Genomic DNA, 54,934 nt, shown 5'->3' with positions numbered 1-54,934 from the left:
GATACCGAGAGACCATAAGTGCAACAGCAGCTTTGTCTCGGCACTATTGTCAAAATAACCAGCTTCACCCCATAAAACAAAGTTCGACACGAACGCCGCACCGCCGGCAATGTGTTTGCCGAGTTGCGTGTATTCGTCGGCCAGGAGACTGAACCAACCGAACGACCAAGTTGCAGCCAGCATAAGTAAAAGTGCGGGAAAGATGCGGTTAATGCGCCGGCTATAAAATTCAATGAAGCTGAAATTTTTTTCCTCAAGGCTTCCGAAAATAATGCTGGAAATCAGGAATCCGGAAATAACAAAAAAAACGTCAACGCCAACAAATCCACCCTTTATCAGGGATGGAAAAGCGTGGAAAGCGACCACGGATAAAACCGCAATTGCACGCAGCCCGTCGATGTCAGGACGATATTTCGGATGGCTGAGATGCTTGTTCGCTGCGGGTAGCGATGCTTTAGATAGTGAGGTCATTGGTGCTGCTGATCCGTTTGATAAGTCCGCCATGCGTGGGCGCTGCACATCGTACCAGCCCCACAAACTATTCCCGCCATTGAGCGGGTATTTTTTTGCCCGGAGAAAGTCATGTCTGTTACCGCGCAGCAGTTGCTGCAGATCCTCCCGAACTCCGGCACCAACGCCGGCGTTTTTGCGCCTGCTCTGAACACAGCCATGGGGCGCTACCAGATTATCGGCGGCCGACGTGTGTCGGCCTTCATCGCCCAGATCGGTCATGAGTCGGGACAATTGCGTTATGTACTCGAGCTGGGCAGCGAGCAATACCTGGGCAAATACGACACCGGAACCCTGGCCGTTCGCCTGGGTAACTCGCCCCAGGCCGACGGTGACGGTCAGAAGTATCGCGGCCGTGGATTGATCCAGATTACCGGCCACGACAACTACCTTCGTTGCAGCCTCGGCCTGTTTGGCGATGAACGCCTGCTGGCCTTGCCTGAGCTGCTGGAGCAACCGCAATGGGCAGCGGAGTCTGCTGCATGGTTCTGGCAACAGAGTGGCTTGAACGAACTGGCCGACCGCGATCAGTTCAACACCATCACCCGCCGTATCAATGGCGGTTTGAACGGCCTGGAGGAGCGCCTGCAACTCTGCGCACGGAGGAGGGCGGTGTTATGCCCACTCTCGATCTGATGCCTTTCTCGTTGCGCAGCCTTCGCGTCGTTGTGGTGCTGGCGGGCGTCGATGGCCGGTAATCGGGGAAAGAACCTTCTTGTTTTCAGCTATCGAGCATCCGCCGCACATCATCAAGGCTGATCTTTTTAATGATATGTGCCGGAACCCTGGAGTTGGCGGACAAGTTGTAGACCTGAAAGTTATCGTCAACGACGTGCTTGGACATCAGTTTCAAGGAAGGCAGGATACGAGTGTCGTAGTGCTGGTCCAGGCCGCAAGGCGAGCGCTTGCTTTCGGACGTTTCATAGAATCGGCCAGCCGCCTGATTCAAATCGGCGCCTATCAGGAAAACCTTGTTGAAACCCAGGTGGTAGGCGGTCTGCAGGGCCGGGTACATGACCGTTCGAGCATCGAAGCAGCCAAGGGTCAGGTCTTTGCTGAAACCAATGTCTTTGCTTCGCTTGCTCAAGAGAGATTTGGGCCTGACAAGCGATTTCTGCGGGTTGAAAAACGTTGAAAAAATCGACGCCCTGGGTGCTTTTTTCAAGCCGAAGGCTTGCCCGCTGGGCTTGGATTGGACCACGTCAAACTGGTCTTCCCACAAGGCAACGTTTTCGCTGATTTGCATCGCGGTCGCGAAGAGATCCGGCTGCTGCAGCGGGAAGTCGGTATCCGAGCAGAGATAGAAGAAGGGTTTTGTATCGGCTTGGCTGAACATGGATATAGCGCCGTTCATGGTAATCATTGGCACGTTTGGAAACTCATGCAACGGGAAGCCTTTTGCCGAGTTGCCTGAGGCAATGATAAAAACCGGGCCGCTTTTTATGTTCCTGCGTTCGCTGAAACTGGCATGTTTAAAAGATGCGGCGGTTTCTGTGATGAGCGATTTATCCAAATTTTCTGTCCTGCCCATTTATGTTCGCATTCCATTATTTAAATGATTGACGATGCCCCTCAATTGCATCAAGGAGACGCCATGCCCATCACGCAAGCCCAACTGCTGCGCATCCTTCCGAACGCCGGCGCCAATGCCGGCGTTTTTGCACCTGTCCTGAACACCGCCATGAGGCGTTACCAGATCATTGGCCACAAGCGTGTCGCCGCGTTTATAGCCCAGGTCGGTCATGAATCCGGCCAGCTGCATTACCTGCGGGAGCTGGGCAATGATGCTTATTTATCAAAGTATGACACCGGTCGGCTGGCTTCGCGCCTGGGTAATACCCCCGAAGCGGATGGTGACGGTCAAGGATTCCGGGGGCGTGGGCTGATCCAGATTACCGGTCGGGCGAACTACCGGGCTTGCGGTGAGGCCCTGGGCCTGGATCTGGTCGCAGAACCTGCGCTGTTGGAGCAGCCACAGTGGGCCGCGCATTCGGCGGCATGGTTCTGGACCTCGCGCTGGCTTAATCCCCTCGCGGATTCCGGTGATTTCGACACGATCACGCAGCGGATCAACGGCGGCCAGAACGGCGCGGCGGACCGCCGGGCGTTGTATGAACGGGCCCTGCGGGTGCTGGAATGAGCCCGGCGCTGCTGAGGTTTTTACCCGTCACCGCCCTGGCACTTGTGCTGCTGATGACCAGCGTGACATGGAAGATCCAAGACTGGCGCTATGGCAAGGCGTTGGCCGAGCAGGCCCGGTCGCAGACCGAAACCTTGAGGCAGATGACCGTCGCGGCGGCAGCTTCGCAGCGAAAGGAAACAGAAAAACGCCTGGTCCTCGAACAGCAACTGGCCACCAGCGAACAAACCCATTACCGAGCCTTGAGCGATGCCCAACGTGACCAGGATCGCCTGCGCGATCGCCTTGCTACTGCCAATGTCCGGCTGTCAGTCCTCCTCGACGCCGACGATGTTGCCGCCGGTTGTGCAGTGCCTGCCGCCACCGCCGCCGGCGGCATGGATCATGGCGCCCCACGCGCCCGACTTGACCCGACGCATGCTCAACGAATTATCGCCATCACCGACGAGGGCGACCGTGGACTGATCGCCTTGCAGGCCTGCCAGGCCTATGTAAGAGCGCTGGCCCGGTAATCTGCCGGACCTTGCAAGCTGTGGCTGCTGGTGTACGGTAGGCGCCAACCGCGTCGAATCAGGAGAGCAGCATGGATGACATTACCGGACTGGCCGCTGAGTTGGGCAGGCGCTTGCAGGTGCTCAATGCCCATGTCACCACCGCCGAATCCTGTACCGGTGGCGGGATTGCCGAGGCGATCACGCGGATCCCGGGGAGTTCGGCCTGGTTCGAAGCCGGTTACGTCACCTATTCCAATCGCCAGAAAACCCAGCAGTTGGGTGTGCCCCCCGAATTGTTCGACAAGGTCGGCGCGGTCAGCCGCGAGGTGGTGGAGGCGATGGCGCGGGGCGCCCAGCAGAAAAGCCTGGCGCGTTTCGCCGTGGCGGTCAGCGGCGTGGCCGGGCCGGACGGGGGCTCGCCGAGCAAGCCGGTGGGCACCGTATGGCTCGCCTGGGGCGTTGGCGAGGCGGTGTTCAGCGAGCGGCGCTTCTTTCCAGGCAATCGCGACGAGGTCCGCCGACAAACGGTGAAGGCCGCGCTAGACGGGCTGTTACAACATGCCGCCACAGAAATCTCAAATCAGGGGTAGGCGATCCTGAATCGCTGTGGAATAATACTGGCTACTTATACAGGTGTTGGCCGTCAGGCCTTATTGATTACGTGAGGACTTTAATGGACGACAACAAGAAGAAAGCCTTGGCTGCGGCCTTGGGTCAGATCGAACGTCAATTCGGCAAGGGTGCCGTAATGCGTATGGGCGATCAGGACCGCCAGGCTATTCCTTCCATCTCCACCGGCTCCCTGGGCCTGGACATCGCGCTTGGCATCGGCGGCTTGCCAAAAGGTCGTATTGTTGAAATCTACGGTCCTGAATCCTCCGGTAAAACCACGCTGACCCTGTCCGTGATCGCCCAGGCTCAAAAAGCCGGTGCGACCTGCGCCTTCGTCGACGCCGAACACGCTCTGGACCCGGAATACGCCGGCAAGCTGGGCGTCAACGTCGATGACCTGCTGGTTTCCCAGCCGGACACTGGCGAACAGGCCCTGGAAATCACCGACATGCTGGTGCGCTCCAACGCGGTTGACGTGATCATCGTCGACTCCGTAGCGGCACTGGTACCCAAAGCGGAAATCGAAGGTGAAATGGGTGACATGCACGTGGGCCTCCAGGCTCGCCTGATGTCCCAGGCCCTGCGCAAAATCACCGGTAACATCAAGAATGCCAACTGCCTGGTGATTTTCATCAACCAGATCCGCATGAAAATTGGCGTGATGTTCGGCAGTCCTGAAACCACCACCGGTGGTAACGCGCTGAAGTTCTACGCCTCGGTTCGCCTGGACATCCGTCGTACCGGCGCGGTGAAAGAAGGTGATGAGGTTGTCGGCAGTGAGACCCGCGTCAAGGTCGTGAAAAACAAGGTGGCATCGCCGTTCCGTCAGGCCGAATTCCAGATCCTGTACGGCAAGGGCATCTACCTCAACGGCGAGATGATCGACCTGGGTGTGCTGCACGGTTTCGTCGAGAAATCCGGCGCCTGGTATGCCTACAACGGTACCAAGATCGGTCAGGGCAAGGCCAACTCGGCCAAGTTCCTGGCAGACAACCCGGAAGTCGCGGCAGCTCTTGAAAAGCAACTGCGCGACAAACTGTTGAGCCCGGTTGCAGACGTCAAGGCCGTGGCCAACCGCGAGACTGCAGACGATCTGGCTGACGCTGATATCTGATCGATCCGATGACCGCCGTACTCGATACCCTCGTCGCGGTGCGGCGAACCGCAATGGACCTGCTCGCCAGACGCGAGCACGGTCGAGTCGAGCTGACGCGTAAACTGCGTCAGCGTGGCGCTCCTGACGAATTGATCGACACGGCCCTCGACCGTTTGACGGAAGAGGGGCTGTTGTCGGAGTCGCGCTACCTTGAAAGCTTTGTTTCTTATCGCGCCCGCTCTGGTTATGGCCCGATGCGAATTCGCGAAGAACTTGGCCAGCGTGGCTTGCAACGACCGGATATCGAACTTGCCTTGCGTGAAAGCGGTATCGATTGGCAGGAACAGTTAATCGATACCTGGCGTCGCAAGTTCTCAGGGCATCTGCCCATTGATGCGAAGGAGCGGGCCAGGCAAGGGCGTTTCCTGGCGTATCGAGGATACTCCATGGAAATGATCAATCGGTTGTTCAGCGGTCGTAGCATGGATGACTAGATAAAACGGCCCGCTATTCGATAGCGGGCCGTTTTTTTTGGGCTCAAGTCACCTCGATTGGTTCCCAGGTCAGCGGGTGGGGCTGGGCGGCAGGCTGGGCCCAGTTTTCCGGCAGGTTGATATAGTCCACCAGTTCTCTAAGTCGACCGTGATCGCGGGCGTTGAAGGTGAATGCCAGGCGCGTCAGGTGGCTGAAAGGCGCCTCCTCCGGCTCCTCGCCGCTGTAGGCATGCTGATGGAAGCAGTCGTTCAGGCATAGATCGGCAAATTGGACCTGCATCTGCTGCATCGCCTGTTCGGTGAGCGCATGATTCATGCGGATCACGAACTGATGCTTGAGCCAGCGGCTGGAGTGGAAGTTGCGATAGAACTGATTGATTTCTTCCACCGCATCCTTGGCGGTGTACACCAGGCGCATCAACTTCATGTCGGTGGGTAGGATGTAGCGGTTTTCTCCCAATTGTTCATGGATGAAATCCAGGGCGCTCTGCCAGAATTTACCTCCCGGCACATCCAGCAGCACTATCGGTACCAATGGGCTCTTGCCCGTCTGCACCAGCGTCAAGACTTCCAATGCTTCATCAAGGGTGCCGAAACCACCTGGGCAGAGCACTAACGCGTCTGCTTCCTTGACGAAGAACAGCTTGCGGGTGAAAAAGAAATGGAACGGGAGGAGGTTCTGCGTGCCTTCGACGGTCGGGTTCGCATGTTGTTCGAAGGGTAGGGTGATGTTGAAACCCAGGCTGTGCTCGCGGCCTGCGCCTTCATGGGCGGCGGCCATGATGCCTCCGCCTGCGCCGGTGATGACCATCATGTCCGACCGGGCCAGCGCCGCCCCCAGTTCTCGCGCCAAGCCATACAGCGGATGCTCGATGGGCGTTCGGGCCGAGCCAAAGACCGTGACTTTGCGACGGCCCTTGAACTGTTCGAGCGTGCGGAAGGCATGTTCCAGTTCGCGCAGGGCCTGCAGCGTGATTTTGGCGTTCCAGCGGTTGTGATCTTCCTGGGCCATGCGCAGCACGGTCAGGATCATGTCACGGTAAATGGGGAGATTGGGACTGTTGGGTGATACCAGGTTGAGTTGCTCTTCGACCTTGCGGGTGAGGTCGTGGCCATGGTTCTCAAAATGCCGACTGAGCAGGTCATTCGGTTTGTAAGGCATTCAGCTTCTCCTTCTGAACAGAACCTGGCCCGAACGAGAGATTCGTCAGGGCCACGGCACTTCCTGTGCCGTCGTCAGCCCGGCGTATGCCCGGGCATTCAACCTGGCTCGACGCAAATTGCAGCAAGGCGATCAAGCCAGCCAACGGATTCTGCTGTTTCCCTTGGATGAAAAAAATCAAGCGTCAGGGTATTGGCAAGGGCAGCCTCGTTCTGCCCGATAACAGGCGATATTTTGAATCTAGCCTCTTGTTGATCATGGCGCTCGCAGATGACGGTTTGCAACCGTCACCTGGCCTTGTTGGAACCCGTCATCGCGAGCAGGCTCGCTCCCACAATTTATCTTCAGTGAACATCAGGTATGCGTTCGCCAAAATTCCTGTGGGAGCGAGCCTGCTCGCGAAGCCGTCCGGCGTTTCCAGCTCTGATAGTGGGTAATGCGCCGCTCGTCAGTTCACCGACTGGCTACGTCCCGCTCTGATTTACTCAATAACAAGCGTGCTGACGTTATTCGACGTCCAGGGTTGGGCGTCCACGCTGGGGAGTTAAGCATTTCGGGGCAGGGAGGCGGGACAAATGACCAGGGTAACTCTGGAGCTCGACAAGCAGTTGTACCTGATGCTGTTGCAAGCGGCTCAGGCCAATCAGGTGAGCCTTGAAGAGGAGTGCTGCCGTCGGCTGGAGGGCAGGGAATGGCGCTCGCGCTATTTGCAGGCGCTGGTGGCGGAGCTGCGCGCCGACGATGAGCAGCGGCGCGCCAGCTCGGGTTGATTATTTCTTGGTCTTGGCCGGTTTCGGGCAGTCCGATTCCTGGAAGCGTTCGGTGGCGACCGGACGATTGGTCTTAACTTCGGTGAATTCGTAACGCATGGTTGCGCCCTTGGCCATCAGCTTGCGAAAGCCTGGGTTGGTGCACACCGTGGAGCCCAGCTGGAAGTAGACCGCCTTGGGGTCGGCGCGCATTTTCTGGGCGTGGCTGCTTTGCACGCTGAGATGGTTGATCAGCTCGGTGCCTTCGACGGTATAACCCTGGTCGAGAATGTCTTCGTTGATGGCGCGCGGAGTGCCGACGCTGCTTTGCGTGGCCACGTTCTGCAGCATCTTGTTCAGTTCGAGTTCTTTCAGCGACGCGGCCTGAGCGCTGATGGACGTCGCCAGCAGAACGGCAACGGTAGGGACGATAAGGCGCAGCATGAAACTCTCCTGGTTCAGTGACAGGGTTTTCGACCGGTCACGTGACTGTGCGTTCAGTGGCGGCGATTATAGGGGAGCCCGGGTAGACGGTACAGGCTTGCGCGCTCTGGTAGACTGCCGGGCTCTGTTGTCCGCCGAGTGTTGTTCGTGTCGAGTTCTCTTGTCCGTGGGCGTCGCCCGCTATGATCCATGCCCCCAACGCCGTAGCACGCCTGCGCGCCCAGCGCGTCGATGAGGGCATCAAGCCGCTCCAGGCCCGTGGCTGGCGCGCGCCTCGTTGTAGCGCGTGTCGGGTGATTGAAAGCCATTGCCTGTGTGCCTGGCGCCCGAGCGTCGAGACCCGTTCCGGGGTCTGCCTGATCATGACCAACAAAGAAGTCTTCAAGCCGAGCAATACCGGTTGGCTGATCGCCGATGTGGTGCGCGACAACCATGCCTTCATCTGGTCGCGTACCGAGGTCGACGGGCAATTGCTGGCTTTGCTGAATGACCCGCAATGGCAGCCTTATCTGGTGTTTCCAGGCGAGTATGTCGAACCGTCCCGTGTCACCCACACGGTGGCGCTCGATCAGGGCAAGCGTCCGTTGTTCATTCTGCTGGACGCGACCTGGACGGAAGCGCGCAAGATGTTTCGAAAAAGCCCGTATTTCGACCGATTGCCCATTCTGAGCCTGTTGCCCGACAAGTTGTCTCGTTATCGCTTGCGTCGCTCGACCCGCAGCGAACACCTGTGTACCGCCGAAGTGGCGGCGCTGTGCCTGGAACTGGCGGGGGACAGCGACGCGGCGTCGGCCCTTGACGCCTATTTCGATGTGTTCAGCCAGCATTACCTCGGCGCCAAGCGCCAGCAGGAGGTGAACGAGTCCACGCCGGCCCATGCCGAGCTGCAGCCCTTCGTTCGCGCGGCTCCTGCGCTGTTGGCCCAGTAGTGGCCCATACTGGATAAGGCCGTGACCGTGCTGCTTGACCACCCCGGCTTCGCTGGGCATGCTTGGCGCCGACCAGGGTGCGGCTGGAGTTTGAAACGCTGTGATTGGCGTTGAACGTGCCCCCTGTAGATACCGCTGCATGGCGGTGTCTTGAGTTGTTCGGCGAGGCGCGAATGCATCGGGCCTGCCACTAAAAACAGGATCATTGGAAAAATGGCCACATACGAAATCCTGATTGCCGATGACCACCCGCTCTTTCGCAGCGCGTTGCATCAGGCAGTGACCCTGGGCCTTGGCCCGGCTGTCCGATTGACGGAGGTGGCCAGCATCGCGGAACTGGAAACCCGATTGGCTGAAAAGGCCGACTGGGACCTGGTGCTGCTGGATCTGAACATGCCCGGTGCGTATGGGTTTTCTGGCCTGGTGCTGTTGCGTGGGCAATACCCGCAGATTCCGGTGGTGATGGTCTCGGCCCAGGAAGAGGCCTCGGTGATGGTCAAGGCCCGCGAGTTCGGCGCCAGCGGGTTCATTCCCAAATCCAGCTCCATGGAAATGATTCAAAGAGCGGTGAAGGCCGTCCTCGATGGCGATGTATCCTGGCCGCCCCAGGCGTTCGAAGCGGTGAGTGTTTCCGCGGAAGCCAAGGCCGCCAGCGAAGGGCTGGCCAGCCTCACGCCGCAGCAATTCCGGGTGCTGACCATGGTCTGCGAAGGCCTGCTGAACAAGCAGATTGCCTATGAGCTGAATGTGTCCGAGGCGACTATCAAGGCCCACGTTACGGCGATCTTTCGTAAACTCAACGTGCGCACCCGAACGCAGGCGGCCTTGTTGCTGCAACAACTCGAGTCAATTTCGCCGCAGTCGTAGTGTCTGAATTCACGCTTTTTTGACTGCGGTTCCATTAGCTTCTCCATTCCTTTCGATCAGTGCCTACCTTATGTCACCTTTTAAAGGCCAAACCGGCCTGAAACGCATCCTCAATGCCTCCGGCTATTCCCTGGACGGCCTGCGTGCGGCGTTCGTTGGCGAAGCCGCTTTCCGTCAATTGGTGCTGCTCAATGTCATCCTGATTCCGCTGTCGTTCTTCCTTAACGTCAGCCGCGTCGAGCAGGCCTTGCTGATTGCGGTGTGCCTGCTGGCCCTGATCGTGGAGTTGCTGAACTCGGCGGTAGAAGCGGCCATCGACCGCATTTCCCTGGAGCTGCACCCACTGTCGAAAAACGCCAAGGACATGGGCAGCGCCGCCCAGTTGGTCGCCCTGACGATGATTGCCCTGGTGTGGGGCCTGATACTGCTCTGAGTTTCAGGCGATGGCGGGCAGGACGATCTCGTCGCTACGCTGCACCCCGGCGGTGAACGCCCGGCACAGATCAAGAAACTCACGCATGGCCGACGTCTGGTATTTCTGTTTGTGCCAGATGAAATAAAATTGCCGCGCCAGATCCATGTCCGGGGTTTCCACGGCCACCAGGCTGCCGCGGCGAAAAGCGTCACGCAGGGCCAGGCGCGAGATACAGCCTATCCCCAGGCCGGACTCCACGGCGCGCTTGATCGCTTCGGTGTGTTCCAGCTCCAGGCGGATATTCAACGCGCTACGGTGGTGACGCATGGCCTGGTCGAAGGTCAGGCGAGTGCCGGAACCCTGTTCACGCAGGATCCAGGCTTCGCGGGTCAACTCCTCCATAGTCGCCTGGCCGCGTTTGGCCAACGGATGCTGGGGCGCGCAGAACACCACCAATTCATCCTCGACCCAGCTCTGCACCTCGATGTCCGGGTGGCTGCAGTCGCCTTCGATCAGACCCAGATCAATTTCATAGTGAGCAACCTGGTGCACGATGTTGGCAGTGTTTTGCACATGCAGCTTCACCTGGCTTTCCGGATGGCGCTGCATGAAGCCGCCGATCAACAGGGTCGCCAGGTAATTGCCAATGGTCAGGGTGGCGCCGACCGCCAGTGAACCGAAGCCGGACTTGCCGTTGAGCAGGTCTTCGATCTCCTTGGCCTGGTCCAGCAACGCCACCGCTTGGGGTAGCAGTTGCTTGCCGAGGGCGTTGAGGCTCAGGCGTTTGCCGGCGCGGTCGAAGAGTTGGCAGCTGGACTGGCGCTCCAATTCGGTGATGGAGGTGCTGGCGGCCGACTGCGACAGGTTGAGCAGGCCCGCGGCACGGGACACGCTTTCCTGCTGGGCGACGGCGACGAAGACTTGAAGTTGACGTAGAGTAAATCGCATATCGATATAACCGATAACCCTTATCTTAATAATCCATTTAACAGATATTGTCGCCGCGATTAGAATGCGATGCAATTGCGCAGATTATCGGCGCAGGCATCATTTCCAGGAGTCCCCCGTACATGAGCAACATGAACCACGAGCGTGTCCTCAGTGTTCATCACTGGAACGACACTCTGTTCAGCTTCAAGTGCACCCGCGATCCGGGCCTGCGCTTTGAGAACGGTCAGTTCGTGATGATCGGCCTGCAGCAGCCCAACGGCCGCCCGCTTATGCGCGCTTACTCAATTGCCAGCCCGAATTGGGAAGAGCATCTCGAATTTTTCAGCATCAAGGTTCCCGACGGTCCGCTGACTTCCCAGCTGCAGCACCTGAAGGAAGGCGACGAGATCATCATCAGCAAGAAGCCTACCGGCACGCTGGTGCTCGACGACCTCAAGCCTGGCAAGCATCTGTATCTGCTCAGCACCGGCACCGGGCTGGCGCCATTCATGAGCGTGATCCAGGATCCGGAAACCTACGAGCGTTTCGAGAAAGTGATCCTGTGCCACGGCGTGCGTTACGTCAATGAAGTCGCCTACCGCGAATTCATTACCGAGCACCTGCCACAGAACGAATTTTTCGGCGAAGCGCTCCGCGAAAAGCTGATCTACTACCCGACCGTGACCCGCGAGCCCTTCGAGAACGAAGGCCGCCTGACCGACCTGATGCGCAGCGGCAAGCTGTTCCGCGACATCGGCCTGCCACCGATCAACCCGCAGGACGACCGCGCCATGTTGTGCGGCAGCCCAAGCATGCTCGACGAGACCAGCGAAGTGCTCAACAGCTTCGGCCTGACCGTTTCGCCGCGTATGCGTGAGCCGGGTGATTACCTGATCGAGCGGGCGTTTGTAGAGAAATAAACCGCGGTTCATGCGGTGGCTGACCGATCGCCTTCGTCGGATCGCCGCCCGGAGCAAGCTCGCTCCCCCAGTTGATTTGTGTTGTTCCAGAGATCTGACACAACACAAAACCCTGTGGGAGCGAGCCTGCTCGCGAAGAAGGCGCCTCGGTCCAGCAGTAGCCCACAAAAAAGCCCGCGCCGCCTGATCCAGGCCGCGCGGGCTTTTTCGTTTCCAGCGATTATTCCCGCGCCGGGATCACTTCCAGTACCCGAATCAATCCCGGCTGCGGATAATGCCAGCGCACATCCAGGTCCCAGAACTGCGCGCCGTATTCCCGTTCGGCTGCGGGGACCTGATACGCCGGACGTGGATCCTGGGCCAGGCATTGTTCGATCAACTCCACCAACGGCTCTTCGAGGCGCAGGGCATGCTCGCGGGCTTGAAGCAGGGCTGAGTCCGCCCATTGCACCGGAATCAACTCAGGCGCTGCGCTGGCGATGCTGTTCGTCGCCGAGCCGATGATGTCGGCGTAGGGCACGTAGGGCTTGATGTCCAGCACTGGCGTCGCGTCCAGCAGATCGATGCCCGAAATCCACAGCCGACCCGCTTCGACCCGTTCCAGCTTCACCACTGACTGACCGATGCCGTTGGGGCGATGGGTGGCGCGGGTGGCGAATACGCCCATGGACTTGTTGCCGCCCAGTCGGGGCGGACGCACCTTCAATCGTGGTTTTTCCTCCAGGGCCTGGTGGAACAGGAACAGCAGCCAGACATGACTGACCTGCTCCAGGCCCTGCACCGCTTCGCCCTGGTCGAACGGCGCCACCAGCTCCAGCACGCCACGCGCGGCCGGGGCCAGGTGTGGCTGGCGCGGAATGGCGAACTTTTCCTTGAAGCAGGAGCGGACGAAGCCGATGGGGGAAACGTTGTAGGTCATGGGTTGGAATCGGAGCGAGGTTGAAAAGACATCATAACGCGAGGGGCCAAGTTGGCACTGTTTTCTGTGGCGAGGAAGCTTGCTCCCGCTGGGCTGCGAAGCAGCCCCCCTGGTTTGTCTGACACACTGCAAGGGGACGCTGCGCGTCCAGCGGGAGCAAGCTCCCTCGCCACAAAGGCCCAGGAGCTCTGGAAAGTCAGCCGCGTACGCGCAGCGTCAGGCCCTTGAGGAAATTGCGCAGCAACTGGTCGCCGCACGGGCGATAGTTGGTGTGGCCGAATTTGCGGAACAGCGCGCTCAACTCCGGCTTTGACACCGGGAATTCGGCGGCCTTGAGAATGGCGTGCATGTCGTCTTCCTTCAGCTCGAACGCCACGCGCAGTTTCTTCAGGATGATGTTGTTGGTCACCGGCACTTCGATCGGCTGCGGCGGACGGCTTTCGTCCTTGCCGCGCTTGAAGATCACCAGGCCATCGAGAAAATGCGCCATGACCAGGTCCGGGCAGAACACGAAGCCTTCTTCCTCGTCTTTCTTGAGGTAGCCAGTCAGGTCTTCCAGGGAAACGTCCAGGCCGCCCAGCTTGATAATCTCGATGACTTTTTTGTCGCTGATGTCGAGCATGTAGCGCACGCTGCGCAGTACGTCGTTGTGAATCATGAATGCAGTCCTGATCAATCGGCAGTGGGCGCCCCAGATCGGTGTGGCGCCAGTAGAGTCGTATCTAGAATTTTTCTTTGGCGGATAGATAGCGCCATTGGCCCAACGGCACCTTGCCAATGGACACGCCGCCGATGCGGATGCGGCGGATAGCGACGACCTTCAGGCCGACCGCCTGGCAAAACAATGCAATGACGCCCGGTTGCGGGTTCTTCATGGCGAAGCGCAGGCGGTTTTCGTTCTGCCAGCTGGCCTTGACCGCAGGCAATTCCTTGCCTTTGTAGGTCAGGCCGTGGTTCAGGCGATTAAGGCCGTGGGCGACCATTTCACCCTCGACTTCGACCACGTATTCCTGCTCGATCCTGGCCGCGTCGGCGGTGAGCTTGCGCAGGATCTTCCAGTCCTGGGTGAACACCAGCAGGCCGCTGGCATTGGCCTGCAAGTCGGCGCTGGCGGTCAGGCGCAGGAAATGGCCCTTGAGCGGGCGCTTGCCGAAGCGATGTTCGTCGCTCAGGGTCTCCGGTCCGAGGGTTGCCATGGCGGTGTCGACGTCCATGCCCGCCGGGACGTTGAGCAGGATCGTTACCGGCTCCGGCGCAGTGGCCTTGGCTTGCGGGTCGAGTTCGACCTTCTGGCCGGTGACCTTGAACTGCGGCTCGTCGATCACTTCGCCGTCCACGGTGACCCAGCCGCCCTCAATGAACAGCTCAGCCTCCCGACGGGAGCAGCCGACGAGTTCGATGAGGCGTTTGGAGAGACGAATCGGGTCAGTCATGACGGGGCCGTAACAAAAAGAGGGTGGGCATTGTACCTGTCTGGCGCCGGTTAATCGCGGGTCCATTTGCCTCAGGCAGCTTTTAGCCGCGTCCGGCCTTCAGGTCGGGTTGCTTGTAGCGCATGTGCAGCAACGGGTAGGGCTGGTTCATGCCATCCCGTGCGGAACGCCCGACCACTTCAAAGCCTTGCTTGAGATAAAAGCCCAGGGCTTGCGGGTTCTGTTCGTTGACGTCCAGCTCGTTGGCGTTCAGGTGCTCCATGGCATAGCGCAGCAGTTGTTTGCCCAGGCCTTGGCCCCGGTGTTGCGGGTCGATGAACAGCATTTCGATCTTGCCGGCCGCCACACCGGCAAACCCGGTGATGCGTTGACGGTGGTCGCGAGTACAGATCAGCATCACCGCGTCCAGGTAACGGGTGAGTACCAGGTTCTTCAGCAGCTCGATGTAGCTGTCCGGCAGGAAGTCATGGGTAGCGCGTACCGACGCTTCCCAGACCCGGGTCAATTCCTCGTAATCGCTCGGTTTCGGTGTGTGGATGACCGAATGCTGACGCATGTCCGCCTGTTCCTTATGGTGGAAATGTTATGTCTGCATACGATAGCCGTAAAAAAGCCCCGCATCTTGTTACAGAGCAGGGCTTCATGATTTTTTAAGTCCAGGGCAGCCGGAAAAATATGCACATTCCCGTGGCGAGGGAGCTTGCTCCCGCTGGGCCGCGAAGCGGCCCCAAAAACTGTCGCATGCGGAGCGTCAGTCACACCGCACCCGCCGGTTTACGACTGCTTCGCAGCCGAGCGGGAGCAAGCTCCCTCGCCACGGGTACAGCATTTTCCCTGAGTGAACCGCATTACCCCTTGAGTCCAGGCCCTGCTCAACCGATCTGCTCAGCCCACAAATCATACTCATCGGCGTCGGTGACTTTGCACCAGACCTTGTCGCCCGGCTTGAGGTTGCTGCCGTTGTCGATGAAGACGTTGCCGTCGATTTCCGGGGCGTCGAAGAAGCAGCGGCCGACGGCGCCTTGCTCGTCGACTTCGTCCACGAGCACTTCGATTTCACGGCCGATGCGCATTTGCAGGCGGGCCGAGCTGATCGCCTGCTGGTGCGCCATGAAGCGTTCCCAACGGTCCTGCTTGACGTCGTCCGGGACCACGTCCAGGTCCAGGTCGTTGGCCGGTGCGCCTTCGACCGGCGAGTACTGGAAGCAACCGACGCGGTCGAGCTGGGCTTCGGTCAGCCAATTCAGCAGGTATTGGAAGTCTTCCTCGGTTTCGCCGGGGAAGCCGACGATGAAGGTCGAGCGGATGATCAGGTCCGGGCAGATTTCGCGCCAGTTCTTGATACGTGCCAGGGTCTTGTCTTCAAAGGCCGGGCGCTTCATCGCCTTGAGCACTTTCGGGCTGGCGTGCTGGAACGGGATGTCGAGGTACGGCAGGATCTTGCCGGCGGCCATCAGCGGGATCAGCTCGTCGACATGCGGATACGGGTAGACGTAATGCAGGCGGACCCAGACGCCGAGGCTGCTGAGCGCTTCGCACAGCTCGGTCATGCGGGTTTTCACCGGCGCGCCGTTCCAGAAACCGGTGCGGTATTTCACGTCGACACCATAGGCACTGGTGTCCTGGGAAATCACCAGCAGCTCCTTGACGCCAGACTTGACCAGGCGCTGGGCCTCGTCGAGTACATCACCGACCGGACGGCTGACCAGTTTGCCGCGCATCGACGGGATGATGCAGAAGCTGCAACTGTGGTTGCAGCCTTCGGAAATCTTCAGGTAGGCGTAGTGACGCGGGGTCAGCTTGATGCCTTGCGGCGGCACCAGGTCGATCAGCGGGTTGTGGTCCTGGCGCGGCGGCACGACTTCGTGCACGGCGTTGACCACTTGCTCGTACTGCTGCGGACCGGTCACCGACAACACGCTCGGGTGCACGTTGCGGATGTTGCCTTCTTCCACGCCCATGCAGCCGGTCACGATGACCTTGCCGTTTTCCTTGATGGCTTCGCCGATGACTTCGAGGGATTCGGCCTTGGCGGAGTCGATGAAGCCGCAGGTGTTGACCACTACCACGTCGGCGTCCTGGTAGGTGGACACCACGTCATAACCTTCCATGCGCAGTTGGGTCAGGATGCGCTCGGAGTCGACCAGAGCCTTCGGGCAACCCAGGGATACGAAGCCAACCTTCGGGTTGGCTGGCGCGGGAGTGGTGGACATGTCTAACCTCGGTATAAGGGGGATCGTCTCGTGCGAGACAGGGCGCCTGACGCGCCTCTGATCAAAAAGTGCGCAATTCTATCCATGGCGGGCGCACTTGACCAGCTTTATGCAGGGAAAAACGACGAGTGCTGCGCTATGCTTCGCGCCTTTGCCTTCTGGCGATTGCTACAGTCAACAAAACGTCTGTAACAAAGCGTAAAACAGCGCATGCTGCGGCACAAAGCGTAAGGCTTCTTTTAAAAGAAGACAGGTCTGGGAATCAGGAGTGTTGGATGGGTCATGCAAGTAGTCAGGCGGCGACTGCCGAGCATGCGGCAACCAAGCCGCTGAGCATGCTGGTCGCGGCGGTCGGAGTGGTATATGGCGACATCGGCACAAGCCCCCTGTATACCCTGAAGGAAGTGTTTTCCGGCGGCTATGGCGTGCCGGTCAACCATGACGGGGTGCTGGGGATTCTGTCGCTGATTTTCTGGTCGCTGATCTGGGTCGTGTCGATCAAATACATGATGTTCGTCCTGCGCGCCGACAACCAGGGCGAGGGCGGGATCATGGCCCTGACCGCCCTGGCGCGGCGGGCGGCGGCCGGCAGGGCGCGGTTGCGCACGTTGCTGGTGGTCTGCGGGCTGATAGGTGCGGCGCTGTTCTATGGCGATAGTATGATCACCCCGGCGATCTCGGTACTGTCGGCGGTTGAAGGCCTCGGCCTGGCATTTGAAGGCATCGATCACTGGGTGGTGCCGCTTTCGGTGGTGGTGCTGGTCGCGTTGTTCCTGATCCAGCGTCACGGCACCGCGCGGATCGGCATCCTGTTCGGCCCGATCATGGTGACTTGGTTCCTCGTGCTCGGCGCTCTGGGCGTGTATGGCATCAGCCAGCATCCGGAAGTATTAAACGCAGTGAACCCGGCCTGGGCCGTGCGTTTTTTTGTCGTCCACCCGGGCATGGGCGTGGCGATCCTTGGCGCGGTGGTGCTGGCGCTGACCGGGGCTGAAGCGCTGTATGCCGACATGGGGCATTTCGGTCGCAAGCCGATCGCTCGCGCCTGGTTTATCCTCGTGCTGCCGGGCCTTATGCTCAACTATTTCGGCCAGGGCGCCTTGCTGCTCGGCGACCCTGAAGCGGCGCGCAACCCGTTCTATCTGCTGGCGCCGAGCTGGGCATTACTGCCATTGGTGGGCCTGTCGACCCTGGCGACGGTGATCGCTTCGCAAGCGGTGATTTCCGGCGCGTTCTCGCTGACGCGCCAGGCAATCCAGCTCGGCTACATCCCGCGCATGTACATCCAGCACACCTCCAGTGCCGAACAGGGCCAGATCTACATCGGTGCGGTGAATTGGTCGTTGATGGTCGGCGTGGTGCTGCTGGTGCTGGGCTTCGAGTCGTCCGGAGCGCTGGCTTCAGCCTACGGCGTGGCGGTGACCGGTACGATGTTGATGACCACGATCCTGGTCTCCGCCGTGATCCTGTTGTTGTGGAAATGGCCGCCGTTGCTAGCGGTGCCGGTGCTGTTCGGTTTCCTGCTGGTAGATGGGCTGTACTTCGCCGCCAACGTGCCGAAGATCATCCAGGGCGGCGCGTTCCCGGTCATTGCCGGTATCGCCTTGTTCGTACTGATGACCACCTGGAAGCGCGGCAAACAACTGCTGGTGGAGCGCCTGGACGAAGGTGCGTTGCCGTTGCCGGTTTTCATCAGCAGCATCCGCGTGCAGCCGCCGCATCGTGTGCATGGCACCGCGGTGTTCCTGACCGCGCGCTCGGATGCCGTGCCCCACGCGCTGTTGCATAACCTGTTGCACAATCAGGTGCTGCACGAGCAGGTGGTGTTGTTGACCGTGGTCTACGAGGACATTCCCCGCGTACCGTCACAGCGGCGCTTCGAGGTCGATGCCTACGGCGAGGGCTTCTTCCGGGTCATCCTGCATTTCGGCTTCACCGACGAACCGGACGTGCCCCAGGCGCTCAAGCTCTGCCATCTGGATGAACTGGATTTCAGCCCGATGCGCACGACGTACTTCCTCAGCCGCGAGACCGTCATCGCCTCCAAGCTCGAAGGCATGGCCCGCTGGCGCGAGTCGCTGTTCGCCTTCATGCTGAAGAACGCCAACGGCAACCTGCGCTTCTTCAATCTGCCGTTGAACCGAGTGATCGAGCTGGGTACGCAGGTGGAGATGTAGGCCCAAGGCCCGATAGCAAGGCGAGCTCCCTGCTCCTTGCCCCTTGTGGGAGCGAGCTTGCTCGCGATGGCTCAGGGACATTCAACATCAAGGTAAGCTGACCGGACGCTATCGCGAGCAAGCTCGCTCCCACAGGGAGATACCAGGCGGCCGACTAAAAAGCCCCTGCACCGTGAGGTGGCAGGGGCTTTTTGTCAGCTGTGTATCAGCTCACTGCGCGGCAGGTGTGGTCTGCCGCTTGTTGATCTCATCGATCAACCGCTTGGCCAGGGCCGGGTAGTTTTCATCGAAGTGATGGCCGCCGGGCAGCTTTATGGCTTCGCCTACGGCGGTCTTGTCGGTGCAGCCACTTTCGTTGGCTTCTTCCGCGCCATAGATGCACACCACTTTTTCCGCCGGCAGCTTGGCCATTTCCGGGCCGGTGGCGGCTTCGGTGCCGGCGTTGCCGAGCCAGCCCTCGACTTCGATTTCGAAGCTGCCGGTGCGGGCAAAGGCGAGCAGGATAATCGCATCGACCCGTTGCTGTTCTGTCGCCGGCAGGCGGTTGTAGATTGCCGGCAGGACATCGGCGCCGAAGGAATAGCCGGTCAGGATGAAGCGTTTGGTGCCCCAGATCTGGCGATAGTGTTGCATCAGCTCGGTCAGGTCGGTCGCGCTCTGTTCGGGGCTCTTGTGCTGCCAGTAATAGCGCAGGGTGTCGATGCCGACCACCGGGTAACCGACCTTGGCCATTTCATCGGCCACGTCGCGGTCCAGGTCACGCCAGCCACCGTCGCCAGAGAGAAACAGCGTCACGGTGTCCCGGGCCTGGCTGGCGGGGACTTCCACCACCGGGATGCTCAGGCCGCCCTTGCCCTTGTCGGCGCCCACCAGGATCTTGCGCAGCTCGTTGTTGAGTACCTGCGCCAGGTTGATGTCGTAGTCGCTGATGCTGGTTTCGGCATTCTTCTGGTCGCGCACGAAAGCGGCGCTGGTATCGTCGGGGTTATCGTTCCAGGCCACCAGCCAGCGACCATGGGCGGCGCTTTTGGGCAGCAGGTGGGTGCAGCCGGGTTTTTCCAGGGCCAGGTCGACCGAGACGGCCTGGGCCTTGTCGTCCTTCTGTTCAGCCAGCCAGCGCCAGGCCAGCACCGCGCCGGGACCGATGCCGCTGACCAGCGTGGCCGGGCCGTGCAGCTGCCGCAGGCCGGCTTGCAAGGCGCGCCCCTGGAGCATGCAGTCCTTGGGCAGGATCACCTGGACGATCTGCGCCGAGCCGCTGCGGCTGAGGGTCGTCAATTGGGTGTCGCTGAGCTTCTGGTCCTCGTTGACCGCCACCAGCACCTGGGCGCGTGCCTTGGTGCCGGGGATGACTCGGGTCATCGGCACGCCATCGGCCGGCTCCAGTTGTTCCAGGGTCGGTTGCGGGGCCGGGCGGTTCCAGTACCAGTAGCCGCCACCGAGAATCACCGCCAGCACCAGCAGGGCGGCCACTACGTATCGCCAGGAGCGTTGCATCATCAGCGTTTCACCAATCCAGTCAGGCCGCCCGCAATCAGGGCGGCGGTATCGGCCAGCGCCACCAGCGGATCGAGTCCGGCGGGCACGGCCATGTAACGAGGTTCCCAGTCAGGCTGGAATTTGTCTTTGAAGCGGCGCAGGCCCTGGAAATTGTAGAGCTGCTCGCCACGGCGAAACACCATCGAACCCAGGCGCTGGGTCAATGGAGCGCCGCGACGCGGTTGCAGGCCCGAGAGCGGGACCATGCCGAGGCTGAAGCGGGCGTAGTCATGGTTTTTGTAATGCTGGATGAGGCCGACCATCATGAACTCCATGGTCAGCTTCGGGGCTTCGGGATGAGCACGCATCAGGTCAAGGCTGGCCAGCTCATGGCTATGGGTTTCCAGCAGGTTGGCGAACGCCACCGGACGCCCCTCGAAACGAATCACCGCGATGCGGAAGTGCTTGAGGTAATCATGGCTGAATCGCCCCAGGGAGAAACCTTTCTCGCGTACATTCTTGCCGGTCAGCCAGGCATCGGAAATAACCTTGAGTTCGTCCATTGGCGCCTGGCCCGGTTCATGGATCTCCAGTGACAGGCCGTCACGGGTGCCGCGGTTCCAGGTGTAGCGCAGGTCCTTCATCTCCTTGCCCTTGGCTTCGAGATCAAAACGCTTGAGATCGACCCGCGCTTCTTCGCCCAGCTTGATCGCGGTCAGGCCGATGTCCATGTAATAGGGTAGGTTCTCGGCACGCACCTGATAGAACACTGGCCTGGCGTGGTAGATGTCGCAAAGGTCACGAAACTGCCAGATCATTTCCGCCCGTTGCTGGGTCGGCCCGATCGGGTCGTACAACGCGACCAGGCTGCGGCCACGGCGGGCATACATCAGGAAGGCTTCATCGTTGGGATGAAACAGCAGCGCCTTGTCGCCGGTCAGGGCCAGGCCGCCGTCGGGTTGCGAAGACGCCATGAGAATCGTCCTGGCGCGCTCCAGTTCTTCAGCCATAGGCAGATGAATCACCGGCCGAGCGGTGCGCAGCAGCCAGGTCAGGGACACCACCACCAGCAGCACCGCGGCACCCAGCAGCGAGCGCAGGCCACGCGGCGCGTCGGCGTCCAGGGTGAACTGCCACCACAGTTGATGGCTATAGGGCACATCCTGATAGGCAAACAGCAGCAGCCAGATCGACGCACCCAGCACGCACAGGCTGGCAATCAGGAACAACGGCGAGAAGGGCAGCTCGGTCAGGCGACTTGGACGGTAAAAGGAACGCCGGAAGACCGCCAGCAGGGCTGCGGTCAGCGTCAGCAGGGTGGCCTCTTCCCAGTCGAAACCCTTGAGCAGCGAGAGCAGGGCGCCCACCAGCAACAGGACAGTGGTCAGCATCCAGGCTGCGGACAAGCGGCGGCGCAGGCCCTGGGCGAGCAACAGGCACAACACGCCCACCAGGCTGGCGCCAAAGTGCGAGGCGTCCACCAGGCGATGCGGGATCAGGAAACCGATGTGCTCCAGGCGCGTGTCGATCTCCGGCGTCACGCCGGAAAACAGCAGCACCACGCCAGACAGGAACACCAGCACCGCAAGGATCGGTGCCGCGAAACCGGACGCCGCCCGCAGGGTCTGGCGGGTCTGGAACAGCCGTTGCGCCTCATTGATCAACAACAATACGCACGCCACCAGCATCGGCAGCAGCACGTAGATCAGGCGATACAGCAGCAGGGCGGCCGCCAGCGGCGCAGCCCCGAGTTTGTCGGCGAACGCGGCCAGCAGGATCGCTTCGAACACCCCGACGCCGCCCGGCACATGACTGAGGACGCCGGCGGCCAGCGCCAGCAGGTAAACCAGCAGGAAGGGGCCGAACGGTGGCGCTTCCGGCAGCAACAGATAGAGCACCGTTGCAGCGGCGGCGACATCCAGCGCGGTGATGATCAGTTGCAGGAATGTCAGACGGCGGCCCGGCAGACGCAGCGTGCGGCGACCGGCCTTGACCAGCAGGGCATCCCGATAGGGTTGTTCCGGCAGGCGACGGCGATAGATGCCGATGGCCAGTGCACTGGTCAGCAGCAGCACGGCGACGGCGATCACCCCCAGCAAAGTGGCGGGAAGGTGCAGGGCGGCAGAGGCGGCAGGCAGATTGCTCAACGTCGCCAGGGCCGCCAGTGGCGGTAGCGCGCAACCCAGTGACAGGCTGGCGAACAATGTCATGTGGGCGACATCCGCCGCCCCCAGGCCGTGGCGGGCATACAGGCGGTAGCGAACCGAACCGCCCGACAGCAGCGACAGGCCGATCGCATTGCCGATGGCAAACGCGCTGAAGCCGCCGAGAATCAGGGTTTGGGTGGGCAGCTTCACGCCGGCGTAGCGAGTGGCGGACCATTCATAGCCCAGCAGAATGATGAAGCCGGCCACGGTGGCGGCTATCGCACCGAGCAGCGCCGGCCTCGGCACCTCGAGGATCGAGTCGTGAAGGGCGTAGAGGTCGAGTTCGCTCAGGAGGTGACGGCAGGCGATCAAGGCAATCGCAAACAGCAGCAGCGTGACGGCGAGGCCGATCGGTTGCCGGTACTGGCTGATCCGGTCCAGCCAGCGCAATCGCTCGGCCTTGATCGGTTGTGTCGCATTGACAGTGTCTTGTGGGTCAGACGAGTGGGCGCGCATCAATCACCTCTTGAGCTATGCGCGACAGGATGGGGGTATCCAGCCAAGTTACCAATCCCTGCGGCGGAAAATAATTACAAAATATTTGTAATGGGGCTTTTTCGGCACACACAAAAAAGGCCACTCTTTCGAGCAGCCTTTCTTGATATTTGGTTGCGGGAGCCGGATTTGAACCGACGACCTTCGGGTTATGAGCCCGACGAGCTACCAGACTGCTCCATCCCGCGTCTGTGTGGCGGCATTCTACAGGCGAACGCCGGACTGTCAACCGTTAATGGGGCGACGGATGAAATAAACGGCCGGTTCACCTAAATGCGGGAAAACAAACGGAAATCGTCCTACAACTTCCACGTTTTTTGCGATGGCCGTAGCGACATGGAATGCACCGGCAGGGGAAAACAGGCGCGCACAAAAAAGGCCACTCTTTCGAGTAGCCTTTTCTGATGTTTGGTTGCGGGAGCCGGATTTGAACCGACGACCTTCGGGTTATGAGCCCGACGAGCTACCAGACTGCTCCATCCCGCGTCTGTGTGGCGGCATTCTACAGCGAATCGCCCGACTGTCAACCCCTTTGCTGGAAAAAACTGTTCAGCTTCAATCGGTTAGCCTGCGCCAAGGCAATGTGACAGCGCTGTGACGCAGGCCTGGCAAGGCCTGGCGCTCTATTGGGCGGTTCGCTGCGATTGAAGAAACACATTCATGTAGGCATTTTCCAGATCTGTCGAAGGATCTTTCAAACTACTGGTGCTATGTACAGGTTCGAGTGAGATACTGGCGCTCCGATCCATCGCATGTACCGCTGCTTATATGACGCAACGCAAAATCATCCACGTCGACTGCGACTGCTTTTACGCCGCGATCGAAATGCGCGATGATCCGCGGCTGGCCGGCATACCCCTGGCGGTCGGTGGCTCGGCGGACCGGCGTGGGGTCATCGCGACCTGCAATTACGAGGCGCGGGCCTACGGTGTGCGCTCAGCCATGTCTTCCGGCCACGCGCTGAAACTCTGCCCCGACCTGACCATCGTCAAGCCGCGGATGGACGCCTATCGGGAGGCCTCCAGGGAAATTCAGACGATTTTCAGCGATTACACCGACCTGATCGAACCGCTGTCGCTGGACGAGGCTTATCTGGACGTCTCCGCCAGTCCGCATTTCGGCGGCAGTGCCACGCGCATCGCCCAGGATATTCGCCGGCGTGTTTCCAACCAGTTGCACATCACCGTTTCCGCAGGCGTGGCGCCGAACAAGTTTCTCGCCAAGATCGCCAGTGACTGGAAAAAGCCCAACGGCCTGTTCGTCATCACTCCTGACCAAGTGGAAGATTTCGTCTCGGCGCTGCCGGTGAGCAAGCTGCACGGCGTCGGCAAGGTCACCGCCGACAAGTTGAACAGGCTCGGGATTATTGACTGCCAGCACTTGCGCGAGTGGGACAAGTTGGCACTGGTGCGTGAATTCGGCAGTTTCGGCGAGCGACTCTGGAGCCTCGCCCGTGGAATTGACGAGCGCCTGGTGCACAACGACAGCCGGCGGCAATCCATCAGCGTTGAAAACACCTACGACGTCGATTTGCCTGATCTGCAAAGCTGCCTCGACAAACTGCCCGAACTGATGGAAACCCTGGGCGGGCGCATGGCGCGGATCGACAGCAGCTATCGGCCGGGCAAGCCGTTCGTCAAAGTGAAATTCCATGACTTCACCCAGACCACCCTTGAGCAGGCCGGGGCAGGGCGGGACCTGGGCAGTTACCAGCTACTGTTGACCCAGGCGTTCAACCGCGGCGGCAAGCCGGTGCGATTGTTAGGGATAGGGGTGAGGTTGGAGGATTTGCGGGGCGGGTTTGAGCAGTTGGAGTTGTTTGAGCGTTGACGCCGCTGGCCTCGGAAAATACATGACACCCAGTGGTGAGGGAGCAAGTCCCTCACCACTGGGTGCACTCCAGAGTCAGCTCGCGCCCGGGTCCGCCACCAACCGCCCGCCATCCTTGGTCAGGGCCTTGATGAATTCGGCCTGCAGTTCCGGATCGTTGCGGGTCAGTTCGATCAGGCTCTGCTCGAGTTCGCTGGCCTCTTCTTCAAGCCCCAGTTCCGAGAGACGCTTGACCCGATGAACCCACTGGCTCACTTCGTCGTCTTCCAGGTCGTCGTAGATCAAGGCGTGGGCTTCGACCAGTTTGCTGCGCAACGTACTGCTGACGCTCAGGGATGAGTCGGTGTGCACCTCGTCCTGGGCGTCCGTCACACTGATCTGCAGTTTGCCGAACTGGCTCAGGTCATGCTCGGCGAACGGGCTTTCCAGCAGGTTCAAGCGCAACACGCCGTTACGGTCGGTGCTCAGCTCGAATGTCTGCCGGGCGGCTTTCACCTGTACCGGACGCTCACTCCAGGGCAGGCTCGAATGCTCCGTGCGTTTGTCGCGCTGGACTTCATCGATACCTGCCAGGTTCTGCTGGGCACGGCCATTGGAAGGCACGTTCATGAACGGATTGAGTCCGGCAAAACCGTAGCTGATCCAGTCGCGGGTCGCACTGTCCGGCAAGCTGCCGAGCGCGAACACATTGACCACGTTCGCGCCGACGCCGGCCACTACCGCCACCGCGCCCAGCGGGATCTCGTAGACCTCCCGCCAAGGCTGGTACGGCGTGTAGCGATCGTAATGGCGAGTGACCTCGAACTCGGTGACCTCGAAGGTCTTCTGCTCGTTGATCCGCACCCGACGCTGCGGCAGGTCGAGCACCTTGGGTTCGCCCACATCGATCTGCAGGCTATGGTCGAGCAATTTGCGCTCGATCCGTTCTTCGTGCTCGTTGCGTTGCGACATCTGGTTGGCGCAGCCGCTGACCAGCAGGGCGCCGCACAGTGCGGCGCCCCCGAGGCCTAAGGTGTTTCGCTTGAACATGACGTCTCTATCTGGTCTCAGCGGCGGATACGGGCCTGAAGGAAGGACAGCACGTCGGCGACCGGCAGCGCTTGCGCCTCGGCCTCGGTACGGCTCTTGTATTCCAGGTTGCCATCGGCCAGGCCACGGTCACTGACGACGATCCGGTGCGGGATGCCGATCAGTTCCATGTCCGCGAACTTGATGCCGGGGCTGGTTTTCTTGTCGCGGTCGTCCAGCAGCACTTCAAAGCCGGCGGCCGTCAGTTCGGCGTAGAGCTTGTCGGTCGCTTCGCGAACCTGTTCGGTTTCATAGCGCAGCGGCACGAGGGCAACCTGGAACGGCGCCAGCGTGTCGCTCCAGATGATGCCGTTCTCGTCGTTGTTCTGCTCGATGGCCGCAGCCACCACGCGGGACACGCCGATGCCGTAGCAGCCCATCTGCAGCGTGACGGGCTTACCGTTCTCGCCGAGCACTTCGCACTTCATCGCCTTGCTGTACTTGTCGCCCAGCTGGAAGATATGCCCGACTTCGATGCCGCGCTTGATTTCCAGCGTGCCTTTGCCGTCCGGGCTCGGGTCGCCGGCCACGACGTTGCGCAGATCAGCGACGGTTGGGACCGGCAGGTCGCGTTCCCAGTTCACGCCGAAATAGTGCTTGTCATCGATGTTGGCACCGATGGCGAAGTCGCTCATCAATTCGACCGAGCGGTCGATGATGATCGGCAACGGCAGGTTCAATGGGCCGAGGGAGCCGGCACCGGCACCAATGGCATCGCGCAGCTCGGCATCGGTGGCCATGACCAGCGGGCTGGCGACGCCAGGCTGGTTGGCGGCCTTGATTTCGTTCAGCTCGTGGTCGCCACGGATGATCAGGGCAATCAGCTTGCCCTCTTCTTCCGCGCGCACGATCAGGGTCTTGATGGTGCGTTCGATGGGCAGGTTGTAGCCTTCCACCAATTGGGCAATGGTCTTGGCGTTCGGCGTGTCTACCAGACGCAATTCTTCGGCCGGTGCGGCGCGGGAGGTTTCCCGTGGCACGGCTTCGGCTTTCTCGATGTTCGCGGCGTAGTCGGAGCCGTTGCTGAAGACGATGTCGTCTTCGCCGGACTCGGCCAGTACGTGAAATTCGTGGGAGCCGGCACCGCCGATGGAGCCGTTGTCGGCTTCAACCGGGCGGAACTTCAGGCCCAGGCGGGTGAACACGTTGCAGTACGCCTGGTGCATGCGGTCGTAAGTGACTTGCAGCGAGGCCAGGTCGGCGTGGAACGAATAAGAATCCTTCATGATGAATTCGCGACCGCGCATCAGGCCGAAGCGTGGACGGATCTCGTCACGGAACTTGGTCTGGATCTGATACAGGTTGATTGGCAGTTGCTTGTAGCTGCTCAACTCGTTGCGCATCAGGTCGGTGATCACTTCTTCGTGAGTCGGGCCCGCGCAGAAATCGCGACCATGGCGGTCCTTGATGCGCAGCAGCTCCGGGCCGTATTCCTCCCAGCGCCCCGACTCCTGCCACAGCTCGGCCGGCTGGGTGCTCGGCATCAACACTTCCAGAGAGCCGGCGGCGTCCATTTCTTCGCGGACGATGGCTTCGACCTTGCGCATCACCCGCAGGCCCATCGGCAGCCAGGTGTACAGGCCGGAGGCGAGCTTGCGGATCATGCCTGCGCGCAGCATCAGCTGGTGGCTGATCACGACGGCGTCGGAAGGCGTTTCTTTCTGTGTGGCGAGCAAAAATTGACTGGTGCGCATGGTTGGCCGTTGTCGGTTGCTGATGACGAGAAGTGACGCAGCATTGTACGGGCGAGATGCCCTGGCGTACAGGCGCGTGGCCGGTCGCCGGATTCAGGCGCCGCTTTCGTCGGCGCCTGTTGAGATTTCCTACAACTCTTGAGCGGGCCGGGTCGGCGGCGATTCCGACTCTGGCGCCGATTCAGGCGTCGAGCCCTCTCGGCGATTTTCCTGATACCAGTGCAAGGCGATCAGCAGCAAGGTCGGAACGCCGAGCAACGCGGTGATCAGGAAGAAATCGTGATAGCCGAATTTTTCCACCATGACCCCTGAGTACCCGCCGATCAGGCGCGGCAACAAGAGCATGATCGAGCTGAGCAGGGCGTATTGGGTCGCGGAGAATTTCAGGTTGGTCAGGCTCGACAGATAGGCGACGAACGCCGAGGTGGCCAGGCCGGAGCTGAAGTTGTCGAGGGAGATCGTGACGATCAGCATCTTCAGGTTGGCACCCATGTCTGTCAGCATCAGGAACAGGATGTTGGTGGCGGCCGACGACACGCCGCCGATGAACAGGATCGGCAGGATGCCGAAACGCACGATCAGCAGCCCTCCCATGCCGGCGCCGACAAGGGTCATGATCAGTCCGAAAATTTTGCTGACGCTGGCGATCTGGTCCTTGGTGAAACCCTGGTCGATATAAAAAACGTTGGCCATGACGCCCATGACCGTGTCGGACATCCGATAGGTCGCGATCAGGCCGAGCAGCAGCAGGGCCTGCCAGCGGTAGCGCAGGATGAAATCGTTGACCGGCGTCAGCACTGGCGCCAGGCCGCGACGCCCCATGGACGACAGGCACAGGGCGGTCAGGATGATATAGAGGATGGCGCGCAGGAAGGCGCGGTCCTGGAGCAGCAGGTCGAGCAGGCTGACGCCTTCGAACAGCACGCTGGCAAAGTCGGTGTTGTAGAGCTGGGTGAACATCGCCGGGACCGATACCAGCAGCACGATCAATACGAATACCGAGGCCAACTGGTGGACGAAGGTATAGCGGCCGGCTTGCAATTGAGTACGCAACGGTACGGGCGGCTCGCGCATGAACAGCGAGGTCAGCAGCGCCGGGACCATCAGTAAGCCAAACAGCAGGTACGTACCGGCCCAGGCCGAATGCTTGTAGCTGAACCCGGTGGAGCCGAACCCCTCGGCGAAAAACAGCGCGCCGGCGGTCGCCAGCAACGCGGCGACGCGGTAGCCGGACATATAACTGGCAGCCAGGGCGGCCTGGCGGGTGTCGTCGGCGATTTCCAGTCGGTAGGCATCGACGGCGATGTCCTGGGTGGCAGAGGCGAAGGCCACGATGACGGCAATCGCGATCAGCCAGGACAAGTGTTTTTGTGGGTCACAGAAGCCCATGCCGACCAGGCCGAGGATCACCAGGGCCTGGGAGAGCACCAGCCACGAACGTCGACGTCCCAGTTTGCCGAGCAATGGCAGGCGCCATTGGTCGAGAAGGGGCGACCAGACCCATTTGAAGGCATAGGCCAGGCCGATCAGGCTTGCGTAACCAATGGTTTCGCGGGCCACGCCGGCCTCGCGCAACCAGACCGACAGCGTGGAAAACACCAGCATGTAAGGCAGGCCGGCGGCGAAGCCAAGCAGCAACAGCACGAGCGTCGAAGGACTGGCATAGGCGGCAAGGGCGGCGCGCCAGGTTTTACGGGGCATGGGCTGGAGTCTGCCTCAAAAATTGCGAAAACAAAGCGCGCACTCTAACCGCTGTGCTCTACCGGGCGCCAGCCATGACGCTGAATATCAACACGATTATTCAGGACACTGATCCCTTCCATGCGCAGGCGAGCGCGCTGTTCGTCCCCCGAGGCGCTGCCCGCCGGCAGGCTGATCCGACCACCGGCACCGAGGACTCGATGCCACGGCAGCTTCGTGTCGTTCGGCAACTGGCTGAGCGTTCGTCCGACCCAGCGCGCGGCGCGGCCCAGACCCGCCATTTCGGCGAGCTGACCATAGGTGACGACCTGGCCGGCCGGCACTTGGGCCAGGGTCAGGTAAAGCGTGGTGCGGCGGATCTGGGCGGCGTTCTCGGGGGCCGCTGGGGTGTCGGTCACGTAGAGGATTCCTGGAAATGTCCGTCTGTAGATTAGTGCCCACAGGGCCAATTGATAAATGAACTCATCATCCTTATGCAGGTCAGTCGTTGCTGAGGTGTCATCCTGGGGGATAATGCCGCCTTTTCCTCGCAAACTTGAGCCTATTATCGCTTATGTTGTCCAGAACCCTGTTGTGCCTAGCTGTTACCAGTGCCTCCATGCCTTTGCTTGCCGATACCGTCTGGTTGAAGAACGGCGACAAGCTCAGTGGCAAGATAACCGTTTTCGACGGCGGCAAATTGTTGATCCAGACCGATTACGCGGGCGCGATCCCGATTGATTGGAAGCAGGTCAAGACGCTTGAAAGCGACCAGCAACTGCTGGTCAAACAGGATGCCTACACCGGCGAAAAAGCCAAGGCGTTACAGGCGGCCGAGGATGGCAAGGTGACCCTGGCCAATGGTGATGCGCCCAAGACCGTCGAGCTGGCAAGCATCCAGCAGATCCTCAAACCCAAGCCGGTGGTCGAGGACCTCGTGTGGAAGGGCAACATCGACGCTGCACTGGATTACCAGCGCGCGGAAGCCGATACCGACGATTACGACATCGACTTCAAGACCTCGGCGCGCCACGGCAGATGGCGGCACATCGCCGAAGGCGAATACAACCGCGAATTTCAGGATGATGTGGTGTCGGCTGACAACTGGCGGCTGGAGTATTCCCTCGACCGCTTCCTCACGGAAAAATGGTTCTGGCAAGGTCGCCTGAACTACAAGCGTGACAAGGTCGAAGACCTGGCACGCCAGCGCGTGGTCGGTACCGGTCCGGGTTATCAGTTCTGGGACGACGAACTGGGCGCTTTCTCCCTGGGTTCGCTGCTCAACCGCACCGATTATGAATACCGCGACGGCGGCAAGGACAACTTCTATTCCGTGGCGATGAAGTGGGACTACAACCGTTACCTGATCGGCAAGCGCGTCGAGCTGTTTACCAACGGCGAAGTGGGCAAGCCGCTGTCAGGCGTGGCCGAATACGCCTATGACGCGGAGATCGGGTTGCGCTACAAGGTCACTGACTGGGCGTCGCTCAACCTCAAGGCCGAAAAGGACGTCATCGAAGGGACCGAAGACAGCGACCTGAGCAAGACGCGCTACACCGCCGGGTTTGGCGTGACCTGGTAACCCACGGTTTCCACCACCAGACCCTGTGGGAGCGAGCCTGCTCGCGAAAGCGGTACACCAGTTGCCACAGATGCAATTGATCCGTCGCTTTCGCGAGCAGGCTCGCTCCCACACTGGTTTCGGTTTCCAAAAACACCCAGGCACAAAAAAGCCCCGCTTTTGAGGGCGGGGCTTCTTACTAAAGCAAGGACAAGTTAGATAACTTGAACTTCTTCAGCTTGCATGCCTTTCTGACCGCGGGTAGCGATGAAAGAAACCTGTTGGCCTTCTTTCAGGCTTTTGAAGCCGTCGGATTGGATAGCTTTGAAGTGAACGAACAGATCGTCACCGGACTGTGGGGTGATGAAGCCGAAGCCTTTTTCATCGTTGAACCACTTAACGGTACCGGTTTGGCGATTAGACATGGTGTAACTCCTTGAACAAAGATAACTGCGACTCAGGAAGAACCCTGGCCGAGACTGAGTGCAAAGAGCAGGAAAAATTCTTGTAGATGGTTGGATCGAAATTCAACATATCGTGTAGAGATTCTCAGTGACACAAGCAACACAGTGACGCCACCTTACCCCTTTTTCCGAAACGTGCCAATGGTCTTTGCGAAGGTTTCTCGGTTTTAATGACTGACGGCAATGGCGATAGCCGTCAGAGCCCGGAAATCAAGGCGGATCGGCGAGAGTTGCGTCTCGCACTTTGAACCCGCCCCGCGGCCCGGTAAGATGCCGGACAGTTTTTTTCCACCTCGCTATTTCAGGAAACCCGCCATGAGCATCAAATCGGACAAGTGGATTCGCCGCATGGCGCAAGAGCAGGGCATGATCGAGCCCTTCGTAGAGCGCCAGATGCGTGGCGAAGGCGCCGACCGGCTGATTTCCTTCGGCGTTTCCAGCTACGGCTACGACGTGCGCTGCGCCGACGAATTCAAGGTGTTCACCAACATCAACTCGGCCACTGTCGACCCGAAGAATTTCGATGAAAAGAGCTTCGTCGACATCAAGAGCGACGTTTGCATCATCCCGCCGAACTCTTTCGCCCTGGCCCGCACCGTCGAGTACTTCCGCATCCCGCGCAACGTGCTGACCATCTGCCTGGGTAAAAGCACCTACGCCCGCTGCGGCATCATCGTTAACGTGACACCGCTGGAACCTGAATGGGAAGGCCACGTGACCCTGGAGTTCTCCAACACCACGACCCTGCCGGCGAAGATCTACGCCAACGAGGGCGTGGCGCAGATGTTATTCCTTGAGTCCGATGAGGAATGTGAAGTTTCCTACAAGGACCGTGGCGGTAAATACCAGGGTCAGCGCGGTGTGACACTGCCGCGTACCTGATTCTGACGAGCTGTTGGAATTCCTGAGCGGGCAGGCACTCTATTGGGTGTACTGCCCGTTTTTGCGTCTGCGCAACGGGCCTTCGCTCAGGAGTTGCTCTATGAAGATCGATCCGCGAATCAGTGCCGAACTGGCAAGGCTTGAGCCCAATCAGATCGGCGTCCTGGCTTGGTCATTACTGGCCCACCCTGCTGAAGCGGCGGGCGGCATCCCTGGCCAGCCCGATCCCGATACCCCTAACGAACAGCCTACCGAACCCGGCGAACCGACTCTTCCGGACGAACCGCCTCCCGCGCCCGTAGCCTGATCAGCCAATGGCCCTTCAATTGTTGAAGCCTGATCGCTTCAACTGACGGGCCATATTTCGTTGTCGCCCACCACGAAGATCTTGCAGTCGTTGTCCTGATCGACCCGATAGCCTCCCGTGAAGGCACCGAAGGCCGGTAGCAGGCTGATCTCGCTACTGAGGCGGAAACATGGCAGGCGCAGGCGTTGACGCCCCTTGCCGCTCAGGTGGTAGACCGGGTGTACGTGACCGGCGAGCACGTGTCGACTTGGATGCGGGGTAGGCTCGTGTTGCACGGCGAAAGGGCCCAACAGCAACGGCTCGGGGACGACGCGGATATCGAGTGCCGCTGGCGGATCGCCGGCGCGCTTGTCGTGATTGCCGCGGATCAGCGTGATGGCTAGTTTGCGGTGCCGTTCACGCCAGTCGGCAAGGGCCTTCAAAGTGCCTGGGGCATGAGAACCGGGCCCATGCAGGAAGTCCCCGAGGAATATCAGCAGTCGGCACGGCAGGCTCGCCAGCAACTCGTCAAGCATGGCGATGTTGTTCGCCGTGGTGCCGTGGGGTACCGGTTGGCCGAGGCTACGGTAGGCCGCGGCCTTGCCGAAATGCACATCGGCCACCATCAGGGTTTTCTGGGCCGGCCAGTACAGGGCTTTTTGCGGCAACAGCCAGAGCTCTTCGCCCGCGAGGTTGACGGGATACGGCGCGGGCATCAGGCGCTTCCTCGATCAGCGGTTTTTTCCAGTTCGCTGACCATGCGCCGGATGCGATCGGCGAGCTTTTCCGAGCTCATGCTTTCGCGGAATCGCTCTACCAGCAAGGGGAAGCCCAGCGGAGTAGGGCGTTTGATCAGGTGCAGGTCGAGTTTCAAGGTATCGAGGCGTTCCAAGGTCTGCTCCAGTCGGCGTATATCCAATTCTTCGCGCAAAACTTCCTCGCCGGCCTGGGCCAGCAGCAGGTTATCGGCGTCATATTGCTTGAACACTTGATAGAACAACCCGCTGGAAGCCTGCACTTGGCGGGTGCTCTTCGGTGCGCCGGGGTAGCCGGCGAACACCAGCCCGGCGATCCGGGCGATTTCGCGGAAGCGGCGCAGGGCCAGTTCTCCGGCGTTCAGGCTGGCAAGAACGTCGGCCAGCAAGCCATCGGTGCGCAACAGCGCCGGGTTCAGATGCGTTGACCAATCCAGTTCGGTGGCGCTGAGCAATTCCAGGCCGTAGTCATTGACCGCAATCGAGAACGTCACCGGTTGGCGCTGGCTGACGCGCCAGGCCAACAGGCTGGCCAGGCCCAGATGTACCTGGCGCCCGGCGAACGGATACAGGAACAGGTGCCAACCCTCCCGGGACTTGAGCGCTTCGGCCAGCAGCGTTCCCTGCGTCGGCAGGCCGGACCATTGCAGCTGCGTTGACAGCAGCGGCTGTACGGCTTGCATTTCCGGTCCGTCGAAACGGCCCTTGGCGGCTTCGCTCAAGCGCGCGACGACCGCGGCAGCGAGCTCGCTGGAAAGCGGCATGCGTCCGCCATTCCAGCGCGGCACGGCGGCTTTTTTTGCCTGGCTGCGGCGTACGTAAGCGGTCATGTCCTCGACCCGGACCAACTCCAGCAACCGCCCGGCAAAGAGGAATCCATCGCCGGGGCGCAAGCGTGCGATGAAGCCTTCTTCCACGCTGCCCAGGGTCTTGCCGCCGCCGCCCTTGCTCCAGAATTTCAATTGCAGGCTGGCGTCACTGACGATAGTGCCGATACTCATGCGGTGGCGCCGTGCCAGACGGGCGTCAGGCACGCGCCAGATCCCGTGTTCATCCGGTTCGACCCGCCGATAATCAGGGTAGGCGGTCAGCGATAGGCCGCCGTGGCGCACGAACGCCAGCGCCCAGGCCCACTCGGCCGGGTTCAGGTCGCGGTAGGCCCAGGCGCCGCGTACCTCATCAAACAGCTCATCTGGAACAAAACCGCCACCCAGGGCCATGCTGACCAGATGCTGGACCAGTACATCCAAAGGCTTGTGGGGCGATTCACGCGGCTCGATTCGCCGCTGCGCCACGGCGTCCTGGGCGGCAGCGGCCTCGATCAGCTCCAGGCTGTGGGTTGGCACCAGGGTTATTCGCGAGGTCCGCCCCGGTGCATGGCCGGAGCGTCCGGCGCGTTGCATCAAGCGGGCGACGCCTTTCGCCGAGCCAATCTGTAGCACGCGTTCCACGGGCAGGAAATCCACCCCCAGGTCGAGGCTGGAGGTACACACGACTGCCTTGAGCTGGCCGTCCTTCAACGCCCGTTCCACCCAGTCGCGGGTGTCGCGGGACAGAGAACTATGGTGCAACGCGATGAGCCCGGCCCAATCCGGGCGCGCCTCAAGAATGGCCTGGTACCAGATTTCCGCTTGCGCGCGAGTATTGGTAAAGACCAGGCAACTGCTGCTGGTGTCGATTTCAGTGACCACCTGGGGCAACATTTTCAGGCCGATATGCCCCGCCCATGGAAACCGTTCGAGGGTTGGCGGCAACAGCGTATCGACCTGCAACGCCTTGGCATCGGCGCCCTGCACACTAATTCCGCTGCCTTGTGGGATCAATACCTGCTCGGCGTGGGCCTGGTTGCCCAGGGTCGCGGATACGCCCCAGACGATCAGGTCGGGGTGCCAGTAGCGCAAGCGAGCCAGGGCCAGTTGCAATTGCACGCCGCGCTTGTTGCCGAGCAATTCGTGCCACTCATCTACCACGACCATGCGCAGGGTCGACACGGCCGTTTGCGCATCAGCGCGGGCGAGCATCAGCGTCAGGCTTTCGGGCGTGGTGATCAGCGCCGTGGGCAAGCGCCGGCCTTGCCGGGCGCGTTCGCTGGCGCTGGTGTCACCGGTGCGCAGGCCTACGCTCCAGGGAATCTGCAGCGGATCGAGGGGCGCTTCGAGAGCCTTGCCGGTGTCGGCGGCCAGCGCGCGCATCGGCGTTATCCACAAGACCGTCAGCGGTTCGGTCGGCGGCTTGCGTTTACGAGGCTTGTCCGGTGGCGGCACGCTGCGGGCGAAACGGTTGAGTGCGGCAAACCAGACGGCGTAAGTCTTGCCGGCGCCGGTATTGGCATGCAACAGCCCCGACTCGCCACGCTTGACCGCAGCCCATACCTGTTTTTGAAAGGCGAACGGCTTCCAGCCGCGGGCATCGAACCACTGTTTCGCGAAGTTGCTGGATGTCCCCATGCGTGCGGTATGCGCCCTGAAAGTCCTTCTTCAAAGACCACGGTGGGGTATGAAAGGTTTTATGCGGGACATTGTGGCGAGCGCGCTTCTGTGGCGAGGGAGCTTGCTCCCGCTGGGCTGCGAAGCGGCCCTCTGGATCTGGATGGCACACTGCAGGGGAGGCTGCGCCTCCAGCGGGAGCAAGCTCCCTCGCCACAAAAAGCGGTTCGTCACAAAAACAGGCTCTCAGGTGTGTCGAGGTTTATTTCAGGTTGCCACTGAGGAACTGCTTGAGCCGTTCGCTCTTCGGGCTGCCCAGCACGTCTTCCGCCGCGCCTTCTTCTTCCACCAGGCCCTGGTGCAGGAACAGCACCTGATTGGATACCTTGCGGGCGAAGCTCATTTCATGGGTCACCATGATCATGGTCCGGCCTTCTTCGGCCAGGCCCTGGATCACTTTTAATACTTCACCTACCAGTTCCGGGTCCAAGGCCGAGGTCGGTTCGTCAAACAGCATGACCTCAGGCTCCATGGCCAAGGCGCGGGCAATCGCCACGCGTTGTTGCTGGCCACCGGACAGGAACGCCGGGTATTGCTCGGCAACACGTGCCGGCAGGCCGACCTTGTCGAGATAACGGCGGGCGCGATCCTCGGCTTCCTGCTTGCTGACGCCCAGCACCCGGCGCGGCGCCATGGTGATGTTTTCCAGCACGGTCATGTGGCTCCACAGGTTGAAGTGCTGGAACACCATGGCCAGGCGCGTGCGGATGCGTTGCAGCTCGTCGGCGTCAGCCACGCGCATGCCGTGGTGATCCTTGATCATCTGGATCGATTGGCCGTCCAGGCTCATGGCGCCGTCGTTGGGTTGTTCAAGGAAATTGATGCAGCGCAGGAAGGTGCTTTTGCCCGAGCCGCTTGCGCCGATCAGGCTGATCACGTCGCCGGTCCTGGCCTTGAGCGAAACCCCTTTGAGCACCTCATGGTGGCCATAACTTTTGTGCAGGCCTTCGATGGTCAGTTTGTACATGGAACAGGCATCCTCAAGGCGAAAGTAGGTAGCCGCTGCGGTAGGCTTCGGTCCCGGCGACATGGGCGATGACCATGCCGGCGGTGGCCATGCGACGCAGCGAGCGGGCGTACAGCAGCCCGGCATTACGGCAATGAACGGGGGTGACGGTGTCGTTGACCGGGTCGATGATTTCGGCGATCAGCTGTCCCGCCTCCAGGTACTCACCGGGTAGGGCGCTGTAGACCAGCAGGCCGCCGACCGGTGTCGCCACCGGTTCGACGCCTGCCAGCGGCGTGGCCGGGTAGGGCAGGTCGGGCAACGGCACCGGCTCACCGTCGATGGCGCCGAAGTGGATCAGGTATTCGATCAGGGCCTGGCAGTCGAGACTCGCCAGGCCATGGTTGACGTCACCCTGGCCGCGCAATTCGACAGTTACCGAAAAACTGCCCAAGGGAATTTCGAAGCGCTCACCGAAACGCTCCTTGAGCTGCCACCAGAGCAGCGTGAAGCATTCGTCGAACGATTGGCCGCCCGAGTCGGTCGCCAACAGGCTGGCCTCGGCGCCGATGTAGCGCGCCAGCGGCTCGACCCGCGGCCAGGCCTCGGGCGTGGTGTAGAGATGGGCGACGGCTTCGAAATCGCAATGCAGGTCAAGCACCATGTCGGCATCACACGCCAGGCGTTGCAAGACCAGCCGCTGGGATTGCAGTTGGGTGCTGGCGGTCTGCCGACTCAGGGCGTCGCGCAGGCTGGTGCGGATCAGCATCAGGTTGTGCTGCGGGTCGTCGGTCAGCAGGCCTTCGATTTCGTTGCCGATCTCTTCGCTCAGGTCGACGAACCGGCGGTTGAAATTCTGCCCGCTCTCCAATTCGTAACGGCCCAGGGGCACGTCCATCAGTACCTGTTCGAGGCCGATCGGGTTGGCGACCGGCACCAGCACGATTTCGTGCCGCAGGTGGCCCGAAGCCTCGAGTTCGGCCAGGCGCTGCTTGAGGTGCCAGGCGACCAGCATGCCGGGCAATTCATCGGCATGCAGGGACGATTGGATATAGATTTTGCCGGCGGCTTTTTCCGGGCCGAAATGAAAGCTGTGGATCTTGCGTGCGGTCCCCGGCAGCGGGGCCAGCAGGTCATGAATCTGGTGGCGCATTTACATGTATGTCCTGGGAACGGAAGCCTTAGTGGGTCGGCCCGAGAAAGGCCAGCCAGCGGCGTTCGGCGAGACGGAAGAGGCCCACCAGTGCAAACGTGACGGTCAGGTAGATCAACGCGGCGATCCCGAACGACTGGAACGTCAGGAAGGTGGCCGAGTTGGCGTCCCGGGCGACTTTCAGCACGTCTGGAACGGTAGCGGTGAACGCCACGGTCGTCGAGTGCAGCATCAATATCACTTCGTTGCTGTAGTACGGCAGCGAACGACGCAGCGCCGAAGGCATGATCACGTATGTGTAGAGCTTCCAGCCCGTCAATCCGTAAGCCTTGGCCGCTTCGACTTCGCCGTGGTTCATGCTGCGAATCGCCCCGGCAAAGATCTCCGTGGTGTAGGCGCAGGTGTTCAACGCGAACGCCAGGATCGTGCAGTTCATCGCGTCGCGAAAGAAACTGTCGAGCACGGGTTGGGCGCGCACCGCCTCGATGCTGTAGATGCCGGTGTAGCAGATCAGCAATTGGATATAGAGCGGCGTGCCACGGAACAGGTAGGTATAGAACTGCACGGGCCAGCGGACGTAGAACCTGGGCGAAACCCGGGCGATGGACAGCGGAATCGACACTACGAAGCCGATCAGCAACGAAGCGCTGAGCAGCCACAGGGTCATCGCCAGGCCGGTGATGTGGACGCCGTCGCTGTAGAGAAAGGGTCGCCAGTATTCCTGCAGGAGTTCGATCATCGCACGGCCTCCCGGGCTCCGGCGGCGTAGCGGCGTTCAAGCCAGCGCAGGATAAAGTTGGATGCACTAGTGATCAGCAGATAGATGAGCGCCGCCAGCACCAGGAAATAAAACAGCTGGTAGGTGCTTTTGCCCGCATCCTGGGCGGCCTTGACCAGGTCGGCCAGGCCGATGATCGACACCAGGGCGGTGGCCTTGAGCATGACCATCCAGTTGTTGCCGATGCCCGGCAGGGCAAAGCGCATCATTTGCGGGAACACGACATAACGGAAACGCTGGCCACGCTTGAGACCGTAGGCCGTGGCTGCTTCGACCTGCCCGCGAGGCACCGCGAGGATCGCGCCGCGAAAGGTTTCGGTGAAGTACGCACCGTAAATGAAGCCCAGGGTGATGACCCCGGCGCCGAACGGGTTGATCTCGATGTATTCCCATTCCATGAAATCGGTAAAAGACGTCAGCCAGGTTTGCAGGCTGTAGAAGATCAGCAGCATCAGCACCAGGTCGGGCACGCCGCGAATCAGCGTGGTGTAGAGCTGGGCCGGAATACGCAGCAGTTTGACGCTGGACAATTTGGCGCTGGCGCCGAGCAACCCGAGCAGGACGCTAAGCAGCAAGGACAGGGCCGACAGCTTGATGGTCATCCAGGTGCCTTGCATCAGCAGCGGGCCAAAGCCCTGCAGGCTGAAGGCCGAGAGCCCCAGACTTTGTAGGAATTGTTCGAACATGGACATTGCCTTTGGCAGGAAAAAAGCGCCCACCCGGTTCAGGGTGGGCGCCGCGCATTATTTGCCGCTGTACAGATTCAGATCGCCAAAGTGTTTTTTCTGGATCTCGGCGTATTTGCCGTCGTCGTGTAACGCTTTGATACCTTTATCCAAAAGGGCCTTCAGCTCTTTGTTACCCTTTTTGATACCGATGGCGGTCTTGGATGGCAGCAGTTCGCTGTCCACCGGCTGGCTGACTTCATAGCCTTCGCCTTTTGGTGACTTCAGGAAGCCCAGTTCGGCCTGGAGCATGTCCTGGATCGCGGCATCGAGGCGGCCCGAGGTCAGGTCGGCATAGACCTGGTCCTGGTTCTGGTAGGCCTGGGTCTTGACGCCGGCCTTGTCCAGCACGGCCTTGGCGTAGGCTTCCTGGATGGTGCCTTGCTCGTAGCCGACGGTCTTGCCCTTGAGCGAGGCAACGTCTGCGCTCAGGCCCGAGCCCTTCTTGAATACATAGGCCGTTGGGCCGGAGAACAACTCGCTGGAGAAGTCGATAGCCTTTTCACGGGCCGGGGTAACGGTCATGGACGAGATCACGCCGTCGAATTTGTTGGCCTTGAGGCCCGGAATCATTCCGTCGAAATCGCTTTCGACCCATTTGCATTTGACCTTCAGTTCTTCACAGATCGCATTGCCCAGGTCGATGTCGAAACCCACCAGGCTGCCATCGGCGGCCTTGGATTCGAACGGGGCGTAGGACGGGTCGACACCAAAACGCAGTTCCTTGTATTCCTTGGCCGTGGCGACGCCGGCGGCCATGCACAACGCCAGTGCAGAAAGGGTCAGCAGTGCTTTTTTCATTATTGAGTCCCTAAAACCAATTTGAGCGCTTATGGCGCGTAAGATTGTTACCGGTGAAGGTCTGAACGGTATGACGGCATAAAGGTAGCAATTTCCGAACCATAGTGCCGAACAAGTGTTTTAAAAGCACTGGCGGCGAGAGACGGAACGCAATGGTGCGCGGGGGTGAGCGTACATCAAAAAGCGCACCGGGATGGAGCGTGCGTTTGTCCGGTTTAGCTCTTCGTGGCGAGGGAGCTTGCTCCCGCTGGAGGCGCAGCCTCCCTCTGCGGTGCGTCCTTCAGAATCAGGGGGCGCTTCGCGCCCAGCGGGAGCAAGCTCCCTCGCCACGAGAGCGGGGGTTACTTGAGAAGATCCTGAAGCGTCGCCAGCGTGTCCGCCTCTTCGACGGTCTTGTCCTGGCGCCAGCGCAGCATCCGTGGGAAACGTACCGCGATCCCGCTCTTGTGGCGCTTGGACAAGGCAATGCCTTCGAAGCCCAGCTCAAAAACCAGGGTCGGCGTGACGCTGCTCACCGGGCCGAACTTTTCCACCGTGGTCTTGCGCACGATGCTGTCGACCTGGCGCATTTCTGCATCGGTCAGCCCTGAGTAAGCCTTGGCGAAAGGCACCAGCGTGCGTTCTCGGCTGCCGGGCGGGTTGTCCCACACGGCGAAGGTGTAGTCGCTGTAGAGGCTGGCGCGCCGGCCATGGCCGCGCTGGGCATAGATCAGCACCGCGTCGACACTGAACGGGTCGATCTTCCATTTCCACCATACGCCCATGTCCTTGGTCCGGCCGACGCCGTACAGCGCGTTGCGCGCCTTGAGCATCATGCCTTCGACGCCGAGGCTGCGGGACGCTTCGCGCTGGCGGGCGAGGTCGAACCAATCCTGGCCAGTGACGATGGGCGACGGCAACAGCACTGGACTGTGGCAGCGGGCAATCAGGGCCTCCAGTTGCTCGCGACGCTCGGCCTGGGGCCGGCTGCGCCAGTCCTCGTCCTGCCATTCCAGCAGGTCGTAGGCCATCACCACCACGGGAGCGTCTTCCAGCACTTTCTTGCTCAAGGTCTTGCGACCGATGCGCTGTTGCAACAGGGCGAAGGGCTGCACCGTCGGCTGCAGCGGCGCTTCCGGATCAAAGGCATCCTCGGTGACCGCCTGCGGGGCTTTCCAGACCACGATCTCGCCATCGATTACCGTGCCGTCGGGCAACGCCTGCGCCAGGCAATGCAATTCAGGAAAGCGCTCGGTCACCAGGTCCTCGCCACGGGACCAGACCCACAAATGGCCGTCACGCTTGATCACCTGGGCGCGGATTCCGTCCCATTTCCACTCCACCTGCCAGTCGCTGGCCGGCCCCAACAAGGTGTCGAATTGCTCAATCGGTTGTGACAAGGCATGGGCCAGGAAAAACGGATAAGGCTGGCCGCCGCGCTGGGCATGTTCATCGGCAGATTCGCCGGCGATCAGCTTGAGGTAACTGGCCGCGGTCGGGCGATGGGACAGATCGGTGTAGCCCACCAGCCGTTGGGCCACCCGTTTGCTGTCGAGCCCGGACATCGTAGCCAGCGCCCGGGTGACCAACAGCTTGGACACCCCGACGCGGAAACTGCCGGTGATGAGCTTGATGCAGAGCATCAGGCTGGATCGGTCAAGTTCTGCCCACAGTGCCGGAAGCCGCTGTGCCAGTACCTCTGGCGACTCACCGCGCAACGGCAGGAGTTTTTCCTCGATCCACACCGCCAGGCCTTCATCGGAACTGTGGGGCGATTCGGGCAGTACCAGCGAAATGGTTTCGGCCAGGTCGCCCACTGCCTGGTAACTTTCTTCGAACAGCCAAAGAGACAGGCCGGACACCTGGACCGCCAGCTCGCGGAGGATTTTCACCGGTACCAACTGCCTGGGGCGCCCGCCCGAGAGGAAATACACCGCCCAGGCGGCGTCCTCGGGTGGCGCCTTGCTGAAATAATCCTGCATGGCCGCGAGCTTGGCGTTGCTTGAGGTGGTGGCGTCGAGTTCGGCGTACAGCTCGGCAAAGGCTTTCATGAAGCGTCCTCGCCGCTGTCGCTCGCCCCGGCGACGTCCTCTTCGTCATCGCCGTATTCCGTGGTGAAGCCCTGGGCGTCGAGGCCTTGTTCACAGAGATGACGCACCAGTACGGCCACCGATCCATGAGTGACCACGACCCGTTCGGCGCCGGTCTGTTCGATGGCCCATAGCAGGCCCGGCCAGTCGGCGTGATCGGAAAGCACGAAGCCCCGATCCACGCCCCGTCGCCGACGGGTGCCGCGCAAGCGCATCCAGCCGCTGGCGAAGGCGTCGCTGTAATCACCAAAACGCCGCATCCAGGTGCTACCGCCGGCGGAGGGCGGGGCGATGACCAGTGCCTGGCTCATGATCGGATCAGTCTTTTTCACATCGCCGGCATAGATCGTCGGCGGCAGGTGCACGCCGGCTTCGCGATAGACCCGGTTCAGCGGCTCCACCGCGCCATGGGCGAGTATCGGCCCCAGGCTCGCGTCGATGCCGTGGAGGATTCGCTGGGCTTTGCCAAAGGAATAGCAGAACAACACGCTGGCCCGGCCGGCGGCGATGTTCCCGCGCCACCACTGATTGATCTCATCGAACACCTGCGCCTGGGGCTGCCAGCGATAGATCGGCAGGCCGAAGGTGGATTCGGTGATGAACGTATGACATTTCACCGGCTCGAACGGTGCGCAGGTGCCGTCGGGCTCGACTTTGTAATCGCCGGACGCGACCCACACCTCGCCTTGGTATTCCAGCCGCACCTGGGCAGAACCCAATACATGGCCGGCGGGATGAAAGCTCAAGGTCACGCCATGGTGCACCAGCCGTTCGCCGTAGGGCAGGGTTTGCAGGTTGATGTCCTGGCCCAGCCGGGAGCGCAGGATGCCTTCGCCGGGTGCCGCTGCCAGGTAGTGCTGGTTGCCGCCGCGGGCATGGTCGCCGTGGGCGTGGGTGATGACCGAGCGGTCCACCGGACGCCATGGGTCGATGTAGAGATCTCCCTGCGGACAATACAGGCCTTCGGGGCGGGCAATGACCAGATCCATGCGGTTACCGGGGCGATGGGCTTGTCCGGTAGAGGCGGGGACGGGGGGAGAAGTTCGATCGGTTTTCCTGGTGGGATGGGCTGACGCCATCGCGAGCAAGCTCGCTCCCACAGGTAATGCGGTTCATTTAGAGAGGATGCAATTGTGGCGAGGGAGCTTGCTCCCGCTCGGCTGCGAAGCAGTCGTGAACCGGCGGGTGCGGTGTGCCTGATGCTCCGCACATGGCAGGTTTTTGGGGCCGCTTCGCGGCCCAGCGGGAGCAAGCTCCCTCGCCACGGGATTGTCGATTGCCTTAACTGAACAGCGTTAGAGGCAGATCGGCCTATTTACCGGGAACCAAGGTCAAACGAGTCTTGCCATACGCCCGGTCAAAATTCTGCGGCTGCAAAGGCAGGCTTTGGTATTGACCCTTGAGCCACGGGTCGAGGCCGTTAAGATAGTTCGGGCTGGCCGGGTTGCCCGACTGGCCGGCGCCGCCCTGGATCGTCAATGGCTCAGGCTGGCTGAAATCAACGATAAAGCGCGTGGCCGGCGCCAGGGTCGTGTTGAAATCCTGGCCCCAGGCGAACGCGGCGGTATTGAGCGTGCTGCCATCGCCGCCGGCTGCCAGCGGGCCGCGTACGGTCTGGCCGCTGGCGTTTTTCCATTCCTGGCGGTGCAGCTTGCCCCACTGCCAGGCGCTGTGGTCAGTGCCGAGCAGACTGTCACCGGCGCTAACGGCCGCCGCGAGGCTGCGCGCCAGGATAACGGCCTTGTCTTCTTTTTGCGGCGTGCGCACATCGTCCCAGAACGGACTGTCCTCACGACCAAGCAAATGATCGGCCTGGGCCGAATAAGACAGCTGGCCGTTGGCGACCAACGCTTTCCACGCCGGACTACCCTCAGGGCCCAGTTCATCCAGGAATGTCTGCTTCATGCTTTCTTGCAGGAACAATTCATAGATCGCTGCGTCGGCAGAAACCGGACTGAGCCGGCCATCGAACGCCATCAGGCGGGTATAGGCCTCGCGTGCCTTGGCGCGGTCCGCCACCGGCAGGGCTTCGATGGCTTGCTTGAGTGGCTGGGCCATGCCCGGGGCTTCGAAGACTTTCTTGAGCTTGGCGGCGAATGTTGTGGTCTGGTCGTATTGCATGGTGATCAGGCTACGCGCGTCGTGCTTGCCGGCGCCGGCCAGTTCGGCCAGGCGCTCGCCACGTTCCGGCGCCGCCCAGGAGTTGGACAGTTGCATGCCGTAGCCATGGGGAATGACGCGCTGGTTGGCGGTGCCGAGCCACCCTTGGGCCGGATCCTGGTCGTAGGGGTGCAGCATCGGATCGGCGTAACCGTCCCAATCGTAACGGCTGTCCCAGCCCGGCGACGGCAACAGGCCTTCGCCCTCGCGGCGGTTCGGGTAGCGACCGGTGACCTGCCAGCCGATATTGCGGGCGTCGGCGAACACCATGTTCACTGCCAGGGCGCGGATCTCCCGGCTCGCGTCGGAGGCTTTCTCGACGTTCTGCGCGCGCGACAGATCGAAGAGCGCGTCCAGGGTCTTGTCGTCGGTGAAGCTCGGCAATTGCAGGGCCAGGCCCAGACCATTGGCCATGGCCGGACCTTGGGCGCTGTTGAGCAACGGACCGTGGCGGGTTTCGTACACCGCTTCTCTGATCGACCGTTGGCCCTTGATGAAGTAGGTCTCGTTGCGCACGGTCGCCTGCTGCCACTTGCCGTTGGCTTCGTAGGACAGCCCGTTGCCCTGGCGTCGGATCTTTTCCAGGTACAGGTCCTGGTTGTCGCCGAGAACACTGGTCATGCTCCACGCGACGTTACCGTTGAAGCCCGCGAGGATCATCGGGATGCCCGCCACGGAAAGCCCGGCCGCCTGATATTTGGGCGCGCGAATCTGCACCGGGCTCCAGAGCGACGGCACGCCCAGCGGGCCATGGCTGTCGCCGGCCAACAGGCTCTTGCCGTTGCGGCTGCGCTGCGGGCCGATGGCCCAGTTGCTCGAAGACGCTGCGCCCAGCAGGTTCAGGTTGGCCAACTCGGCGCTGGCCTTGCTGATTTCGTTCAAACCGGGAATCTGCCCATTGAGCCGGACGCCCTGCAGCTTTTCGGCTTCGGTCAAGGGCAATGGCTCGTCCGGGTAGGACGGGCTCAGCCAGGCCAGTTTATCGTTGGTTACGCTCTGGGCCAGCACCAGGGCGGCGACTTCTTCCGGCAGGTTCGCCGATTGGGTGAAGTTAAGCAGGCAGAACAGCAGCGCCGAATCTTCCGGTTTCCAATATTCGGGTTTGTAGCCGGTGGCGGCCAGGTCCGCCGGCAGCTTGTCGCGGTAGCGGAACAGGTAGGCGTTGACGCCTCGCGCATAGACTTCGAAAAAGCGCTTCAGGCGTGGCGAAGATGCCTTGTACAGCTCATCTGCGCTTTTCTTCAGGTTGACCGCGCGCATGTAGCGGTCGACGTCCAGCCGTTCGGCGCCGGACATTTCCGCCAGGCGGCCCTGGGCGAGCAGGCGCAGGGTGGTCATCTGCGTGATCCGGTCGCTGGCATGCACATAGCCGAGGGCAAACAGGGCGTCATGAAAGCTGTTGCTTTCGATCAGCGGCATGCCCAAGGCATTACGCCGGACCGAGACATTCTGCGCCAGCCCCTTGAGCGGTTGTACGCCGGTGGTGGGCGCGACCGTGTCCTGGGTATTCCAGGCCTGGCAACCGCTCAAACCGAGCAGGCTGGCCACTGCTGCGGCAACGCCGAGCTTGGGAAAGAAAGAAATCGAGGCTGGCGAGGCCATGGCAAAGCTCCTGCGGGAGGGGGTGGCACCAATAAAGGCGCTACGTTAGTGAGCAGGAGAAGGGCGCGCAAGCGGGCTTTGGGGTTATTTGATGTTTTGCGATGAAAGCCCGGGCCACCAGAGACTTGCTTGTAAGAGAAGGTGGTGCTCAAGTGTGGGGAAAACCGACGACCGAGAGACCCGGAATGGAGCTACAGAAAAACGCGGCGCTGATCCTTATCGATCAGCAGAAAGGCATCCTCCATCCCAGGCTTGGCCCGCGCAACAATCCCGAGGCGGAGCTGCGCATGCTGGAATTGCTCGGATGCTGGCGAGAGTCGGCGCGGCCAATCATCCATGTCCACCATTTGTCTCGGTCCGAGGCGTCAGTCTTCTGGCCTGGACAATCAGGCGTGGAGGTTCAGGACCGGTTCAGGCCTATGGCTGGGGAAGGGCTGGTCCAGAAGCAGGTGCCCGATGCGTTTTGCGGCACGACCCTGGAGGCGGATCTGCGCAGTGCGGGTATCCGGCAACTGGTGATTGTCGGCGTGGCCACGAACAATTCGGTGGAGTCCACCGCGCGCACGGCTGGCAACCTGGGGTTTGATACGTGGGTAGCCGAGGATGCCTGTTACACCTTCGACAAGCCCGACTTCTTCGGTTATGCCCGTTCGGCTGCCGAGGTGCATGCGATGTCCCTGGGGAATCTGCATGAGGAGTATGCGACGGTGATCAGCGTGGAGCGGATTCTGGCGGCGGGCTGATAAATCGAGATGGATGTGCTGGCCTCTTCGCGAGCAGGCTCGCTCCCACAGGGAAAAGTGGTGCACCGCAGAACCAGACAGGGATAAGTGTGCACCATAGAACCAGTGTGGGAGCGAGCCTGCTCGCGAAGGCGGCCTAGCAGGCGAAAAATTTTTTTGCCTGGTCCATCAAGCCCCGTGGCACTTCTTGAATTTCTTGCCATTGCCGCACGGGCAAGGGTCGTTGCGACCGACGTCCTTCAGGGCGTTGCGCACGGGTTCCTGATGGGCGTGGCCGCAGTTCGGGCCGTGGACATGGCCGTGATCATGATCGTGGTGATGATCATGGTCGTGGTTGCAATCAGGGCCATGGACGTGGGGTTGTTGGGTCATCGGGGTTACTCCGCAATTAGATCGGCGGCGATTATCACGCCATTGCGTTCCAGGTGCACGTAGTCGGCGATGAATAAACCGGTTTCCAGCTCCCCCTCCAGACGATAGGGAATCTGTTGCCGGGGTTTCTTCAGCATTTTCACCAGTTCGCGCACCTGCGGCCACAGGTTGGTGCGGATCGGCACCTTGAAATAGGCGCTGTGTCCGGGGCGCACCGTAAACCAGTGCTCATGTTCTCCTTCGGTCAGCAGCAAGTCGTCCAAGTGGATCCGGTAGGTCAGGCCGCGTACGGTGAGGTCGTCTTCGCCGGGGTTGTCGACGCGAAAGTGCAACATGAACTTCTGCTCCAGCAACCGCGCCCGCACCACCTCCACCTTGACCAGATGCACCTGTGGTTCGGGTGCCTCTTCACCTCGCCAGGACGCACACCCCCCTAGCCCGACGAACAGCAGCAGGCAAGTGATGCGCAGCAATCGAGATGTATGGGTCATGTCCGTGCCTCTGGTTTGTTTCCAGTCTAGCCCCCCTTGGTCGGTGGACGAGCATCGGACGTTTCCGAAAATCAACGAATGAAGTAACTGGCGCAGCACTTCTTGAATTTCTGCCCGCTACCGCACGGGCAGCTGTCGTTGCGTCCCGTCTTGACCGGCACGGTCGGGTCGATGAAGTACCAGCGTCCGCCGTTCTGCACAAACGAAGATTGTTCGCGGTGGCTGTGTTCGCCCTGGCCGTCGTGCCAGCGTGCGGTGAAAGTAACGAAGGCATGTTCCGGCTGGCCGCCGAATACCTCGCTGCTCTCCACCTCCAAGCCCAGCCAGGTGCTGCCGGCGCTCCATTCGCTGATGGCCTGGCGGTCGAGGCCGCCCTGCTGGGCGGGCAGGGTGGTGCTCACCAGGTAATCCACCAGGCCCAGCACATAAGCGCTGTAGCGCGAGCGCATCAAGGCTTCGGCGCAGGGCGCCGGATGACCGTCGTGATAATGGCCGCAGCAGGCGTCCGACGGGTTGCCGCTGCCGCAGGGGCAAATGGTTGTATGCAGGCTAGTGTCCACAGCTACCACCAATATTTTCCAAAGTTTTCCGGGTTGGCCCAGAAACGTGAGTTGAGCCAGTCGGGGACCTGCTTGTATTCAAGCAGATCGTAGGTAAACAGGGTCAGCACCTGATCTTCGCGCTGGAAGCGTTCGCTGGCCTGCAGGGCCAGGGAAAAGAAGTCGGTTTCCTGCCAGCCGCAGGCGTTGAGGTCGGCCAGCACGGCAATCCGGCTGGCGTTGAGGTTGCGAATGCCGCCCAACAGGTTCAGACCGTCGCGCTTGGACAAATGCTCCAGGCAATCGAGCGCCAGGGCCAGGTCGAAACGCCGCGCAGCCAGATCCGCCGGCAAGGGGCCGGGGGCAGCATGGACCACCTCGGTGTCGGGATGCGCCTGCTGGAATGCCTCGAGCGCGGGGAAGCTGCCGGCGCCGATCAGCAGCAGCTTTTGCGGGGCATAGCGGTCAAGCACGGCGGCCAGCGCCTGCTGGGGCGTGCGCGAAGAAATGGCAACGGTCATCGAAGTTCCTCAGTCAGAACCGCCACGATAGCGCGCGTGGACGCACGGGCCTAGAGCGGTTTGTCTTCGAACGCCGCGATCCGCCGTAAACAGGCGGCCAAAGCTGTGGTTGCGTCACGCTGGCGCAGAACCCGAGTCGGGTCTTTACTCCCCTGAATCGGCGCGAAGCCGATCCTTCAAGGAGAAAACCCGATGAGCATAGTTCGGACAGCGTTACCCCTGGTTCTGCTAACCAGTGTGTTGACTGGTTGCGCAGGTTTGCAAAAAACCGACTGGCCGATCTGTGCGGCCACCGGTGGTGTGGTCGGCGCAGGATTGGGCGCCATCGAAAGCAGTTCCTGGATCGGCCCGGGCGCACTGGTCGCCGGTACGGTGGCGGCAGGCTGGTGCTGGGCCCATGGCGATGGCGACGAGGACGGCGATGGCGTGCCGGACAGTCGTGACAAGTGCCCGGGCACTCCGAAGGGCGTGCAGGTCGATGCCGACGGCTGCCCACCACCGGCACCCGCACCGACACCGGTGGCTGAAGCGCCCGTGATGGTCCAGGAAGAAACGATCGTGGTCCGCGACGTGCATTTCGAATTCAACAAGGCCACCCTCACGCCGACGGACAGAGAAGTGCTGAGCACCATCGCGACCCGGCTGAAGCAGGAAACCTCCACCGCACAACTGCGAGTGACCGGGCACACCGACAGCGTCGGCAGCGATGCCTATAACCAGAAACTGTCGGAAAAACGCGCCAACTCGGTGGTTCAATACCTGGTCGAAAGCGGCGTGCCTCGCGCCAGTTTCGTCTCGGTGGCCGGCGCCGGGGAAAGCCAACCGGTGGCGGATAACAAAACCGCCGATGGTCGCGCAATGAACCGTCGCACCGAAATCAAGATAAACCGCTAAACCCCTCGTTCTCCGCGGCTTGTACAGTCGCGGATGCGGGTCTTTACTCCTGTGTGACCGGTATGGGCCGGTGACACAGGAGCATTCACCATGAACGTTCTAATCAAGGCCGCCTTACCGCTACTGCTGGCAAGCAGCCTGCTGTCCGGTTGCGCCACTCACAGTGATGGCAGTGCCTCGCTCAATCAGCGTACCTGGCCGATCTGCAGCTTGATCGGAGGGCTTGTCGGCGGTGGTCTAGGGGCCATCGAAAGCGGTGGCTGGGCCGCCGGTGGCGCTGCGTTGGGGCTGCTGGGCGGTGGGTTGATCTGCTACGCCCAGGACGGCGACGAAGACGACGATGGTGTATTCGATCGTCGCGACCGTTGTCCCGATACACCGGCCAATACCCCCGTCGAACATCACGGCTGCCCGCTGCCGCAATATCCGGCCAGCACACCACCGGCCGAGCCGGACATGCCCACCAGCGAAGTCATTACCCTGAACGACACTGGCAAGGTGCTGTTCGATTTTGACAAATCCGACCTCACCGCCGCGGCCAGGAGCCAGCTCGATGAGCTGACGGCAAAACTGAGTCACGCCAACGTCGCCAGTATCCGCGTGGTGGGCCACACCGACAGTGTCGGTACCGAGGCGTATAACCAGGGCCTCTCGGAACGTCGGGCCGGCAGCGTGGTGGAGTATTTGCTGACCCAAGGCGTGGCCCCGGCAAAACTCACGAGTGAAGGCAAGGGCGAAAGCCAACCGGTGGCCGACAACGAGACTGATGAGGGGCGGGCCCAGAACCGTCGGGTCGAATTGCATATCCAGCGTTAAACATCATCGCCCAAGCGGGCCAGAGCCGTCGGATCGCCAGGAAGGCGGTCCGCTGGGCCTGGATTAAATTTGCCGGGCCCTCTGGCATATCCTGCGCGCAAGCCGTTACTGTGCGCGCAAAGAATAATTCTCGAACGGGGGGCGTATGAAGGTGTTTTGGGGACTGGGGCGCTTGTTGACCCTGCTGTTCTGGCTGGTAGTGCTGGTCAATCTGGTCATGCCGTTCGTCCATCCGCTGCATCTGTTGGTCAATCTGGCCGGGGTGTCGTTACTGGCGATCCATCTGCTCGAACTTCTATTGTTCAGGGCTCGGTTTCGTGGTCGTCCCGCTCCTGGCCGTGATCGCCTCAGGGTGCTGCTGTTCGGCATCTTTCACCTGCAAACCCTCCCGACCGCGCCAGAGGCCTCCCATGCGTAAACTGTGTCTGCTCGCATTACTCGTATGCCCGTGGGCCAGCGCTCAAGTGGTCCAGGTGGAAAGCCACTCGTTGATGCGCTTGCCCAACACCACCAGCACGCTTGCCCTGGAGCGATTGGACGTGGCCGACTACGGCACGCTGCTGGTGCCTTCGAACGTCACTGAGCTGTCCATTGGCCAATTGCACCTGGGGCGGGAGGCAAGGATCGCAATCGTACCGGCACAACAGGCGCTGGAGATGAAAGTCACCCACGCCGAACTGGCTGAAGGCAGCCAGATCACCGCCCGTGGCGCGCCGGGAACCTATACCAAGGCGGCGCGCCCGGGGCGTAACCTCAATCTGCGCTTCGAGGCGTTGAACGCGCCGCTGCTGTCGGTGGATGCCCGTGGCGGTACCGGTGCGCCAGGTTACGTGGGGCTTGACGGCGCCAACGGCCAGGCACCGGGTTGCACCTGGGGCTCGGCCGGTCGCGGCGCCGACGGCAGCAACGGCGCTGATGGTCAGCCGGGTGCGGCCGGCGCGCTGGTTCGGCTGCAATTGCCCCGCGCTTATCCCGACGAACAGATCAAGGTAATGGTAGAGGGCGGCGCCGGTGGCGCGGCCGGGCCTGGCGGCAAGCCTGGCACGGGAGGCAAGGCCAAGGGCTGCCTGGTCTACACCGCCGATGGCGGCAAGAGCGGCCGTCCCGGTGCCGATGGCCAGCCAGGGCCTGCCGGCGCAGCGGGTGCGGTGACGGTGCAGCGGTTCTAGGCCGTCTCGAAACTGTCCTGAGGTGGGAGCGAGCCTGCTCGCGAAAGCAATCGATCAGTCACGCCGATGCCGACTGATTCGAGGCCTTCGCGAGCAGGCTCGCTCCCACAGGGTTGGATAACTGTTTCAGAACATCGGCCGAGCCGCGCCAATCGCCACCACCAGCAACCCGATCAACAGATTGATCCCCACCAGCTTGCGAATCTTCCCCAGCACCGCCGCACCCGTCGGCCAGTCCTGCGCCGTCACAGCGTTACGCAATGCTGGCAGTTGCAGGCCCTGGATACGGATGAACAAAGCCGCCATCACCACATACAACCCCATCATTACCTGCACGTAACGCGGCGCGGTTTCGAAACCGGCGAAGCGCATGTGGATCAGGCCCACGCCGCTGATCGGCAAAAGCACCACGGCCACCCAGACCCAGACGAAAAAACGCTGAAACACTTCTACCCACAACTGGAGCCGGGCAGGGCCCTCAAGCGCCGTGATTGCGGCGGGTCGCAGGATCATCCAGGCGAAAAACATACCGCCAACCCAGACCAGGGCCGCCAGCAAATGCAGGGTGTAGACGAGGGCAAAGGGTGTCATTGGGTCACTCCGTTCTGCGCAGGATTAATTAGCGGGGTATGATAGCCGCCGATCCGAACCACTGAAAATTTATCCAGCGTTTTTTGCGCCCGACCATTCATGATCAGCACCGAACTCAAAACCACGATCCAGGGCGCCTATTCGCGTTTTCTCGAAGCCAAGAGCCTCAAGCCGCGATATGGCCAGCGCCTGATGATTGCCGAAGTGGCAAAAGTCCTGGGTGACATCGACACCGACGACGAAGGCCGGCGCAGCGGCGAGCCTGCCGTCGTCGCGGTGGAGGCCGGCACCGGTACCGGCAAGACCGTGGCCTACAGCCTGGCGGCGATCCCCACCGCCAAGGCCGCCGGCAAGCGCCTGGTGATCGCCACGGCCACCGTCGCCCTGCAGGAACAGATCGTCTACAAGGACCTGCCCGACCTGATGCGCAACAGCGGTCTGAATTTCAGCTTCGCGCTGGCCAAGGGTCGTGGGCGCTACATGTGCCTGTCCAAACTCGACATGCTTTTGCAGGAAGGCCACGCGCAGACCGCCACGGCCCAGCTGTTCGAGGAAGAAGGTTTCAAGATCGAGGTCGACGAGGCCAGCCAGAAGCTGTTCACCAGCATGATCGAAAAGCTCGCCGGCAATAAGTGGGACGGCGACCGCGACAGCTGGTCCACGGCTCTGGAAGACGCTGACTGGTCGCGCCTGACCACCGACCACAGCCAATGCACCAATCGCCATTGCCCGAACTTCGGCCAGTGCGCTTTCTACAAGGCTCGCGAAGGCATGGGCAAGGTCGACGTGATCGTCACCAACCACGATATGGTCCTGGCCGACCTGGCCCTGGGCGGCGGCGCCGTGCTGCCGGACCCGCGCGACACGATCTATGTGTTCGACGAAGGTCATCACCTGCCGGACAAGGCCATCGGCCATTTCGCCCATTACACCCGGCTGCGCTCAACCGCCGACTGGCTGGAAACCACCGCCAAGAACCTCACCAAACTGCTCGCCCAGCATCCGCTGCCCGGCGACCTGGGCAAGTTCATCGAGCAGGTGCCGGAGCTGGCGCGGGAGATCAAGACGAACCAGCAGTTCATGTTCACCGCCTGCGAGCAGGTGGCCGACTTCAAGCCTGGCGAAGATGTCGAGGGCCGCGAGCGACCACGCCATCGGTTTGTCGGCGGGGTGATCCCCGAGCATATGCGCGAGATGGGCATCGAACTCAAGAAGGGCTTCGCGCGCCTGACCGACCTGTTCACGCGCCTGACTGATCTGCTCAAGGAAGGCATGGATGGCGAGGTCAATATCGGCATCGCCAGCAACCAGGCCGAGGAGTGGTATCCATTGTTCGGCAGCTTGCTGTCCCGCTCCCAGGGTAACTGGGAGCTGTGGACCGCGTTCACCACCGAAGACCCGGAAGACAATCCGCCGATGGCGCGTTGGCTGACGCTGGCCGAGAGCGGCTCGCTGTTCGACATCGAGGTCAATGCCAGTCCGATCCTGGCGGCGGACATGCTGCGGCGCAACCTGTGGAACGTCGCCTACGGCGCGCTGGTAACCTCCGCCACGCTGACGGCCCTGGGCACTTTTGACCGTTTCCGCATGCGCGCCGGCCTGCCGAAAAAAGCCGTGACCGCCGTGGTCCCGAGCCCCTTCCACCACGCCGACGCCGGCGTGCTGCGAGTGCCGGACCTCAAGGCCGATCCGCGCGATGCCGCCGCCCACACTGCCGCGATCATTCGCGAGCTGCCTGCGCTGGTGGAAGGTTCGCGCGGCACCCTGGTGCTGTTTTCCTCGCGCAAACAGATGCAGGACGTCTTTGACGGCCTCGATCGTGACTGGCGCAAGCAGGTGTTCATCCAGGGCAACCTGTCGAAGCAGGAAACCTTGAACAAGCACAAGGCCCGGGTCGATGGCGGCGATTCCAGCGTGCTGTTCGGCCTGGCGAGCTTTGCCGAAGGCGTCGATTTGCCGGGGGCCTATTGCGAACATGTGGTGATCGCCAAGATTCCATTCTCGGTGCCGGACGATCCGGTGGAAGCCGCGTTGGCCGAATGGATCGAAGCCCGTGGCGGCAACCCCTTCATGGAGATCTCCGTGCCGGATGCCTCGCTGAAGCTGGTCCAGGCCTGTGGCCGCTTGCTGCGTACCGAGGAAGACCGCGGCACCATCACCTTGCTCGATCGCCGGCTGGTGACCCAACGCTACGGCAAGGCGATCCTCAACGCGCTGCCGCCGTTTCGGCGGGAGATTTCCTAGACGTCTGGCGAGGGGGCTTGCGTGGCGAGGGAGCTTGCTCCCGCTGGGTTGCGTAGCAGCCCCAAAACCTGACGCGGTGGTGTATCAGGCCAAACGCGTTAAATTTTCCAAGGCCTGCTACGCAGTCCAGCGGGAGCAAGCTCCCTCGCCACAGGGGGCTGCGTTCAACCAGCCGTCTTGCGGCGGTTCCCAAAAGCCCCAATCGCTGAAACAATGCCAGCCATTGACAAAAAAGCTTTTGTTCCAAGGGAGTTACGGGTGCAAATTCAAGGTCATTACGAGCTTCAGTTCGAGGCCGTGCGTGAAGCGTTTGCGGCGCTGTTCGACAATTCCCAGGAGCGCGGCGCGGCGTTATGCATTCAGGTGAGCGGCCGCACCGTCGTCGACATCTGGGCCGGCACCGCCGATAAGGATGGTCATGAAGCCTGGCACAGCGACACCATCGCCAATCTGTTTTCCTGCACCAAGACATTCGCCGCCGTCACTGCCCTGCAACTGGTAGCCGAGGGCAAGCTGCAGCTCGATGCGCCGGTTGCCCGCTACTGGCCCGAGTTCGCGGCTGCCGGCAAGGAGTCCGTCACCCTGCGGCAATTGCTCTGCCATCAGGCCGGACTACCGGCGCTGAGAGAGTTGATGGCGCCTGAAGCACTTTATGACTGGCAGGCCATGACCGATGCCCTGGCGGCTGAAACGCCTTGGTGGACGCCTGGCGAGGGCCACGGTTATGCCGCGATCACCTACGGCTGGTTGATCGGCGAGTTGCTGCGCAGGGCTGATGGCCGAGGGCCGGGTGAGTCCATCGTGGCTCGGGTCGCCAGACCGCTGGGGCTGGATTTTCATGTCGGCCTGGCGGACGAGGAATTTCATCGCGTGGCGCATATCGCCCGTGGCAAAGGTAACGCCGGAGATGCGGCGGCACAGCGCCTGTT

At 61.3% G+C, this 54,934-nt stretch carries 56 protein-coding genes and 2 tRNA genes (2 of these 58 only partly in view); 23 read left to right on the top strand and 35 right to left on the bottom strand.

The annotated features are described in order from the left end of the window. Window positions 1–471: the beginning of an acyltransferase family protein gene (locus tag J3P97_RS21160; RefSeq protein WP_434672709.1), read on the bottom strand. 1,506 nt of this gene lie to the left of the window's left edge; the window shows 471 of its 1,977 coding nt (coding positions 1–471); it begins with the start codon at window positions 469–471; its stop codon lies off the left edge, out of view. 111 nt (window positions 472–582) lie between these two features. Between J3P97_RS21160 and J3P97_RS21155 the strand changes: the two genes are divergently transcribed. Then, window positions 583–1,146: a glycoside hydrolase family 19 protein gene (locus J3P97_RS21155; RefSeq protein ID WP_434672708.1), complete on the top strand. Its 564-nt coding sequence runs from the start codon at window positions 583–585 to the stop codon at window positions 1,144–1,146. Between the two features lie 85 nt (window positions 1,147–1,231). On the opposite strand, the gene J3P97_RS21150 is transcribed toward J3P97_RS21155, so the two are convergent. Beyond that, window positions 1,232–2,041, bottom strand: a complete 810-nt coding sequence (locus J3P97_RS21150; protein ID WP_434672707.1) for a lipopolysaccharide biosynthesis protein — start codon at window positions 2,039–2,041, stop codon at window positions 1,232–1,234. A gap of 63 nt (window positions 2,042–2,104) precedes the next feature. Between J3P97_RS21150 and J3P97_RS21145 the strand changes: the two genes are divergently transcribed. The 5 genes from J3P97_RS21145 (at window position 2,105) to recX (ending at window position 5,346) form a co-directional block, all read left to right on the top strand. Further along, window positions 2,105–2,650 (top strand): glycoside hydrolase family 19 protein, encoded by a 546-nt coding sequence (locus tag J3P97_RS21145; RefSeq protein WP_434672706.1) that lies wholly within the window; start codon window positions 2,105–2,107, stop codon window positions 2,648–2,650. Between the two features lie 53 nt (window positions 2,651–2,703). Next, complete coding sequence (locus J3P97_RS21140) at window positions 2,704–3,162, top strand: lysis system i-spanin subunit Rz (RefSeq protein ID WP_434674581.1); 459 nt, start codon at window positions 2,704–2,706, stop codon at window positions 3,160–3,162. Between the two features lie 71 nt (window positions 3,163–3,233). Then, window positions 3,234–3,734, top strand: a complete 501-nt coding sequence (locus tag J3P97_RS21135) for a CinA family protein (protein ID WP_434672705.1) — start codon at window positions 3,234–3,236, stop codon at window positions 3,732–3,734. 83 nt (window positions 3,735–3,817) lie between these two features. Next, entirely contained in the window at window positions 3,818–4,870 is a 1,053-nt protein-coding gene (gene recA, locus J3P97_RS21130) for a recombinase RecA (RefSeq protein ID WP_079303629.1), read from the top strand. Between the two features lie 8 nt (window positions 4,871–4,878). After that, on the top strand, window positions 4,879–5,346 hold the full coding sequence (gene recX, locus J3P97_RS21125) for a recombination regulator RecX (protein ID WP_434572185.1): 468 nt from the start codon (window positions 4,879–4,881) through the stop codon (window positions 5,344–5,346). Between the two features lie 43 nt (window positions 5,347–5,389). Here recX and J3P97_RS21120 read toward each other — a convergent pair whose 3' ends face one another. Both J3P97_RS21120 and J3P97_RS21115 read right to left on the bottom strand, forming a co-directional pair. Continuing rightward, window positions 5,390–6,508, bottom strand: a complete 1,119-nt coding sequence (locus J3P97_RS21120; RefSeq protein ID WP_434672704.1) for a TIGR00730 family Rossman fold protein — start codon at window positions 6,506–6,508, stop codon at window positions 5,390–5,392. Between the two features lie 98 nt (window positions 6,509–6,606). Further along, window positions 6,607–6,792, bottom strand: coding sequence for a hypothetical protein (locus J3P97_RS21115; RefSeq protein WP_434572189.1), 186 nt, complete (start codon window positions 6,790–6,792; stop codon window positions 6,607–6,609). A 291-nt stretch (window positions 6,793–7,083) separates the two neighbouring features. Here J3P97_RS21115 and J3P97_RS21110 point away from each other — a divergent pair, with 291 nt between their 5' ends. Then, complete coding sequence (locus J3P97_RS21110; RefSeq protein ID WP_434672703.1) at window positions 7,084–7,278, top strand: hypothetical protein; 195 nt, start codon at window positions 7,084–7,086, stop codon at window positions 7,276–7,278. On the opposite strand, the gene J3P97_RS21105 is transcribed toward J3P97_RS21110, so the two are convergent. Beyond that, window positions 7,279–7,701: a quorum-sensing-regulated virulence factor family protein gene (locus J3P97_RS21105; protein ID WP_305499165.1), complete on the bottom strand. Its 423-nt coding sequence runs from the start codon at window positions 7,699–7,701 to the stop codon at window positions 7,279–7,281. 182 nt (window positions 7,702–7,883) lie between these two features. Between J3P97_RS21105 and J3P97_RS21100 the strand changes: the two genes are divergently transcribed. The 3 genes from J3P97_RS21100 to J3P97_RS21090 all read left to right on the top strand — a co-directional run bounded on the left by J3P97_RS21100 (window position 7,884) and on the right by J3P97_RS21090 (window position 9,930). Next, window positions 7,884–8,630, top strand: coding sequence for a tRNA-uridine aminocarboxypropyltransferase (locus J3P97_RS21100; RefSeq protein ID WP_434672702.1), 747 nt, complete (start codon window positions 7,884–7,886; stop codon window positions 8,628–8,630). Between the two features lie 213 nt (window positions 8,631–8,843). Further along, the gene (erdR, locus tag J3P97_RS21095) at window positions 8,844–9,497 is read left to right on the top strand and encodes a response regulator transcription factor ErdR (RefSeq protein WP_434572193.1); all 654 of its coding nucleotides are present in this window, start codon (window positions 8,844–8,846) and stop codon (window positions 9,495–9,497) included. 70 nt (window positions 9,498–9,567) lie between these two features. Continuing rightward, entirely contained in the window at window positions 9,568–9,930 is a 363-nt protein-coding gene (locus J3P97_RS21090) for a diacylglycerol kinase (RefSeq protein WP_305499171.1), read from the top strand. Between the two features lie 3 nt (window positions 9,931–9,933). Here the strand turns inward: J3P97_RS21090 and J3P97_RS21085 are convergent, their stop codons facing one another. Beyond that, window positions 9,934–10,860, bottom strand: a complete 927-nt coding sequence (locus tag J3P97_RS21085; RefSeq protein WP_181289263.1) for a LysR family transcriptional regulator — start codon at window positions 10,858–10,860, stop codon at window positions 9,934–9,936. Between the two features lie 122 nt (window positions 10,861–10,982). On the opposite strand from J3P97_RS21085, the gene fpr reads away from it, so the two are divergent. Continuing rightward, on the top strand, window positions 10,983–11,762 hold the full coding sequence (fpr, locus tag J3P97_RS21080; protein WP_003198368.1) for a ferredoxin-NADP reductase: 780 nt from the start codon (window positions 10,983–10,985) through the stop codon (window positions 11,760–11,762). A 220-nt stretch (window positions 11,763–11,982) separates the two neighbouring features. Here fpr and tsaA read toward each other — a convergent pair whose 3' ends face one another. The 5 genes from tsaA to rimO all read right to left on the bottom strand — a co-directional run bounded on the left by tsaA (window position 11,983) and on the right by rimO (window position 16,327). Then, the gene (gene tsaA, locus J3P97_RS21075; protein ID WP_434672701.1) at window positions 11,983–12,681 is read right to left on the bottom strand and encodes a tRNA (N6-threonylcarbamoyladenosine(37)-N6)-methyltransferase TrmO; all 699 of its coding nucleotides are present in this window, start codon (window positions 12,679–12,681) and stop codon (window positions 11,983–11,985) included. A gap of 196 nt (window positions 12,682–12,877) precedes the next feature. Further along, on the bottom strand, window positions 12,878–13,339 hold the full coding sequence (locus J3P97_RS21070) for a DUF1456 family protein (protein ID WP_305499176.1): 462 nt from the start codon (window positions 13,337–13,339) through the stop codon (window positions 12,878–12,880). 64 nt (window positions 13,340–13,403) lie between these two features. Further along, a complete protein-coding gene (locus J3P97_RS21065) occupies window positions 13,404–14,114 on the bottom strand; it encodes an rRNA pseudouridine synthase (protein ID WP_434672700.1) in 711 nt (236 codons plus the stop codon). 82 nt (window positions 14,115–14,196) lie between these two features. After that, entirely contained in the window at window positions 14,197–14,670 is a 474-nt protein-coding gene (locus tag J3P97_RS21060) for a GNAT family N-acetyltransferase (protein ID WP_434572200.1), read from the bottom strand. Window positions 14,671–14,986: 316 nt separating this feature from the next. Further along, window positions 14,987–16,327, bottom strand: coding sequence for a 30S ribosomal protein S12 methylthiotransferase RimO (gene rimO / locus J3P97_RS21055; protein WP_434672699.1), 1,341 nt, complete (start codon window positions 16,325–16,327; stop codon window positions 14,987–14,989). Window positions 16,328–16,662: 335 nt separating this feature from the next. Here rimO and J3P97_RS21050 point away from each other — a divergent pair, with 335 nt between their 5' ends. After that, on the top strand, window positions 16,663–18,504 hold the full coding sequence (locus J3P97_RS21050) for a potassium transporter Kup (protein WP_434674580.1): 1,842 nt from the start codon (window positions 16,663–16,665) through the stop codon (window positions 18,502–18,504). A 210-nt stretch (window positions 18,505–18,714) separates the two neighbouring features. Here J3P97_RS21050 and J3P97_RS21045 read toward each other — a convergent pair whose 3' ends face one another. From J3P97_RS21045 to J3P97_RS21030, 4 genes are all read right to left on the bottom strand, one after another. After that, the gene (locus J3P97_RS21045; RefSeq protein ID WP_434572203.1) at window positions 18,715–20,004 is read right to left on the bottom strand and encodes a virulence factor family protein; all 1,290 of its coding nucleotides are present in this window, start codon (window positions 20,002–20,004) and stop codon (window positions 18,715–18,717) included. Beyond that, window positions 20,004–22,646 carry a bifunctional lysylphosphatidylglycerol flippase/synthetase MprF gene (gene mprF / locus J3P97_RS21040; RefSeq protein ID WP_434672698.1) on the bottom strand — a complete coding sequence of 881 codons (2,643 nt, stop codon included), beginning with the start codon at window positions 22,644–22,646 and terminating at the stop codon, window positions 20,004–20,006. The genes J3P97_RS21045 and mprF overlap by 1 nt, the downstream gene beginning before the upstream one ends. A gap of 150 nt (window positions 22,647–22,796) precedes the next feature. Next, a tRNA-Met gene (locus J3P97_RS21035) sits at window positions 22,797–22,873 on the bottom strand. Window positions 22,874–23,094: 221 nt separating this feature from the next. Beyond that, window positions 23,095–23,171 (bottom strand) — tRNA-Met (locus tag J3P97_RS21030). Window positions 23,172–23,453: 282 nt separating this feature from the next. On the opposite strand from J3P97_RS21030, the gene dinB reads away from it, so the two are divergent. Continuing rightward, entirely contained in the window at window positions 23,454–24,515 is a 1,062-nt protein-coding gene (dinB, locus tag J3P97_RS21025) for a DNA polymerase IV (RefSeq protein WP_434572205.1), read from the top strand. A 75-nt stretch (window positions 24,516–24,590) separates the two neighbouring features. Here dinB and J3P97_RS21020 read toward each other — a convergent pair whose 3' ends face one another. The 4 genes from J3P97_RS21020 to J3P97_RS21005 form a co-directional block, all read right to left on the bottom strand. Further along, window positions 24,591–25,544, bottom strand: coding sequence for a hypothetical protein (locus tag J3P97_RS21020; protein WP_434572207.1), 954 nt, complete (start codon window positions 25,542–25,544; stop codon window positions 24,591–24,593). A gap of 17 nt (window positions 25,545–25,561) precedes the next feature. Beyond that, window positions 25,562–27,277: a proline--tRNA ligase gene (locus J3P97_RS21015; RefSeq protein ID WP_434601678.1), complete on the bottom strand. Its 1,716-nt coding sequence runs from the start codon at window positions 27,275–27,277 to the stop codon at window positions 25,562–25,564. Window positions 27,278–27,406: 129 nt separating this feature from the next. Next, the gene (locus tag J3P97_RS21010; protein ID WP_434601677.1) at window positions 27,407–28,978 is read right to left on the bottom strand and encodes an AmpG family muropeptide MFS transporter; all 1,572 of its coding nucleotides are present in this window, start codon (window positions 28,976–28,978) and stop codon (window positions 27,407–27,409) included. 44 nt (window positions 28,979–29,022) lie between these two features. Continuing rightward, window positions 29,023–29,385, bottom strand: a complete 363-nt coding sequence (locus J3P97_RS21005; RefSeq protein ID WP_434574110.1) for an MGMT family protein — start codon at window positions 29,383–29,385, stop codon at window positions 29,023–29,025. A gap of 146 nt (window positions 29,386–29,531) precedes the next feature. Here J3P97_RS21005 and J3P97_RS21000 point away from each other — a divergent pair, with 146 nt between their 5' ends. Then, window positions 29,532–30,539 carry a DUF481 domain-containing protein gene (locus tag J3P97_RS21000; RefSeq protein ID WP_434601675.1) on the top strand — a complete coding sequence of 336 codons (1,008 nt, stop codon included), beginning with the start codon at window positions 29,532–29,534 and terminating at the stop codon, window positions 30,537–30,539. Between the two features lie 194 nt (window positions 30,540–30,733). Here the strand turns inward: J3P97_RS21000 and J3P97_RS20995 are convergent, their stop codons facing one another. After that, window positions 30,734–30,943 (bottom strand): cold-shock protein, encoded by a 210-nt coding sequence (locus J3P97_RS20995; protein WP_002554837.1) that lies wholly within the window; start codon window positions 30,941–30,943, stop codon window positions 30,734–30,736. Between the two features lie 354 nt (window positions 30,944–31,297). Here J3P97_RS20995 and dcd point away from each other — a divergent pair, with 354 nt between their 5' ends. Continuing rightward, window positions 31,298–31,864 carry a dCTP deaminase gene (dcd, locus tag J3P97_RS20990; RefSeq protein ID WP_025261480.1) on the top strand — a complete coding sequence of 189 codons (567 nt, stop codon included), beginning with the start codon at window positions 31,298–31,300 and terminating at the stop codon, window positions 31,862–31,864. A gap of 100 nt (window positions 31,865–31,964) precedes the next feature. Continuing rightward, window positions 31,965–32,171, top strand: a complete 207-nt coding sequence (locus tag J3P97_RS20985) for a hypothetical protein (protein ID WP_305499193.1) — start codon at window positions 31,965–31,967, stop codon at window positions 32,169–32,171. 38 nt (window positions 32,172–32,209) lie between these two features. Here the strand turns inward: J3P97_RS20985 and pdeM are convergent, their stop codons facing one another. From pdeM to J3P97_RS20935, 10 genes are all read right to left on the bottom strand, one after another. Further along, window positions 32,210–32,866, bottom strand: a complete 657-nt coding sequence (gene pdeM, locus J3P97_RS20980; protein ID WP_434672697.1) for a ligase-associated DNA damage response endonuclease PdeM — start codon at window positions 32,864–32,866, stop codon at window positions 32,210–32,212. Further along, window positions 32,866–35,352, bottom strand: coding sequence for a ligase-associated DNA damage response DEXH box helicase (locus tag J3P97_RS20975; protein ID WP_434672696.1), 2,487 nt, complete (start codon window positions 35,350–35,352; stop codon window positions 32,866–32,868). The genes pdeM and J3P97_RS20975 overlap by 1 nt, the downstream gene beginning before the upstream one ends. Window positions 35,353–35,593: 241 nt before the next feature. Further along, window positions 35,594–36,358: an ABC transporter ATP-binding protein gene (locus tag J3P97_RS20970; RefSeq protein WP_434672695.1), complete on the bottom strand. Its 765-nt coding sequence runs from the start codon at window positions 36,356–36,358 to the stop codon at window positions 35,594–35,596. 13 nt (window positions 36,359–36,371) lie between these two features. Beyond that, on the bottom strand, window positions 36,372–37,490 hold the full coding sequence (locus J3P97_RS20965; RefSeq protein WP_434572214.1) for a succinylglutamate desuccinylase/aspartoacylase family protein: 1,119 nt from the start codon (window positions 37,488–37,490) through the stop codon (window positions 36,372–36,374). A 28-nt stretch (window positions 37,491–37,518) separates the two neighbouring features. Next, window positions 37,519–38,229: an ABC transporter permease gene (locus tag J3P97_RS20960; protein WP_305499199.1), complete on the bottom strand. Its 711-nt coding sequence runs from the start codon at window positions 38,227–38,229 to the stop codon at window positions 37,519–37,521. After that, window positions 38,226–38,954 (bottom strand): ABC transporter permease, encoded by a 729-nt coding sequence (locus tag J3P97_RS20955; RefSeq protein WP_434572215.1) that lies wholly within the window; start codon window positions 38,952–38,954, stop codon window positions 38,226–38,228. Before J3P97_RS20955 ends, J3P97_RS20960 begins: the two co-directional genes overlap by 4 nt. A 57-nt stretch (window positions 38,955–39,011) precedes the next feature. Next, on the bottom strand, window positions 39,012–39,794 hold the full coding sequence (locus J3P97_RS20950; protein WP_305499201.1) for a transporter substrate-binding domain-containing protein: 783 nt from the start codon (window positions 39,792–39,794) through the stop codon (window positions 39,012–39,014). A 341-nt stretch (window positions 39,795–40,135) separates the two neighbouring features. Further along, window positions 40,136–41,824, bottom strand: coding sequence for an ATP-dependent DNA ligase (locus tag J3P97_RS20945; protein WP_434601670.1), 1,689 nt, complete (start codon window positions 41,822–41,824; stop codon window positions 40,136–40,138). Continuing rightward, the gene (locus J3P97_RS20940) at window positions 41,821–42,852 is read right to left on the bottom strand and encodes a ligase-associated DNA damage response exonuclease (RefSeq protein ID WP_434672694.1); all 1,032 of its coding nucleotides are present in this window, start codon (window positions 42,850–42,852) and stop codon (window positions 41,821–41,823) included. Before J3P97_RS20940 ends, J3P97_RS20945 begins: the two co-directional genes overlap by 4 nt. Window positions 42,853–43,174: 322 nt before the next feature. After that, window positions 43,175–45,625, bottom strand: a complete 2,451-nt coding sequence (locus J3P97_RS20935; protein WP_434672693.1) for a penicillin acylase family protein — start codon at window positions 45,623–45,625, stop codon at window positions 43,175–43,177. Window positions 45,626–45,810: 185 nt separating this feature from the next. On the opposite strand from J3P97_RS20935, the gene J3P97_RS20930 reads away from it, so the two are divergent. After that, window positions 45,811–46,368 (top strand): cysteine hydrolase family protein, encoded by a 558-nt coding sequence (locus J3P97_RS20930; RefSeq protein WP_434672692.1) that lies wholly within the window; start codon window positions 45,811–45,813, stop codon window positions 46,366–46,368. 168 nt (window positions 46,369–46,536) lie between these two features. On the opposite strand, the gene J3P97_RS20925 is transcribed toward J3P97_RS20930, so the two are convergent. From J3P97_RS20925 to J3P97_RS20910, 4 genes are all read right to left on the bottom strand, one after another. Beyond that, entirely contained in the window at window positions 46,537–46,740 is a 204-nt protein-coding gene (locus J3P97_RS20925) for an SEC-C metal-binding domain-containing protein (RefSeq protein WP_003198420.1), read from the bottom strand. A 5-nt stretch (window positions 46,741–46,745) separates the two neighbouring features. Further along, a complete protein-coding gene (locus J3P97_RS20920; RefSeq protein ID WP_434572225.1) occupies window positions 46,746–47,231 on the bottom strand; it encodes an LEA type 2 family protein in 486 nt (161 codons plus the stop codon). A gap of 71 nt (window positions 47,232–47,302) precedes the next feature. Next, window positions 47,303–47,779 (bottom strand): YchJ family protein, encoded by a 477-nt coding sequence (locus tag J3P97_RS20915; protein ID WP_434674579.1) that lies wholly within the window; start codon window positions 47,777–47,779, stop codon window positions 47,303–47,305. Window positions 47,780–47,793: 14 nt separating this feature from the next. Then, window positions 47,794–48,291 (bottom strand): DUF6231 family protein, encoded by a 498-nt coding sequence (locus J3P97_RS20910; protein WP_434672691.1) that lies wholly within the window; start codon window positions 48,289–48,291, stop codon window positions 47,794–47,796. A gap of 192 nt (window positions 48,292–48,483) precedes the next feature. Here J3P97_RS20910 and J3P97_RS20905 point away from each other — a divergent pair, with 192 nt between their 5' ends. The 4 genes from J3P97_RS20905 to J3P97_RS20890 all read left to right on the top strand — a co-directional run bounded on the left by J3P97_RS20905 (window position 48,484) and on the right by J3P97_RS20890 (window position 51,170). Next, entirely contained in the window at window positions 48,484–49,185 is a 702-nt protein-coding gene (locus J3P97_RS20905) for an OmpA family protein (protein WP_434572229.1), read from the top strand. 90 nt (window positions 49,186–49,275) lie between these two features. Further along, entirely contained in the window at window positions 49,276–50,001 is a 726-nt protein-coding gene (locus tag J3P97_RS20900; protein WP_434672690.1) for an OmpA family protein, read from the top strand. A gap of 145 nt (window positions 50,002–50,146) precedes the next feature. Further along, a complete protein-coding gene (locus J3P97_RS20895; protein ID WP_434672689.1) occupies window positions 50,147–50,419 on the top strand; it encodes a DUF1145 domain-containing protein in 273 nt (90 codons plus the stop codon). After that, complete coding sequence (locus J3P97_RS20890) at window positions 50,412–51,170, top strand: collagen-like protein (RefSeq protein ID WP_434672688.1); 759 nt, start codon at window positions 50,412–50,414, stop codon at window positions 51,168–51,170. The genes J3P97_RS20895 and J3P97_RS20890 overlap by 8 nt, the downstream gene beginning before the upstream one ends. Window positions 51,171–51,296: 126 nt before the next feature. Here J3P97_RS20890 and J3P97_RS20885 read toward each other — a convergent pair whose 3' ends face one another. Beyond that, on the bottom strand, window positions 51,297–51,761 hold the full coding sequence (locus J3P97_RS20885) for a CopD family protein (protein WP_434672687.1): 465 nt from the start codon (window positions 51,759–51,761) through the stop codon (window positions 51,297–51,299). Between the two features lie 99 nt (window positions 51,762–51,860). Here J3P97_RS20885 and dinG point away from each other — a divergent pair, with 99 nt between their 5' ends. After that, the gene (dinG, locus tag J3P97_RS20880; RefSeq protein ID WP_434601660.1) at window positions 51,861–54,005 is read left to right on the top strand and encodes an ATP-dependent DNA helicase DinG; all 2,145 of its coding nucleotides are present in this window, start codon (window positions 51,861–51,863) and stop codon (window positions 54,003–54,005) included. Between the two features lie 258 nt (window positions 54,006–54,263). Continuing rightward, window positions 54,264–54,934: the 5' portion of a serine hydrolase domain-containing protein gene (locus J3P97_RS20875; protein ID WP_434572239.1), read on the top strand. Its footprint extends 475 nt past the window's final position; the window shows 671 of its 1,146 coding nt (coding positions 1–671); the start codon lies at window positions 54,264–54,266; its stop codon lies beyond the right edge, outside the window.

The organism is Pseudomonas sp. R1-15 (assembly GCF_051132085.1).
Classification (GTDB): Bacteria; Pseudomonadota; Gammaproteobacteria; order Pseudomonadales; family Pseudomonadaceae; genus Aquipseudomonas.
This window is presented reverse-complemented; position numbering and strand designations above follow the sequence as displayed.

What these genes read in the sequence shown, in the direction of transcription:
- J3P97_RS21155 (WP_434672708.1), top strand. Translation starts at nt 583, where the DNA reads ATGTCTGTTACCGCGCAGCAGTTGCTGCAGATCCTCCCGAACTCCGGC.
- J3P97_RS21150 (WP_434672707.1), bottom strand. Translation starts at nt 2,041, where the DNA reads ATGGGCAGGACAGAAAATTTGGATAAATCGCTCATCACAGAAACCGCC.
- J3P97_RS21145 (WP_434672706.1), top strand. Translation starts at nt 2,105, where the DNA reads ATGCCCATCACGCAAGCCCAACTGCTGCGCATCCTTCCGAACGCCGGC.
- J3P97_RS21140 (WP_434674581.1), top strand. Translation starts at nt 2,704, where the DNA reads ATGACCAGCGTGACATGGAAGATCCAAGACTGGCGCTATGGCAAGGCG.
- J3P97_RS21135 (WP_434672705.1), top strand. Translation starts at nt 3,234, where the DNA reads ATGGATGACATTACCGGACTGGCCGCTGAGTTGGGCAGGCGCTTGCAG.
- recA (WP_079303629.1), top strand. Translation starts at nt 3,818, where the DNA reads ATGGACGACAACAAGAAGAAAGCCTTGGCTGCGGCCTTGGGTCAGATC.
- recX (WP_434572185.1), top strand. Translation starts at nt 4,879, where the DNA reads ATGACCGCCGTACTCGATACCCTCGTCGCGGTGCGGCGAACCGCAATG.
- J3P97_RS21120 (WP_434672704.1), bottom strand. Translation starts at nt 6,508, where the DNA reads ATGCCTTACAAACCGAATGACCTGCTCAGTCGGCATTTTGAGAACCAT.
- J3P97_RS21110 (WP_434672703.1), top strand. Translation starts at nt 7,084, where the DNA reads ATGACCAGGGTAACTCTGGAGCTCGACAAGCAGTTGTACCTGATGCTG.
- J3P97_RS21105 (WP_305499165.1), bottom strand. Translation starts at nt 7,701, where the DNA reads ATGCTGCGCCTTATCGTCCCTACCGTTGCCGTTCTGCTGGCGACGTCC.
- J3P97_RS21100 (WP_434672702.1), top strand. Translation starts at nt 7,884, where the DNA reads ATGATCCATGCCCCCAACGCCGTAGCACGCCTGCGCGCCCAGCGCGTC.
- erdR (WP_434572193.1), top strand. Translation starts at nt 8,844, where the DNA reads ATGGCCACATACGAAATCCTGATTGCCGATGACCACCCGCTCTTTCGC.
- J3P97_RS21090 (WP_305499171.1), top strand. Translation starts at nt 9,568, where the DNA reads ATGTCACCTTTTAAAGGCCAAACCGGCCTGAAACGCATCCTCAATGCC.
- J3P97_RS21085 (WP_181289263.1), bottom strand. Translation starts at nt 10,860, where the DNA reads ATGCGATTTACTCTACGTCAACTTCAAGTCTTCGTCGCCGTCGCCCAG.
- fpr (WP_003198368.1), top strand. Translation starts at nt 10,983, where the DNA reads ATGAGCAACATGAACCACGAGCGTGTCCTCAGTGTTCATCACTGGAAC.
- tsaA (WP_434672701.1), bottom strand. Translation starts at nt 12,681, where the DNA reads ATGACCTACAACGTTTCCCCCATCGGCTTCGTCCGCTCCTGCTTCAAG.
- J3P97_RS21070 (WP_305499176.1), bottom strand. Translation starts at nt 13,339, where the DNA reads ATGATTCACAACGACGTACTGCGCAGCGTGCGCTACATGCTCGACATC.
- J3P97_RS21065 (WP_434672700.1), bottom strand. Translation starts at nt 14,114, where the DNA reads ATGACTGACCCGATTCGTCTCTCCAAACGCCTCATCGAACTCGTCGGC.
- J3P97_RS21060 (WP_434572200.1), bottom strand. Translation starts at nt 14,670, where the DNA reads ATGCGTCAGCATTCGGTCATCCACACACCGAAACCGAGCGATTACGAG.
- rimO (WP_434672699.1), bottom strand. Translation starts at nt 16,327, where the DNA reads ATGTCCACCACTCCCGCGCCAGCCAACCCGAAGGTTGGCTTCGTATCC.
- J3P97_RS21050 (WP_434674580.1), top strand. Translation starts at nt 16,663, where the DNA reads ATGCTGGTCGCGGCGGTCGGAGTGGTATATGGCGACATCGGCACAAGC.
- J3P97_RS21045 (WP_434572203.1), bottom strand. Translation starts at nt 20,004, where the DNA reads ATGATGCAACGCTCCTGGCGATACGTAGTGGCCGCCCTGCTGGTGCTG.
- mprF (WP_434672698.1), bottom strand. Translation starts at nt 22,646, where the DNA reads ATGCGCGCCCACTCGTCTGACCCACAAGACACTGTCAATGCGACACAA.
- dinB (WP_434572205.1), top strand. Translation starts at nt 23,454, where the DNA reads ATGACGCAACGCAAAATCATCCACGTCGACTGCGACTGCTTTTACGCC.
- J3P97_RS21020 (WP_434572207.1), bottom strand. Translation starts at nt 25,544, where the DNA reads ATGTTCAAGCGAAACACCTTAGGCCTCGGGGGCGCCGCACTGTGCGGC.
- J3P97_RS21015 (WP_434601678.1), bottom strand. Translation starts at nt 27,277, where the DNA reads ATGCGCACCAGTCAATTTTTGCTCGCCACACAGAAAGAAACGCCTTCC.
- J3P97_RS21010 (WP_434601677.1), bottom strand. Translation starts at nt 28,978, where the DNA reads ATGCCCCGTAAAACCTGGCGCGCCGCCCTTGCCGCCTATGCCAGTCCT.
- J3P97_RS21000 (WP_434601675.1), top strand. Translation starts at nt 29,532, where the DNA reads ATGTTGTCCAGAACCCTGTTGTGCCTAGCTGTTACCAGTGCCTCCATG.
- J3P97_RS20995 (WP_002554837.1), bottom strand. Translation starts at nt 30,943, where the DNA reads ATGTCTAATCGCCAAACCGGTACCGTTAAGTGGTTCAACGATGAAAAA.
- dcd (WP_025261480.1), top strand. Translation starts at nt 31,298, where the DNA reads ATGAGCATCAAATCGGACAAGTGGATTCGCCGCATGGCGCAAGAGCAG.
- J3P97_RS20985 (WP_305499193.1), top strand. Translation starts at nt 31,965, where the DNA reads ATGAAGATCGATCCGCGAATCAGTGCCGAACTGGCAAGGCTTGAGCCC.
- pdeM (WP_434672697.1), bottom strand. Translation starts at nt 32,866, where the DNA reads ATGCCCGCGCCGTATCCCGTCAACCTCGCGGGCGAAGAGCTCTGGCTG.
- J3P97_RS20975 (WP_434672696.1), bottom strand. Translation starts at nt 35,352, where the DNA reads ATGGGGACATCCAGCAACTTCGCGAAACAGTGGTTCGATGCCCGCGGC.
- J3P97_RS20970 (WP_434672695.1), bottom strand. Translation starts at nt 36,358, where the DNA reads ATGTACAAACTGACCATCGAAGGCCTGCACAAAAGTTATGGCCACCAT.
- J3P97_RS20965 (WP_434572214.1), bottom strand. Translation starts at nt 37,490, where the DNA reads ATGCGCCACCAGATTCATGACCTGCTGGCCCCGCTGCCGGGGACCGCA.
- J3P97_RS20960 (WP_305499199.1), bottom strand. Translation starts at nt 38,229, where the DNA reads ATGATCGAACTCCTGCAGGAATACTGGCGACCCTTTCTCTACAGCGAC.
- J3P97_RS20955 (WP_434572215.1), bottom strand. Translation starts at nt 38,954, where the DNA reads ATGTTCGAACAATTCCTACAAAGTCTGGGGCTCTCGGCCTTCAGCCTG.
- J3P97_RS20950 (WP_305499201.1), bottom strand. Translation starts at nt 39,794, where the DNA reads ATGAAAAAAGCACTGCTGACCCTTTCTGCACTGGCGTTGTGCATGGCC.
- J3P97_RS20945 (WP_434601670.1), bottom strand. Translation starts at nt 41,824, where the DNA reads ATGAAAGCCTTTGCCGAGCTGTACGCCGAACTCGACGCCACCACCTCA.
- J3P97_RS20940 (WP_434672694.1), bottom strand. Translation starts at nt 42,852, where the DNA reads ATGGATCTGGTCATTGCCCGCCCCGAAGGCCTGTATTGTCCGCAGGGA.
- J3P97_RS20935 (WP_434672693.1), bottom strand. Translation starts at nt 45,625, where the DNA reads ATGGCCTCGCCAGCCTCGATTTCTTTCTTTCCCAAGCTCGGCGTTGCC.
- J3P97_RS20930 (WP_434672692.1), top strand. Translation starts at nt 45,811, where the DNA reads ATGGAGCTACAGAAAAACGCGGCGCTGATCCTTATCGATCAGCAGAAA.
- J3P97_RS20925 (WP_003198420.1), bottom strand. Translation starts at nt 46,740, where the DNA reads ATGACCCAACAACCCCACGTCCATGGCCCTGATTGCAACCACGACCAT.
- J3P97_RS20920 (WP_434572225.1), bottom strand. Translation starts at nt 47,231, where the DNA reads ATGACCCATACATCTCGATTGCTGCGCATCACTTGCCTGCTGCTGTTC.
- J3P97_RS20910 (WP_434672691.1), bottom strand. Translation starts at nt 48,291, where the DNA reads ATGACCGTTGCCATTTCTTCGCGCACGCCCCAGCAGGCGCTGGCCGCC.
- J3P97_RS20905 (WP_434572229.1), top strand. Translation starts at nt 48,484, where the DNA reads ATGAGCATAGTTCGGACAGCGTTACCCCTGGTTCTGCTAACCAGTGTG.
- J3P97_RS20900 (WP_434672690.1), top strand. Translation starts at nt 49,276, where the DNA reads ATGAACGTTCTAATCAAGGCCGCCTTACCGCTACTGCTGGCAAGCAGC.
- J3P97_RS20895 (WP_434672689.1), top strand. Translation starts at nt 50,147, where the DNA reads ATGAAGGTGTTTTGGGGACTGGGGCGCTTGTTGACCCTGCTGTTCTGG.
- J3P97_RS20890 (WP_434672688.1), top strand. Translation starts at nt 50,412, where the DNA reads ATGCGTAAACTGTGTCTGCTCGCATTACTCGTATGCCCGTGGGCCAGC.
- J3P97_RS20885 (WP_434672687.1), bottom strand. Translation starts at nt 51,761, where the DNA reads ATGACACCCTTTGCCCTCGTCTACACCCTGCATTTGCTGGCGGCCCTG.
- dinG (WP_434601660.1), top strand. Translation starts at nt 51,861, where the DNA reads ATGATCAGCACCGAACTCAAAACCACGATCCAGGGCGCCTATTCGCGT.